52 protein-coding genes (1 of these 52 cut by a window edge) are annotated in these 56308 nt (G+C 70.4%); 36 read left to right on the top strand and 16 right to left on the bottom strand.

The features are described from left to right. A protein-coding gene (locus ACWC09_RS27910; protein WP_450853514.1) for a phosphoenolpyruvate carboxykinase (GTP) crosses the window boundary here: on the top strand, positions 1-799 show its final stretch. It extends 1025 nt beyond the left edge of the window; 799 of the gene's 1824 nt are visible here — the last part of the coding sequence; the start codon falls outside the window, past its left edge; it ends in the stop codon at positions 797-799. A 438-nt stretch (positions 800-1237) separates the two neighbouring features. On the opposite strand, the gene ACWC09_RS27905 is transcribed toward ACWC09_RS27910, so the two are convergent. After that, positions 1238-1654: an SCO4983 family protein gene (locus tag ACWC09_RS27905; protein WP_450853513.1), complete on the bottom strand. Its 417-nt coding sequence runs from the start codon at positions 1652-1654 to the stop codon at positions 1238-1240. Between the two features lie 89 nt (positions 1655-1743). Continuing rightward, positions 1744-2955, bottom strand: coding sequence for a pyridoxal phosphate-dependent aminotransferase (locus ACWC09_RS27900; protein ID WP_450853512.1), 1212 nt, complete (start codon positions 2953-2955; stop codon positions 1744-1746). A 126-nt stretch (positions 2956-3081) separates the two neighbouring features. On the opposite strand from ACWC09_RS27900, the gene ACWC09_RS27895 reads away from it, so the two are divergent. The 3 genes from ACWC09_RS27895 to ACWC09_RS27885 all read left to right on the top strand — a co-directional run bounded on the left by ACWC09_RS27895 (position 3082) and on the right by ACWC09_RS27885 (position 6543). Continuing rightward, positions 3082-3813, top strand: a complete 732-nt coding sequence (locus ACWC09_RS27895; RefSeq protein WP_450853511.1) for a hypothetical protein — start codon at positions 3082-3084, stop codon at positions 3811-3813. A 72-nt stretch (positions 3814-3885) separates the two neighbouring features. Then, complete coding sequence (locus ACWC09_RS27890) at positions 3886-5610, top strand: KAP family P-loop NTPase fold protein (protein WP_450853510.1); 1725 nt, start codon at positions 3886-3888, stop codon at positions 5608-5610. A 105-nt stretch (positions 5611-5715) separates the two neighbouring features. Further along, positions 5716-6543: a S1 family peptidase gene (locus ACWC09_RS27885; protein WP_450853509.1), complete on the top strand. Its 828-nt coding sequence runs from the start codon at positions 5716-5718 to the stop codon at positions 6541-6543. A gap of 9 nt (positions 6544-6552) precedes the next feature. Here the strand turns inward: ACWC09_RS27885 and ACWC09_RS27880 are convergent, their stop codons facing one another. After that, complete coding sequence (locus ACWC09_RS27880) at positions 6553-8184, bottom strand: N-acyl-D-amino-acid deacylase family protein (protein ID WP_450853508.1); 1632 nt, start codon at positions 8182-8184, stop codon at positions 6553-6555. Between the two features lie 10 nt (positions 8185-8194). Next, positions 8195-9460 carry an amino acid deaminase gene (locus tag ACWC09_RS27875; protein WP_450853507.1) on the bottom strand — a complete coding sequence of 422 codons (1266 nt, stop codon included), beginning with the start codon at positions 9458-9460 and terminating at the stop codon, positions 8195-8197. 173 nt (positions 9461-9633) lie between these two features. Between ACWC09_RS27875 and ACWC09_RS27870 the strand changes: the two genes are divergently transcribed. The 4 genes from ACWC09_RS27870 (at position 9634) to ACWC09_RS27855 (ending at position 12822) form a co-directional block, all read left to right on the top strand. Beyond that, complete coding sequence (locus tag ACWC09_RS27870) at positions 9634-10794, top strand: sugar kinase (protein ID WP_450853506.1); 1161 nt, start codon at positions 9634-9636, stop codon at positions 10792-10794. Then, positions 10791-11555, top strand: a complete 765-nt coding sequence (locus ACWC09_RS27865) for an IclR family transcriptional regulator (protein WP_450853505.1) — start codon at positions 10791-10793, stop codon at positions 11553-11555. The genes ACWC09_RS27870 and ACWC09_RS27865 overlap by 4 nt, the downstream gene beginning before the upstream one ends. After that, positions 11552-11962 carry a RidA family protein gene (locus ACWC09_RS27860; protein ID WP_450853504.1) on the top strand — a complete coding sequence of 137 codons (411 nt, stop codon included), beginning with the start codon at positions 11552-11554 and terminating at the stop codon, positions 11960-11962. Before ACWC09_RS27865 ends, ACWC09_RS27860 begins: the two co-directional genes overlap by 4 nt. 200 nt (positions 11963-12162) lie before the next feature. Then, the gene (locus tag ACWC09_RS27855; RefSeq protein WP_450853503.1) at positions 12163-12822 is read left to right on the top strand and encodes a hypothetical protein; all 660 of its coding nucleotides are present in this window, start codon (positions 12163-12165) and stop codon (positions 12820-12822) included. Positions 12823-12942: 120 nt separating this feature from the next. On the opposite strand, the gene ACWC09_RS27850 is transcribed toward ACWC09_RS27855, so the two are convergent. Further along, entirely contained in the window at positions 12943-14286 is a 1344-nt protein-coding gene (locus ACWC09_RS27850; protein ID WP_450853502.1) for a M14 family metallopeptidase, read from the bottom strand. Positions 14287-14527: 241 nt separating this feature from the next. Between ACWC09_RS27850 and ACWC09_RS27845 the strand changes: the two genes are divergently transcribed. Beyond that, a complete protein-coding gene (locus ACWC09_RS27845; protein WP_450853501.1) occupies positions 14528-15217 on the top strand; it encodes a hypothetical protein in 690 nt (229 codons plus the stop codon). Continuing rightward, positions 15214-16119, top strand: a complete 906-nt coding sequence (locus ACWC09_RS27840) for an anti-sigma factor RsbA family regulatory protein (RefSeq protein WP_450853500.1) — start codon at positions 15214-15216, stop codon at positions 16117-16119. Before ACWC09_RS27845 ends, ACWC09_RS27840 begins: the two co-directional genes overlap by 4 nt. Before the next feature lie 21 nt (positions 16120-16140). Here the strand turns inward: ACWC09_RS27840 and ACWC09_RS27835 are convergent, their stop codons facing one another. Both ACWC09_RS27835 and ACWC09_RS27830 read right to left on the bottom strand, forming a co-directional pair. Then, positions 16141-17406 (bottom strand): hypothetical protein, encoded by a 1266-nt coding sequence (locus ACWC09_RS27835; protein WP_450853499.1) that lies wholly within the window; start codon positions 17404-17406, stop codon positions 16141-16143. A 56-nt stretch (positions 17407-17462) separates the two neighbouring features. Continuing rightward, a complete protein-coding gene (locus ACWC09_RS27830; protein ID WP_450853498.1) occupies positions 17463-17975 on the bottom strand; it encodes a SigE family RNA polymerase sigma factor in 513 nt (170 codons plus the stop codon). Positions 17976-18135: 160 nt separating this feature from the next. Between ACWC09_RS27830 and ACWC09_RS27825 the strand changes: the two genes are divergently transcribed. After that, positions 18136-20028 (top strand): oxidoreductase, encoded by a 1893-nt coding sequence (locus tag ACWC09_RS27825; RefSeq protein ID WP_450853497.1) that lies wholly within the window; start codon positions 18136-18138, stop codon positions 20026-20028. Positions 20029-20031: 3 nt separating this feature from the next. Here the strand turns inward: ACWC09_RS27825 and ACWC09_RS27820 are convergent, their stop codons facing one another. Beyond that, a complete protein-coding gene (locus ACWC09_RS27820) occupies positions 20032-21723 on the bottom strand; it encodes a chitinase (RefSeq protein ID WP_450853495.1) in 1692 nt (563 codons plus the stop codon). 245 nt (positions 21724-21968) lie between these two features. Here ACWC09_RS27820 and ACWC09_RS27815 point away from each other — a divergent pair, with 245 nt between their 5' ends. From ACWC09_RS27815 to ACWC09_RS27750, 14 genes are all read left to right on the top strand, one after another. Next, positions 21969-22829 carry a hypothetical protein gene (locus tag ACWC09_RS27815; protein ID WP_450853494.1) on the top strand — a complete coding sequence of 287 codons (861 nt, stop codon included), beginning with the start codon at positions 21969-21971 and terminating at the stop codon, positions 22827-22829. A gap of 81 nt (positions 22830-22910) precedes the next feature. Next, a complete protein-coding gene (gene cpaB, locus ACWC09_RS27810; RefSeq protein WP_450853493.1) occupies positions 22911-23615 on the top strand; it encodes a Flp pilus assembly protein CpaB in 705 nt (234 codons plus the stop codon). 12 nt (positions 23616-23627) lie between these two features. Then, positions 23628-24884, top strand: coding sequence for an AAA family ATPase (locus ACWC09_RS27805; RefSeq protein ID WP_450853492.1), 1257 nt, complete (start codon positions 23628-23630; stop codon positions 24882-24884). Then, complete coding sequence (locus ACWC09_RS27800) at positions 24881-25258, top strand: TadE/TadG family type IV pilus assembly protein (protein ID WP_450853490.1); 378 nt, start codon at positions 24881-24883, stop codon at positions 25256-25258. Before ACWC09_RS27805 ends, ACWC09_RS27800 begins: the two co-directional genes overlap by 4 nt. Before the next feature lies 1 nt (position 25259). Further along, positions 25260-25610 (top strand): TadE/TadG family type IV pilus assembly protein, encoded by a 351-nt coding sequence (locus tag ACWC09_RS27795; RefSeq protein ID WP_450853489.1) that lies wholly within the window; start codon positions 25260-25262, stop codon positions 25608-25610. Between the two features lie 31 nt (positions 25611-25641). Beyond that, positions 25642-26979: a CpaF family protein gene (locus ACWC09_RS27790; RefSeq protein WP_450853487.1), complete on the top strand. Its 1338-nt coding sequence runs from the start codon at positions 25642-25644 to the stop codon at positions 26977-26979. Between the two features lie 12 nt (positions 26980-26991). Continuing rightward, positions 26992-27936 (top strand): type II secretion system F family protein, encoded by a 945-nt coding sequence (locus ACWC09_RS27785; protein WP_450853486.1) that lies wholly within the window; start codon positions 26992-26994, stop codon positions 27934-27936. An 18-nt stretch (positions 27937-27954) separates the two neighbouring features. Further along, positions 27955-28842: a DUF5936 domain-containing protein gene (locus ACWC09_RS27780; RefSeq protein WP_450853484.1), complete on the top strand. Its 888-nt coding sequence runs from the start codon at positions 27955-27957 to the stop codon at positions 28840-28842. 507 nt (positions 28843-29349) lie between these two features. Beyond that, positions 29350-30660, top strand: a complete 1311-nt coding sequence (locus ACWC09_RS27775) for a sensor histidine kinase (RefSeq protein WP_450853482.1) — start codon at positions 29350-29352, stop codon at positions 30658-30660. Positions 30661-30692: 32 nt separating this feature from the next. Further along, positions 30693-31541, top strand: a complete 849-nt coding sequence (locus ACWC09_RS27770) for a response regulator (RefSeq protein ID WP_450853480.1) — start codon at positions 30693-30695, stop codon at positions 31539-31541. 132 nt (positions 31542-31673) lie between these two features. Continuing rightward, entirely contained in the window at positions 31674-31871 is a 198-nt protein-coding gene (locus ACWC09_RS27765) for a hypothetical protein (RefSeq protein WP_450853479.1), read from the top strand. Further along, positions 31871-32452 (top strand): pilus assembly protein TadG-related protein, encoded by a 582-nt coding sequence (locus tag ACWC09_RS27760; RefSeq protein ID WP_450853477.1) that lies wholly within the window; start codon positions 31871-31873, stop codon positions 32450-32452. The genes ACWC09_RS27765 and ACWC09_RS27760 overlap by 1 nt, the downstream gene beginning before the upstream one ends. Before the next feature lie 34 nt (positions 32453-32486). Then, positions 32487-33068 (top strand): hypothetical protein, encoded by a 582-nt coding sequence (locus ACWC09_RS27755; RefSeq protein WP_450853475.1) that lies wholly within the window; start codon positions 32487-32489, stop codon positions 33066-33068. A gap of 8 nt (positions 33069-33076) precedes the next feature. Then, positions 33077-33706, top strand: coding sequence for an OmpA family protein (locus ACWC09_RS27750; protein ID WP_450853473.1), 630 nt, complete (start codon positions 33077-33079; stop codon positions 33704-33706). On the opposite strand, the gene ACWC09_RS27745 is transcribed toward ACWC09_RS27750, so the two are convergent. Next, positions 33681-34070, bottom strand: coding sequence for a DUF192 domain-containing protein (locus ACWC09_RS27745; RefSeq protein ID WP_450853472.1), 390 nt, complete (start codon positions 34068-34070; stop codon positions 33681-33683). The two genes, ACWC09_RS27750 and ACWC09_RS27745, sit on opposite strands and share 26 nt — an antisense overlap. Positions 34071-34107: 37 nt before the next feature. On the opposite strand from ACWC09_RS27745, the gene ACWC09_RS27740 reads away from it, so the two are divergent. Genes ACWC09_RS27740 through ACWC09_RS27730 form a run of 3 tightly spaced genes read left to right on the top strand, consistent with a single transcriptional unit; the run spans position 34108 to position 36212 of the window. Beyond that, a complete protein-coding gene (locus ACWC09_RS27740; RefSeq protein ID WP_450853471.1) occupies positions 34108-34686 on the top strand; it encodes a dihydrofolate reductase family protein in 579 nt (192 codons plus the stop codon). 42 nt (positions 34687-34728) lie between these two features. Continuing rightward, positions 34729-35625, top strand: a complete 897-nt coding sequence (locus tag ACWC09_RS27735; RefSeq protein ID WP_450853470.1) for an LLM class flavin-dependent oxidoreductase — start codon at positions 34729-34731, stop codon at positions 35623-35625. Beyond that, on the top strand, positions 35622-36212 hold the full coding sequence (locus tag ACWC09_RS27730) for a nucleoside deaminase (RefSeq protein ID WP_450853469.1): 591 nt from the start codon (positions 35622-35624) through the stop codon (positions 36210-36212). The genes ACWC09_RS27735 and ACWC09_RS27730 overlap by 4 nt, the downstream gene beginning before the upstream one ends. A gap of 197 nt (positions 36213-36409) precedes the next feature. Here the strand turns inward: ACWC09_RS27730 and ACWC09_RS27725 are convergent, their stop codons facing one another. After that, complete coding sequence (locus tag ACWC09_RS27725; protein WP_450853467.1) at positions 36410-37561, bottom strand: winged helix DNA-binding domain-containing protein; 1152 nt, start codon at positions 37559-37561, stop codon at positions 36410-36412. Positions 37562-38208: 647 nt separating this feature from the next. Here ACWC09_RS27725 and ACWC09_RS27720 point away from each other — a divergent pair. From ACWC09_RS27720 to ACWC09_RS27690, 7 genes are all read left to right on the top strand, one after another. Beyond that, on the top strand, positions 38209-38982 hold the full coding sequence (locus ACWC09_RS27720; protein WP_450853466.1) for an isoprenyl transferase: 774 nt from the start codon (positions 38209-38211) through the stop codon (positions 38980-38982). A 329-nt stretch (positions 38983-39311) separates the two neighbouring features. Beyond that, positions 39312-40637 carry a PhoH family protein gene (locus ACWC09_RS27715; protein ID WP_450853464.1) on the top strand — a complete coding sequence of 442 codons (1326 nt, stop codon included), beginning with the start codon at positions 39312-39314 and terminating at the stop codon, positions 40635-40637. Between the two features lie 429 nt (positions 40638-41066). Then, complete coding sequence (locus ACWC09_RS27710; protein WP_450853462.1) at positions 41067-41750, top strand: aggregation-promoting factor C-terminal-like domain-containing protein; 684 nt, start codon at positions 41067-41069, stop codon at positions 41748-41750. 152 nt (positions 41751-41902) lie between these two features. After that, on the top strand, positions 41903-43309 hold the full coding sequence (locus ACWC09_RS27705) for an AI-2E family transporter (protein ID WP_450853461.1): 1407 nt from the start codon (positions 41903-41905) through the stop codon (positions 43307-43309). Between the two features lie 190 nt (positions 43310-43499). Beyond that, on the top strand, positions 43500-44324 hold the full coding sequence (locus ACWC09_RS27700; protein WP_450853460.1) for a MarR family transcriptional regulator: 825 nt from the start codon (positions 43500-43502) through the stop codon (positions 44322-44324). Between the two features lie 33 nt (positions 44325-44357). Further along, on the top strand, positions 44358-44744 hold the full coding sequence (locus ACWC09_RS27695; RefSeq protein WP_450853458.1) for a roadblock/LC7 domain-containing protein: 387 nt from the start codon (positions 44358-44360) through the stop codon (positions 44742-44744). 4 nt (positions 44745-44748) lie between these two features. Beyond that, complete coding sequence (locus tag ACWC09_RS27690; protein ID WP_450853457.1) at positions 44749-45177, top strand: hypothetical protein; 429 nt, start codon at positions 44749-44751, stop codon at positions 45175-45177. A 55-nt stretch (positions 45178-45232) separates the two neighbouring features. Here the strand turns inward: ACWC09_RS27690 and ACWC09_RS27685 are convergent, their stop codons facing one another. Genes ACWC09_RS27685 through ACWC09_RS27675 form a run of 3 tightly spaced genes read right to left on the bottom strand, consistent with a single transcriptional unit; the run spans position 45233 to position 48770 of the window. Further along, a complete protein-coding gene (locus ACWC09_RS27685) occupies positions 45233-47566 on the bottom strand; it encodes an FtsX-like permease family protein (protein ID WP_450853455.1) in 2334 nt (777 codons plus the stop codon). Next, complete coding sequence (locus ACWC09_RS27680; RefSeq protein WP_450853454.1) at positions 47563-48249, bottom strand: ABC transporter ATP-binding protein; 687 nt, start codon at positions 48247-48249, stop codon at positions 47563-47565. Before ACWC09_RS27680 ends, ACWC09_RS27685 begins: the two co-directional genes overlap by 4 nt. Next, on the bottom strand, positions 48246-48770 hold the full coding sequence (locus ACWC09_RS27675; protein ID WP_450853453.1) for a PadR family transcriptional regulator: 525 nt from the start codon (positions 48768-48770) through the stop codon (positions 48246-48248). Before ACWC09_RS27675 ends, ACWC09_RS27680 begins: the two co-directional genes overlap by 4 nt. Before the next feature lie 332 nt (positions 48771-49102). Here ACWC09_RS27675 and ACWC09_RS27670 point away from each other — a divergent pair, with 332 nt between their 5' ends. Further along, on the top strand, positions 49103-51502 hold the full coding sequence (locus tag ACWC09_RS27670) for a transglycosylase domain-containing protein (RefSeq protein ID WP_450853452.1): 2400 nt from the start codon (positions 49103-49105) through the stop codon (positions 51500-51502). A gap of 57 nt (positions 51503-51559) precedes the next feature. On the opposite strand, the gene ACWC09_RS27665 is transcribed toward ACWC09_RS27670, so the two are convergent. From ACWC09_RS27665 to ACWC09_RS27655, 3 genes are all read right to left on the bottom strand, one after another. Beyond that, positions 51560-53680: a SpoIIE family protein phosphatase gene (locus ACWC09_RS27665; RefSeq protein WP_450853451.1), complete on the bottom strand. Its 2121-nt coding sequence runs from the start codon at positions 53678-53680 to the stop codon at positions 51560-51562. A 295-nt stretch (positions 53681-53975) separates the two neighbouring features. Continuing rightward, positions 53976-54671, bottom strand: a complete 696-nt coding sequence (fomD, locus tag ACWC09_RS27660) for a cytidylyl-2-hydroxypropylphosphonate hydrolase (RefSeq protein ID WP_450853449.1) — start codon at positions 54669-54671, stop codon at positions 53976-53978. Between the two features lie 83 nt (positions 54672-54754). Further along, a complete protein-coding gene (locus ACWC09_RS27655) occupies positions 54755-56140 on the bottom strand; it encodes a class II fumarate hydratase (RefSeq protein WP_450853447.1) in 1386 nt (461 codons plus the stop codon). Positions 56141-56308: the final 168 nt, after the last annotated feature.

Below are 56308 nucleotides of genomic sequence, written 5' to 3'. Positions count from 1 at the left end.
GGTCTTCACCAACGTGGCGCTCACCGATGACAACGACATCTGGTGGGAGGGCATGACGGAGGAGACTCCGGCCCACCTCACCGACTGGAAGGGCAACGACTGGACGCCGGCGTCCGAGACCCCGGCCGCCCACCCCAACGCCCGCTTCACCACTCCCGCGGCGCAGTGCCCGATCATCGCGCCGGAGTGGGAGGACCCGAGGGGTGTGCCGATCTCGGCGATCCTCTTCGGTGGCCGTCGCGCCTCCGCGGTGCCGCTGGTGACGGAGTCCTTCGACTGGAACCACGGCGTCTTCCTCGGCGCCAACGTGGCCTCCGAGAAGACCGCCGCCGCCGAGGGCAAGGTCGGCGAGCTGCGCCGCGACCCCTTCGCCATGCTGCCGTTCTGCGGCTACAACATGGGCGACTACATGGGGCACTGGGTCGATGTCGCCAAGGGCAGGGACCAGTCGAAGCTACCGAAGATCTACTACGTCAACTGGTTCCGCAAGAACGACGAGGGCAAGTTCGTCTGGCCCGGCTTCGGCGAGAACAGCCGCGTCCTGAAGTGGATCGTCGACCGCCTCGACGGCAGGGCCGAGGGCGTGGAGACGCCGATCGGCATCCTGCCGGCCAAGGGTGCCCTGGACACCAAGGGTCTCGCACTCTCCGAGTCCGACCTGGAGTTCCTGCTCACGGTCGACAAGGAGGTCTGGCGCGAGGAGGCGTCCCTGGTCCCGGAGCACCTGGGCACCTTCGGCGACCACACCCCGAAGGAGCTGTGGGACGAGTACCGCGCCCTGGTGGAGCGCCTCGGCTGACCCCGCAACCCCCAAGACTCCGCAGCCGGTTGGGATGGGCCCTGACCAGTGATCGTCACGACCGGCCGCGGTGACAAGCGCGAGGTCCCGTACAACGGCGTGCGGGGCTCCGGGCCTGTCGTCGCCCTCCCGTCCGCCCCGACGGGAGGGTGACGGCAGGCCTTTCGCCTTTTCGGGCGGATGTTCCAGCGGTGGCTCGCGCAGCCGTGATCCCCTCGGTCATTTCCCGCATCACCTCTGCCCCGACCGGGATTTCACGGAACACTCGGGACATCCACGAACGAACCCGGGCTCGACTGGAAAGGTTTGGCGAGCCGGTGAACCTTTCCCGGTCTCAGCATTGGGCACCCCGGCTCAAGCCAACGCAGTGTGTGGCGCCCGGTCCGCGCGTCGCTGCGGGTGCACGCGGACCGGGGCCGTCACGGGGAGCCCGAGGGCTCAGGTAGACGCGAGTGCGCGGGGCTCCAGGGCCGCCGTGTGTACGTCCATCTGCTCGGCGGCGAGGATGGCCGCCGCGGTGTCCGCGCGCGACGCCGCCACGACCAGGGCGCGTCCGGCGAGGGCGTGGGCCCGCTGGTGCAGGACAGTGGCGTCGGCGGTGGCCGGGACCACGGACATCCGGGCCGGCTGCCGGCCACCCCGGAGCCGGGCCACCTGCTCGGCGAGTCGCTCGGCCGCGGGGTCCAGGTCCTCGGAAGGCGTCAGCGCCCGCAATTCGTCGGTCACCGCGAGCAGTGCCGCGAGATGACCCGCGAGCTGGATGTCCAGCTCCTCCTCACGGGACCGGTGGGGGAAGTCGGAGGTCGTGCCGGCCATCGTGCTGTGGACCGACTTGGTGCGGATCGGTTCGTACATGGATGGCCTCCCGTGCTGTCAGGAAACCATCCTAGCTTAGATTCCGTCTAAAGTTGAGCGAATCAAAAAGATCAAGGCCGTCGAAGGACCTACGGCTGGCTGTATCCGTCCAGGAAGTTCCCGATCCGGGTGATCGCGTCCCGCAGGTCCCCGACGGTCGGGAGGGTCACGACCCGGAAGTGGTCGGGCTCGGTCCAGTTGAATCCGGTGCCCTGCACGACCATGATCTTCTCGCTGCGCAGCAGGTCCAGGACCATCCGCCGGTCGTCCTTGATCTTGAACGCCTTGGGGTCGAGGCGCGGGAAGAGATACAGCGCGCCCTTGGGCTTCACACAGGTCACGCCCGGGATCTGGGTGAGCAGCTCGTGCGCGACGTCCCGCTGCTCCTTCAGGCGCCCGCCCGGCAGTACCAGGTCGTCGATGGTCTGCCGCCCGCTCAACGCGGCCACGACACCGTGCTGCCCCGGCATGTTCGCGCACAGCCGCATGTTGGCGAGGATCGTCAGACCCTCGATGTAGGAGTCGGCGTGCGCGCGCGGCCCCGAGATCGACATCCAGCCGACCCGGTAGCCGGCCACCCGGTACGCCTTCGACATCCCGTTGAAGGTGAGGGTGAGCAGGTCCGGGGCGACCGCGGCGGTCGGCGTGTGCGTGGCACCGTCGTAGAGGATCTTGTCGTAGATCTCGTCGGAGCAGACGAGGAGATTGTGCCGCCGGGCGATGTCGGTCAGCCCCTTGATCATCGCCTCGTCGTAGACGGCCCCCGTCGGGTTGTTGGGGTTGATGATGACGAGGGCCTTGGTGCGGTCGGTGACCTTGCGCTCGATGTCCGCGAGGTCGGGCATCCAGTCGGACTGCTCGTCGCAGCGGTAGTGGACGGCGGTCCCGCCGGACAGCGACACGGCGGCGGTCCACAGCGGATAGTCGGGAGCCGGTACGAGGACCTCGTCCCCGTCGTCCAGCAGTCCCTGCATCGCCATCACGATCAGTTCGGAGACGCCGTTGCCGATGAAGACGTGCTCGACGTCCGTCTCGATGCCCAGGGTCTGGTTGTGCATGACGACCGCGCGCCGGGCGGCGAGCAGACCCTTCGCGTCGCCGTAGCCGTGTGCCGACGAGACGTTCCGGAGGATGTCCTCCAGGATCTCGGGCGGGCACTCGAAGCCGAACGCCGCCGGGTTCCCGGTGTTCAGCTTGAGGATCCGATGCCCGGCCGCTTCCAGCCGCATCGCCTCCTCGAGCACCGGGCCCCGGATCTCGTAACAGACGTTGGCGAGCTTGGTCGACTGGATCACCTGCATGTCAGGGAGCTTACGGCCCGGTAACGCCTCGTGGGCCGTGTTTTCCGCCACGTGAGACGCACGGGTTTGGGCTGTTATCGCCGGTAGCTGTCCCAGGAGTCCCGCCCGTCTCTACAATGCGCGCCTATGTCCAGACCGGCCGAGCACGAGAGCGGCGCCTCGCAAGGACCGCCGAACGTGTACCACCCGCACCCGCAGTCCACCCCCGAGTACGCGCGGTACGCCGACCCGGCGGCCGCGCACGGCTGGCAGAACGCGTACGACGAGACGGCGCAGTTGCCGGTGGTCGAGGAAACGGTCGGCGATCACGGGCTCGGCCAGGAGGGCGATGTCCGGGACGGATCCCCGGACGGGGGTCCGCAGGCCGGGCGGCGCGCGGTGCCCGCGCGGGGCGGCGAGGGTGTCGGCGGGGGCCGACGGGCGAGGCGGAAGGCGGACCGGCGGCGCTCGCGGCGGGGGCTGGTGGTCGGTGGGGCCGTAGGGGCTGCGTCGGTGGTGGCCGTGGGCGTCGGGTTCCTGTTCTCCGGCGGGTCCTCCGGGCCGTCGGGCGGAACCGAGGGCAAGGACGGGCGTACGGGCGCGACGGCCGGGGACTCCGCGGGGCCGACGGACACGGCGTCGCCCGGTGAGGCGGCCGGGAGCGGGGTGTCCTCGGGGGGCGCGGATCCGTCGCGCACGGCGGTGTCGGCGAGCGCGTCGACGACCGGTGCGTCGGCCGGGCTGCCGTCGGCCGGGGAGTCCCCGTCCGTCACCTCGGCCCCGGGGAGCAGCCCGACATCCGCCGCCGCCACCTCGGCTCCCGGCAACTCCGGCAACAACCCCGGCCGTGGACAGGGCGGCACCAAGCGGCCCAAGTGAGCGACCGGAACCCTCCGCGCCCCTCAACTCGTCTTTCCCGTGGGTAGGTTGATCCTGCCGAAGGGGGAGTGTGTGGAGTTCTCGTTGCTCAACGACGAGCCCGTGACCGGGCCGGACGCCGATCTGCTCGGCACCGGGCGGGCCGCGCGCGAGCTGGCCAAGCTGGTGCACGACTCCCGCACGGCGACCCCCTTCACGCTCGCCGTCGACGCCGGGTGGGGCATGGGCAAGAGCAGCCTGATGCGGCTGGTCGAGGCGGAGCTCAAGGGGCGGTACGAGGATGTGGAGACCGTCTGGTACAACGCCTGGACGTCGACCGGTGCGGACGCGCTGGAGGGGCTGATCAAGTCGGTCCTGATGCGGTTCGACCGAAGGGTGCTGCGGCGGGCGGTGCGGCGACTGTCCGAGCAGCAGACCCTGCTCACGGCGTTGGGCGCGACGCTGGCCGTGGCCGCGGCGCCCTTCGGGGTGGCGGGTCTGGTGGACCGCTTCTGGCGGGACCTGTCCGTCGACGCCAAGGCCCGCAACGCGATGCGGGACGCGCTGCTGAAGCTGGCCACCGAGTGGGCGGAGTCCGCGACGCACGAGCCGCGCAGGCTGCTGGTGGTCTTCGTCGACGACCTCGACCGCTGCTCGGAGGAGACGGTGCTGGCGGTGTGCGAGGCGGTGAAGGTGTACCTGGACGTCCCGGGACTGGCCTTCGTCATCGGCTGCGACCGCTCCGCGCTCGGTCCCTCCGGACTGCTGCGGGATCTGGGGCCGGCCGGATCGGCGTTCATGGAGAAGGTGTTCCAGACGAGTTATCGGCTGCCGGTGGCGGGCGGGGAGGACGTCGAGGCGTACGTACGCAAGTGCGCGGAGCGCTCGGGCATCCAGGACCTGCTGGACGGGCCGCTGGTGAAGCTGATCGCCGAACGGTCGGACCGGAATCCGCGGCGGATCAAGCGGCTGATCAACGGGTTCGGACTGGAGTGCGCGCTGAATCCGGTGTGGGGCGACTTCGAGGCCGAGGCGGTGATCAGGACGCTGCTGATCCAGCACCTGTACGCCGACTTCTACCGCCTGCTCGTCTCGGGTAACGGCACGTACGGGGATGCGGCCCGGGAGTTCCTGGAGTACCGGACGGCCCGGCGGGTGCTGAGCCAGTGGGCTCAGGTGGACGAGGAGTCGTGGAAGACGACCGTGGACTCCGTCACCGGGCACGGCCTCGGGGAGCCGGACGCGCAGAACCGGGGGAGTTGGGAGACGGTGCTGGCGCGGCTGGAGGAGGACCTGCCCACGGTGTTTCCGGGGCTGGTGCGCGATCAGAACTTCGTGGGGCTCATCGAGGAGTGGATGCGGCTGCCGCAGGTTGAGGAGTTGGTACGGCGGTTGCAGGAGGGCGGGGCGCCGGTTGCGGCGAGCCACGAGCCCGTGGGAGACCTCGCGGGCGTCAGCATCCTGTGGGTCGACGACTATCCGGAGCAGAACCGCGAGCGTGTCGCCCAACTGCTGGCGCGCGGCGCCTCTGTTGAAGTGGCTTTCAACGCGGCGCACGCCGAGGGGATGCTCGCCTCCCGGGACGTGCTGATCTCCGACGTATCGCGTGGTGCAGGGCAGGACGAAGGATTCTCCGACCTGGCGGACTGGCGGAGGTACGGCTTCTTCGAGGGTCCCGCGCTGTTCTTCGTCAGCCGCCTCACACCCGCCCGTGAACAGCGGGCCCGCGAGCTGGGCGCCCGTATCACCGACGACCCCGAGACCCTCTTCCGGTACATCGAGGCCGCATACGAGGAAATCCGCCAACCCCGGTCCTGAAACAACTCCTTGCTCAACCACCCCCCTCCCCTCACAATGCACATGACAATCCAGTGGTTGGCCGGAAATCCTCCGGTCGCCCAAGTCGCAAGAGGGGACCCCCACATGAAGAAGCCTCTCGGCGCCGTGCTCACCGCCCTGGTACTCGCCGGGGCGGGCGCGGCACCTGCTGTCGCGGCGCCCGCCGCGCCGACGGTCAAGGCCGTCAACTTCGCCGGCACCGTGTCGCTCAGCAACTGTTCCGGCTCCGTCATCCGCTTCCCGAACTCCGCGGACAGCGACCCGGCCCTCGTCATGACGAACGGCCACTGCCTGGAGACCGGCTTCCCGGAGCCCGGCGAGGTCATCGTCGACCAGGCCTCCAGCCGTACCTTCGGCCTGCTCAACTCCTCGGCCACCAGGGTCGGCACGCTGCGCGCCAGCAAGGTCGTCTACTCGACGATGACGGACACGGACGTCACGATCTACCAGCTCACCACCACGTACGCCTCGATCAAGAGCACGTACGGCATCAGCCCGCTGACCGTCCAGGACACCCACCCGACCGTCGGCACCGCCATCACGGTCGTCTCCGGCTACTGGAAGAAGACGTACGCCTGCAACATCGACGGCTTCGTCTACCGCCTCCAGGAGGGCGACTGGACCTGGAAGGACTCGGTCCGCTACACCTCCGCCTGCCAGACCATCGGCGGCACCTCGGGCTCGCCCGTCGTCGACAACGCCACCGGCAAGGTCGTCGCCGTCAACAACACCGGCAACGAGGACGGCGAGCGCTGCACCGAGAACAACCCCTGCGAGGTCGACGAGAACGGCAATGTGACCGTCCGCCAGGGCATCAACTACGCCGAGGAGACCTACCAGATCCCGGCCTGCTTCACGACGGGCAACAAGCTGAACCTCAGCGCCGGCGGCTGCGTCCTGCCCAAGCCGTGAGCGGCTGACTCACGGCCGGGCTCCGTTCCGTCGCACGGGACTGCGACGGACCGCCCGCCCCGCCAGTACGTCCGTCCGCCGCCCGTCCTCGATCACGAACCGCCCGTCGACGAAGACGTGGGGAACGCCCACCGGGAGGGTGCGCGGGTTCTCGTACGTCGCTCCGGGCGCCACCGTCGCCGGATCGAAGAGGACCAGGTCGGCCCGGTACCCCTCCTTGACCAGGCCCCGGTCCGGGAGTCGAAGGCGTGCCGCGGGACGCGAGGTCAGATGGGCCACGCACTCCTCCAGCGACAGCACCCCCAACTCCCTTACGTACCGCCCGAGATACTGCGGGAAGGTGCCGTAGGCGCGCGGGTGGGGCTTCGTGCCCTGGAGGATGCCGTCCGAGCCGCCGGTGTGGACCGGGTGGCGCATGATCGTCTGCACGTTCTCCTCGTGGCCCACGTGCTGCAGGATCGTCGAGCCGAGTCCGTCCGCCAGCATCAGCCGGCGAGCGGTGGTCCAGGGGGTCTCGCCGCGCGCCTTGGCCGACTCCTTGACCGTACGGCCCACGAAGTCCCCGAGGGCCGGGTCCGCCACGCCCGCGATCTCGATCGTGTCCCACTCGATGGGCACCCCGTGGCAGCCGTCCGCGCCGACGACCTCCATGTGGTGGCGGATGCGTTCGGCCGTGTCGTCGTCCGCCAGCCGCTTCAGGATCGCCTCCGGGCCGCCCTCGCTCGCCCAACTGGGCAGCAACGCCACGAGAGTCGTGCAGCCCGGGGTGTAGGGGTACGTGTCCAGGCTGATGTCCGCCCCGGAGGCCAGCGCCTCGTCCAGGAGCGTCAGCAGCTCGGGCGCGCGGCCCTTGTTCACGCCGAAGTTCATGGTGGCGTGCGCGAGATGGAGGGAACAGCCCGCCTCGCGGGTGAGGGCGACCATCTCCTCGTACGCCTCCAACGCCCCTGCCCCGTACGAGCGGTGATGCGGGCAGTAGTAGCCGTCGTACGAGGCCACCACCCGGCACAGCTCGGTCAGTTCGGCGTCCTTCGCGTACATTCCGGGCGTGTACGTCAGCCCGGACGACATGCCGACCGCGCCCTGCTCCATGCCCTCGGCGACCAACTGCCGCATCCGGTCGAGCTCTTCGGGACTCGCCTCGCGGTCCTCCCAGCCGACGGCCAGCATGCGGACCGTCCCCTGGGGGATGAGATAGGCGGCGTTCACCGCGATCCCCTGGTCCAGCCGGTCCAGGTACTCGCCCACCGAGCGCCAGTCGAAGTCGATGTCGTCGCCGTGGCCGTTCCAGCCCGTGATCGCGCGGCGGACCTCGGCGAGGGTGCGGTCGTCCACGGGGGCGTACGACAGCCCGTCCTGGCCCAGGACTTCGAGGGTGACCCCCTGTGCGGCCTTGGCACTGTGGTCCGGGTCGCGGAGCAGGGCGAGGTCGCTGTGCGCGTGCATGTCGATGAAGCCGGGGGAGAGGACGAGCCCCTCCGCGTCCACCTCCCGCCGGGCCCGGGGCCGTTGGCAGCCGGCGTCGGCCGCCTCCTTGACGATCGAGACGATCCGTCCGCCGTCGATGACGACATCGGCGCGGTACGACGGCTCACCGCTGCCGTCCACGACGTCCGCGTCCCGGATGACCAGCTCCTCCACCGTTGGCCTCCTAGAAGAACGTGCGGATGTAGTCGACGACCGTGCCGTCCGCCTCGACCAGCGGGATCAGCTGCCACTTGTCGAAGGACGTGCACGGATGGGACAGACCCATGCCCACCCAGTCCCCGACCTCCAGGTCCGCCTCGGGGGCCGTCCGCAGCCACGCGTGCTGGTCGGAGAGGGAGGTGACGGAGACGCCGGTCGCCGGTCGCTCGGCGCCGTCCCGCCGCACCACCTGGGCGAACGGGAGATCGAGGTCGTACGCCGCGTCCCGCTTGCCCGCGTTGACGAAGGCCTGGTCGGGAGAGGGGCGGGAGACGACCTGCGCCCAGAGGCGGAAGGCCGGCTCCAGTGCGCCCTCCTCGGGGACCCGGTTGAAGGGGGTCACCTTCCGGTAGTGGCCGTCGTCGTGCGAGACATAGGCACCGGAGCGCAGCAACTTCAGTACCGGCGCCGACAGTTCGGGAGTCTCGGCGAACACGTCGGCCACCGCGTCGAACCAGGCGCTGCCGCCCGCGCTGACGACGATCTCGTCCAGCCCGGCCAACCGCCCCGCCTTGTCGAAGTCGACGGCGAGCGCGACCAGTCGCCGCAGCCACGCCCGCACCCGCTCCGGATCGGCCTGCGGCACCTCGCCCTCGTACCCGGCCACCCCGACCAGCCGCAGCGTCCCCACGGCGGCCACCGCGTCCGCGACCGCCGCGCACTCGGCCTCCGTACGGACCCCCGTGCGGGCCCCTTCACCGGCGGCGAGCTCGACGACGACGTCGACGGGGCGGGAGGCGCCGCGCAGAGCCGCGTCCATGAGCTCGACACCGCGTACGGAGTCGACGTAGCAGATGAGGCGGAAGCCGGGGTCGGCGTCGAGCTGGGACGAGATCCAGCGCAGGGCCGCCGGGTCGACGAGTTCGTTGGCGAGGAAGACCCGCTGAATGCCGAACTGCCGTGCCACGCGCACCTGGTGGGGGACGGCGAGGGTGATGCCCCACGCGCCGCGCGCGATCTGCTGCCGGAAGAGCTGGGGGGCCATGGTGGTCTTGCCGTGCGGGGCGAAGGCGAGGCCGTGGCGGGTCGCGTACGTCTCCATGAGCGCGAGGTTGTGTTCCAGGCGCTCGGCGGAGAGGGCGAGCACGGGGGTCGCGAAGCCGCCGGTGAAGAGGTTGCGGCGCTGGGCGGCCAGCTCGCCGACGGTGAGGCCGTCGGCGTCCGGGGGGAGGCCCTTGAAGCGGTGGTCGACACGGTCCTCGGCGAGTCGGACAAACGCCTCGGTGCTCATGGAACCTCCCTGATCAGGAGCGTTGCGCTTATTGCAACGTCCATTGCGTATATCGCTTACTGCTGTCTAACATCTCGGCCACGTGGGGTCAACGGAGCCTCCCCCAGCCTTCGGCCGGGGGGACCCCCCTCTCGCTTCACTCGCCCGCACACGACCTGGGAGCTACGACGATCGTGACCGCCGACGGACCCCGCAATGCCCGCGTCGTCGACGGCGCGGACGTCGTAGCGCTCGGCGAGTCCATGGTCACCTTCCTGCCCTCCCGTCCGGGTCGCCTCGCCGATGTGCCGTCGTTCGAGCGGGGGATCGGCGGGGCGGAGTCCAACGTGGCGTGTGTCCTGGCGGCGGCCGGGCATTCCGTGCGGTGGGTGAGCAGGGTGGGGGCCGACGGGTTCGGGGACCATCTGGTGGAGACGATCGGGGGGTACGGGGTCGACGTATCGGCCGTGCGGAGGGACACGGCGCGTCCGACCGGCATCTACTTCCGCACGGCGGGGGACCGGGCGACGGACGCGCACGAGGTGGCGTACTACCGGGCCGGGTCGGCCGCCTCCGCGATGACCGTGGGGAACACCGACCTCGGTGCGGTGCGCGGGGGGCGGGTGCTGCATCTGTCGGGGATCACGGCGGCGCTGTCCGAGGGGTGCCTGGAGCTGATGCGTGAGCTGACGGCGCCGGGGGGCGGGCGGCCGCTGGTGTCGTTCGACGTGAACCATCGGGCGGGGCTGTGGGGGGACGGGGAAGGGCCGGGTGTGCTGCTGGAACTGGCGCGCGGGGCCGATGTGGTGTTCGTGGGGGAGGACGAGGCGGAGGAGGCGTGGGGGGTGACGGGCGGGCCGGAGGCGATTCGCGCTGTGTTGCCCGAGCCTGAGGTGCTGGTGGTGAAGCAGGGAGGAGTGGGGGCCACCGCCTTTGTGTCGGCCGCGGGTGGTCGTGGGCCGGTCGCACCCCGCGGCGGAGCCGCATATCGCCCCGCGCCCCTTGGATGGGCCGGCGGCCCGGCGTCGAAAGCCGCAGCCGGCCGTCCCCACCCCTCGACCACCTTCGTTCCCGCCCTCGATGTCGCAGTCGTCTCGCCCATCGGAGCCGGGGACGCCTTCGCCGCCGGGTTTCTCTCCGCCACCCTTCGTGATCTCCCCGTCCCGGCCCGCCTCCGCCACGGCCACCTCATGGCGGCAGCCGCCCTCACCGTCCCCGGCGACCTCGCCGTACCGCCGGCCAGGGGCCACGCCGACCGCCTCGCCGCTCTCGACGACACCGCGTGGGGGACACTTCGACTCGGCCCCGGCTGGACGCAAGCCGAGCAGGCCCCGGAGGAGGTACGCACCCCATGAGCCAGACCGTCGACCGAGCGCTCAGCATCCTGCCGCTGCTCGCCGAGGGCCCCGCCGACCTCGGTCAGGTCGCCGACCGCCTCGGCGTGCACAAGTCCACGGCCCTGCGCCTGCTGCGCACGCTCCACGAGCACGGCATGGTCTACCGCCAGTCCGACCAGCGCTACCGCCTCGGCGCCCGCCTGATCGCGCTCGCCCAGGAGGCCATGGAGAACCTCGACATCCGCGAGATCGCCCACCCCCACCTCGTACGCCTCAACGAGCAGTGCGGACACACCGTCCATCTCGCGGTGTACGAGGAGGACGAGGTGCTGTACATCGACAAGGTGGAGAGCCGGTACCCCGTGCGGATGTACTCGCGGATCGGGAAGCCGGTCGCCATCACCGTCGCCGCCGTGGCGAAGCTCCTCCTCGCCGATCTGTCCGAGGGCGAGCGGCGGGCGCTGGCCGAGAAGCTCGAGTACCCCATGTACACGCCCCGTTCCATCCCCAACGCACCGGCTTTCCTGCGGGAGTTGGAGAAGGTCCGCGAACAGGGCTGGGCCACCGACCTCGGCGGCCACGAGGAGTCCATCAACTGCGTCGGAGCCCCCATCCGCGGCGCCGACGGCCGGGTCGTGGCCGCCATGTCGGTCTCCGCGCCCAACGTCGTCGTCACCGCCGACGAACTCCTCACCCTGCTCCCGCTGGTGCGCCGCACGGCCGACGCGATCAGCGGCGAGTACTCAGGCAGAACCCCCGTCAAGGAAGTCACCTCATGACCGAGAAGATCGCCCTCACCCCCAAGACCCACACCACCCCGCCCGCGAAGTTCTCCCACGGCGTCAGGAAGGGCGACATCCTCCAGGTCGCCGGCCAGGTGGGCTTCCTTCCGGCCGAGGAGGGCAAGCCCCCGACGCCGGCCGGTCCCACCCTGCGCGAGCAGACCCTGCAGACCCTCGCCAACGTCAAGGCGATCCTGGAAGAGGGCGGTGCGAGCTGGGACGACGTGATGATGATCCGCGTCTACCTGACGGACACGGGGCACTTCGCCGAGTTCAACGAGATGTACGACCGGTATTTCGAGGAGCAGGGGCTCACGCAGGCCGCACCCGCACGCACCACGGTGTATGTCGGTTTGCCCGCGGGGCTGCTGATCGAGATCGACGCCCTCGCCGTGCTCGGATAGACCATCGCACGGGGACCGTGCCGGAGACGGTGTCGCTTCTTCTCTTCGTGCAGAGGTTGTTCTCGGGGCGCCCCGAGAACGGAGCAGGGCAGCACGGGCCCCGCTCGTCGCATCGTATTCATGGACGAATGAGTCCATCCCGTGAGCCTCTCCCGCCCCCGGAGCCCCACGGCACAGCTTCGTCCGCCATACTTCCCGCTGTGGAGCAGCGCATAGGTTCGAGCAGCCAGCCCCTGAAGGGCGAGCCCGTGAAGGGCGCCGGATTCGACCCGGCCTTCATTCCCGGGATCACCGCACCCGCGGCCGAGGAGCCGGAGGACGCCAGGCCGGCCGAGCCGGAGGCCGAGGACGTCGAGGACACCGAGGGTCTCGGGGACATCGACGCCGAGGCAGAGGCTTCGGAGGAGGACGAGGGCGGGGAGCCCGAAGAGGAAGAGGCCCCCGAGGGCCCCGTCTTCGAGGCCTCCGACCGTCGCGCGAAGATCGTCGCCGACCACAGGGGCGTACGCCTGGCCCTCGACGACCAGGAGTGCGAGTTCCGCTGGGACGAGGTCGGTGCCGTCGAGACGGAGACCCCGCGCTTCGGCAAGCGGTTCACCATCACGGTCCACACCCCCGATCGCCGCTGGTACCCGATCGAGATCGAGGCCGACTCCCGCTCCCGCTTCACGGAGTGGGAAGGGCAGTTGGACGCGGTCCTCGACGCGTACTTCGAGGACGGGGAGGCCGAGACCGACGCCGAGACCGACGGCAAGGATGAGGCCGACGTCGAGACCGAAGCCGACGCCGAGGCCGATGAGAAGAGCGCGGACGAGGACGTGGTCGACACCGAGGCCGCGAGCAAGGCCGAGAAGCCCTAGCAACCGGCGCCCAGCCGAACTCACCGCCGCCCGTGAGGTGTTGAGGGAGACCATCGTGGCCGCGGAACAGGCCGAGCCGGGGGCCCGGCCATCGCAGGCCCCCGGCCGAACCGCCGCCGACTAGGCGCAGTACTGCGCCTCCTTCCCGATCGACCGGTACATGCAGTCCGCGTTCTCCAGCAGCTGCAGCACCGCGTCCCGGTTCCGTGACGTCTCCCGCTCGATCACCTCGTCGGGCGGGTAGAAACCGCCCGCGGAGCTCGACGTCGGATACATCTCGAAGGTGTAGTCGAAGATCTTCTGGCTGCCCCAGAGATAGTCGTCGATCGACCCGTCGGTGATGTACAGGTCGCTCGACTGCTCGGCGGTGTAACCGTTGCTGGCGGCCATCTTCTGCCCGACCGTCCGGAAGGCGTTGTAGTCGTCCGCCGTCATCCCGGTCGTCGTGTCCGAGTACGTGTACCCGAACGGCCACAGCACCAGCTCGCTGTACGTGTGGAAGTCGATGCCCGCCTTGATCTGCTGGACACCGCCCACCACCCGGCTGCGGACGAAGTCGGCGACCACCTTCACCTCGGGCGCCGACTCGGCGGCCGAACCCCGGTACGTCTCGGACGACGTCGACCCCGACGAGCCGCCGCAGCAGCCCCACCTGTAGTTCCAGTTGCGGTTGAGGTCCGTGCCGACATTCGAGGACCCCGAGTTCGGCTGGCGGTTCTTGCGCCACGACCGGTACGAGCCCGTCGCGATGTCGTACTCCCCGCCGTCCGGGTTGAGGTCGGGCACGATCCAGATCTCGCGGTTGTTCACCATGTTGGTGACCCGGGAGTCGCTGCCGTACCCGGCCCCCAACTCCCGCAGCAGATACAGCGCCATCTCCACCGTCAGGTGCTCACGCGCGTGCTGGTGGAAGGTGAACAGCACCTCCGGCTCGTTCTCGTCCGTGGCCACGTTGTCGCTGACCTTGATGGCCACGATGTCCCGGCCCTCGTACGACTTGCCGATCACCCGCTTGCTCATGATGCCCGGGTACGCGGCCAGCCGCTGGTCGATCTCCGCGTTGGCCTCGGCGTAGTTGTGGTACTTCGAGTCGGCCGAGGGGAAGTCGTAGAGACGTACGTCGTCCGAGCCGGCCGACCTGTCCGGTGCCGAGCCCAACAGCGAGACGTCGTAGCCCTGTCGGCGGAGCTGCTTGATCTGCGACGCCCGTCCGGAGACGACCACCGTCTCCTCGTCGGCCTCGTCCACCGTGACCCCCGCGGCGGCGATGGCGGTGCGGGTGACCGGGGTGTTGTGGTCGACGTGGATCTCGTACTGGTGGATGTCGTCGGCCGAGGGGGCAGCAGGGCGCGCACTGTCGGCGTTCGCGGAGAGGGGCGCCGCGAGGGCCAGGGCGAGCAGGGTGGCGAGGGCGGCGGTGCGTCTGCCGCCGCGGGCGTCCCGGCCTCGAATACGAAGTCGCATGAAGTCTCCTGAGGGAGTTGGGGGGTTGTTCGTGCGACGTACGGGTGTAAACGTGCGGGTGCCGCCCATGGTCACGGAATGGCATGGACAGGTCAAGAGAGCGAAAACCGGCCGCGTAGTGTACGCGCGCCCATCGCCCCCGCACCCGCCTCCGTCAAAGTGCACTCGCTCGTGTGAGCGGAACGTGCATATATGCCGAATCCGGAGGAGAGTGAGATTCCGTTTCTACGGGAGGCTGATCATGGGCGGATCAGCGCCGCGAACAGACCGAGGGCCGCGAGCTGCCGGCGCGGGCGCGGCTGGTCACGCCGACCGCGCCGGGTGCGTCGGCACGACACGCCTGGCCGCACGGATCGCGGCCCGCGTCGAGCGCGGCTTCCCGGACGGTGTACGCCTGGTGCAGCCGGCCGGGCGGCACGACCCGGCGCTCGTCCCCATCGCCGACGCCGACGCCCTCGACAACTGCGAGCACCTCCTGCCGGCCTGCGCCGCCCTCGGCGCCGCCCGGCGCGGCGCCTCCGAACGCGCGGCCGTCCTGCTCGACGGCGCCGACCGCGTCTGGGCCGACGTCGACCGCGGCCGCTGGGGCTCCCAGGCGCTCGGCGCGACCGGACGGGTCAGTGAGACCCGCGCCCGCCGGGCCGTCGGAGAGGCCGCCTTCGAGCGGGCGTACGCGCGTGGCGGCGCACTCGGACTCGTGGAGACCGTCGGATACGCGGTGGACGACGCACCCCACGAACAACCCTCGCCGAGACGCGAGTCGAGCCGCGCGCCCGGCATCCGTCCCACCCGCCGCGAGTCCGAGGCCGCCCAGCTCGTCGCCCAGGGCCCCGCCAACCAGCAGATCACCGACCGCCTCGTCATCGCCCCCCCAGAGCTGAACCCCGGCGCGGAAGCCGATCTCACCCCCTGCCACGGAGGAGAACCATGACCGCAGCACCTTCCGAACTGTCCCCCTTCGACCACCGCATGGCCGTCTTCGGCGCGGACGACGCGTTCGTGGCCGCCGCCCTGCCCTTCCTCGCCGAGGGCCTCGGCGCGCCCGGCGAACCCCCGCCCGTCGCCATCGCCGCCCCCGAGAAGCTGGACCTCCTGCGCGACGCGCTCGGCGCCGACGCGAAGGACGTCGCCTTCATCGCGCACACCCACTGGTACACCGGCTCGGCCGCCAACGCCGTGGCCCAGGGCGCCGGTTACCTCGCCCACAGCGCCGGACCCGGCGGCCGTATCCACCTCCTCATGGAACCCGTCTGGGACGGCCGCGCCGGTCGCTCCGCCCGCGAGACCGCCGAGTGGATCCGCTACGAGGCCCTCGCCAACCTCCTCTTCGCGCCCATGGCGACGACGGCCCTGTGCGCCTACGACACCCGGACCGCCGGAGAGTCCGTCGTCGACGCCGCCCGCCGCGCCCACCCCGACAGCGGCGTGTACGAGGACCCCGTCCGCCTCGCCGCCGAGCTGGACGCCGTACCGCTGTCGCCGTCGTCGCCGGACGCGGAGGACCTGGGGGAGCCGTACGCGGACGCCGTGCGCGCCCAGGCCATGGACCGTGGACTCACCCGCGTGGACGCGGAGTTGTTCGCCGAGTCGGTCATCGCGGCGACGGCCTCCCTCGGCCGCGTCACCTCGGCGCGCCTGTGGGGCGAGGCGCCGTCCTGCGTGTGCGAACTGCGCACCGCCAACCGGGTCGCCAACCCGCTGGCCGGCTTCGTCCCGCCGCCCGCCGCGGAGCTGGAACCGGAACAGGGGCTGTGGTTCGCCCGCCAGGTGTGTGCGTACGTGGACATCCGCGACGACGACCACGGGGCGACCGTACGGCTGCAGTACGGGTAGGCACGGGAAGGTTCTGAGCCGCTATCGGAGCCACTCGGGGCTGAGGGCGATCGCGCGGAGCTGCCCGACGGTCAGCGCGGGGGCCGTGCGGGTGGCGGGAGTGTCCTGGGCCCCGGAGTTGAAGGCGCTGACGACCACGCGCCGCCCGTCGGTCCGCAGCGTGTCGACCGTCCACATGACGACCCCCGAACCGCCCTTCTCGCCGGGCCCCTGATGCACGGCGACCTTGGTCCCGTCGGCCAGGGTCTGGGAGCCGGACCCGAAGAGGTCCCCCGCGACATCGGACATGTCGCCCTGCACATTGACCTGGACGAGGCTCTTGCCCTTGCCGTCGTCGAGGACGAGGTAGCCGAAGCCGGAGTCGTCGCCGCTGTCCTCGGAGAACGTGAACTTCTTCCCCTTGGGCAGCAGGGACTTGAGCGTCGACGCGATGGGTACGGCGGAGGCGGTCTCGGTGTCGCTGGGCCGCGCGGACGGCTTGCTCGTGTCCTCGGGAATGGCGTCGACGGCGTCCCGCCAGGCGGAGGCGGCGGCGAGCGTCCTCAACCGGGCGGGGGAGAGGGGCGGTTCGTCCCGGGTGATCGGCGAGTCCTTCTCGGCCGCGGCGTTCCACTCGCTCACACTCACGTGCTGCCCCTGCGGCGTGACGAGCTCGGCGCTCCACCACTTGGTCTCCACGCGGCGGTCCGGATACTCGTACCCCTGCAGGACCATGACCACGGAGCTGTCCGGCAGCCGGGTGGTGCTGCAGGCGTCGTAGTGCGAGAACACCTTGCCCGGGCACTCGGTGACCTGCCGGGCCTCGTCACTGCCCGGCTCCACCCGCCCGAGGGCGACGCCGATGGCCGCGGCGCCCTTTCCGTCGTCGTAGACGAGATGCACGTACGGCCCCGGCTCCTCGTCCGTCCCCCGCGCCTCGGCCTGGCTGAACCTGCCCTCGGGGAGCAGTTTTTCGAGGGTGCGGATGAGTCGTGGGCCGGAGACGGGCGAGGGGGCGGGCGTGCCGGCGGCCGAGGGCCTGTCGGCGCCGACCGAGGCCCCGTCCCGACCTGCCGTTCCGGAACCGCCGGGCAGCAGCAGCGCCCCGCCCAACCCGACGACCACGAGGGACGCGGCCCCGCCCACGACGGCGGCCCGGCGGCGCAGCAGCCGTCGTCGGCCCTTGAGGGCCCCGGCGGTGACGAGGGCGGCGCGGTCGGTGTCGAAGGCGGCGCCGGTTTCCCGCAGCTCGAAGGAAAGCCGCTCCTCAAAGGGGTCGTAGGTGTCGTTGTGCTCTTCGACGGGCATGACGGACCACCGTTTCACGAAGGGATGAAGGTCGAGGTGTTGTGTGGTGGGGAGGTTCAGGAACGGGCGTACTTGCCCAGGTCCTCACCGAGCAGCTCGCGCAGCCGCCCCAGCGCACGGACGCACCGCGTACGCACGGCGGCGGAACTGGAGTTCATGACCTGGGCGGTCTCCTCGACGGACCGGTCCTCCCAGTACCGCAGCACGACGACGGCCCGGTCCTTGACGGGCAGCCGGCCGAGCGCCTCCAGCAGGGTCAGGCGCAACGGCGTGTCACGGCCGGAGTGTTCGTCGGGCAGATCGGGAAGCTCGGCGGTGGCGCGCTCGGTACTGCTCCTCTTCCGCTGGTGGGCGAGAAAGGTACGGGCGAGCACGGTCTGCGCGTACCCCGCCGGGTTCCCGACCCGCGACACCCGCCCCCAACTGACGTACAGCCGCCCGAGGGTCTCCTGCACCAGATCCTCGGCCAGATGCGTGTCGCCCGCGGTGAGAAGACAGGCGGCGCGGTACAGATGCCCGGCACGCACAGCAGCGAACTCCGCGTACTCGTCCGCCCGCGCCTGTCTCATCTGTGCTCCCCCTGCTGCTGATGCGTGCCGCTCTCACTTCATTGATGCGGTGGGGGCGGGAAAATGTTTCACGTCATGTGCCTCGCGCATCGCGGATAATCCGCCCCCGCCCTGGGAACCGAAGTGATGCCGGAACGGCGTTGCTGCGAGGGGGACTCGGGTGGTGGACGACGACGGCCCACCGACAGGGTGGGACGCGGGCGAGTGCCGTATGTGGGAGTCGTACCGCCGCGGGGAGTGGTGCGAGGGGGTGCCGGAGGTGCGTGGGGAGGCCGTGCGCCGGCTGCTGCTGGCCGCGCCGCCCCCGCGACCCGGCCATCTGGCCCGGCTCCGGCTGCGCGGTGTGCGGATACGGGGGCGGGCGGACCTGTCCGAGGCCGTCGTACGAGGGGCCGTACGTCTGCGGGGGTGCCGTTTCGACGAGGCGCCGCGGCTGGAGGGCGCGCAGTTGGAGGCCCTTGAACTCGACGAGTGCCGTCTGCCCGGCCTGCGTGCGCACAGCGCCCGCATCGCCCAGGAGTTCAAGGTCACCCGCTGCGCGGTCGACGGCACTCTGGACCTGCGCTCCCTCAACGTCGGCACCCATCTGTCCCTCGACGGCACAACGGTCCGTCCCGCGCCGGGAGAAACCGGTGTCGCCGCCCAGTCCGTCGCCGTGGACGAATCACTGTGGGCGACGGACCTGGACTGCGCGGGAGCCGTCCACCTGAACAACGCCCGGGTGCAGGACGCCCTCGTGCTGCGGGGAGCGACCATCAGCAGCCCCACAGGCAGTCTCCAGATGTCCGAACTCACGGTCGGCGGTGGCCTGTACCTGGGGCACGGCTTCTCGTGCACCGGAACGGTCAACCTCTGTGGGGCCTCGATCGGGGCGTCGGTGGAGTTGCTCGACGCCACCCTCACCGGCCCGGGTCCGGACGCGGGCGACTACGCGCTCCATCTGGGCTGCGCACAGATCGGAGGCGACATCCAGGCCGAGCGGGGGCTCGTCGTCGAGGGCCCGATCACCCTCGCGGACACGTCGATCCGCGGCAGCGTCGTCCTCAGGGGCGCCCGCCTCACCCACCCTTCGGGTACGGCGCTCACGGCGGCCCGCACACACATCGGGGGTGACTTCGACGGTCAGGACGGACTGACCGCACACGGCACCATCAACCTGTGCGACGCCCGGATCGGCGGGTCGGTGCTGCTGGAGGGCGCCGAACTGACGGCCCCCGACAGCAGCCCGACCGCCCTGAGCGCCCACGGCGTCGACGTCGGAGGCGTCGCGCACTTCAGCCGCGGGTTCACCGTCCACGGCAAGATCGGCATGAGCAACGCCACCATCCGCAGCTCCCTGTCCTTCAAGGGCGCGATCCTGGATACGGTCGTCGGTGAGGAAGCCCTCGCCTGCCGCGGTACGACGGCCGCCGCACTGTTTCTCCAGTTCCGCGAGCCGCCCAGGGGCGGCGTCGACCTCAGCCGTACCAAGGCGGCGCTGATCTGGGACGACCCCGCGACCTGGCCCGCCTCCCTGATCCTGGACGGCACCGTCTACGACATCCTCCGCCCCACCCTGCACGCCGGGGAACGCCTCCCCTGGCTGGGGCGGGACCCGGACGGCTTCACGCCCCAGCCGTACGAGCAACTCGCCGAGGTCTACCGGCGCCACGGCTGGGACGCCGCCGCACGGACCGTCCTCGTCGCCAAGCAACGCAGCCTGCGGCCGACCCTCGCGCCCCCCGCCCGGCTGTGGAGCCTCCTGCAGGACGCGACGGTCGGCTACGGGTACCGCCCACTGCGGGCCGTATGGCTGCTGGTGTGCCTCCTGGTCGTCGGCTCCGCACTCTTCGCGGCCCGGCCCCCCGAGCCCGTGGGCGGCGGCCCGTATCCGCGCTTCCAGTCCGTCATCTACACCCTGGATCTCCTGCTGCCGCTGGTGGATCTGGGCCAGGAGCGGGCGTACGAGCCGTCCGGAGTCATGCAGTGGGTGGGCATCGTGCTCATCGGAACCGGCTGGCTGCTGGCGACCACCGTCGCGGCCGGAGCGGGGCGCGTCCTACGGAGGAGCTGATGATCACGCCAGCCCGTGCACATGCGGCCCCACCGTCCCGGACCAGGCACTCCCCGCCGCCGCGTCCCAGTTGGTCGACCACGTCATGGCACCCCGCAGGTCGGGATACGTCTTCGACGGCTTGAAGGAACCGCAGTTCGTGCCGGCCGTGAGGCAGTCCAGCGCGTTGTTCACCACGGTCGGCGACACGTACCCGCTCCCCGCGGCGCTCGTCGAGGCCGGCACCCCCAACCCCACCTGGGACGGAGACAGCCCGCCCTCCAGCTGGATGCACGCCAGAGCGGTCAGGAAGTCCACCGACCCCTGGCTGTACACCTTGCCGTCGCACCCCAGCATCGAACCGCTGTTGTAGTACTGCATGTTGACCACCGTGAGGATGTCCTTCACGTTCAGGGCGGTCTGGAAGTACGCGTTGGACGTCGACTGCATGTCGATCGTCTGCGGGGCCATGGTGAGCACGAGGGACGAGCCCGCCTTCGCGGACAACGCCCTCAACGCCTGTGACATGTATGTGGCGTTGATGCCGTTCTCCAGGTCGATGTCGACCCCGTCGAAGCCGTACGTCTGCATCAGCGAGTACACCGAGTTCGCGAAGTTCGTCGCCGACGTCGAGTCGCTCACCGACACCGTGCCGTTCTGGCCGCCGATCGAGATGACGACCTTCTTGCCCGCGGCCTGCTTGGCCTTGATGTCCGTCTTGAACTGATCGACCGTGTAGCCGCCCAGCCCCGACGAGTCCAGGTTGAAGGTGACCGCGCCAGGTGTCGACGTCGCGTCCGCGAACGCCACCGCGATGATGTCGTACTGGGAGGAGACGTCGGAGATCTTCTGGACCGTCGCCCCGTTGTTGAAGTCCTGCCAGTAGCCGGTCACCGCGTGCTTGGGCAGGGCGGTGCCGCCTCCGCCACCCGACGAGGCCGTCGTCGTGCCCGTCACCGCTCCCGACTTCGCCGACTCACCCGCCGAGTTCGTCGCCGTGACCTGGAAGGAGTACGACGTCGACGCGGAGAGGCCCGTCACCGTCGCCGACGCCCCCGTCACCGCCGTGACCTTCGTGCCGTCCCGGTAGACGTTGTACCCGGTCGCGCCCGACACCGCGTTCCACGCCAGCGACACCGACGAGGCCGTCGTACCGCTGACAGCCAGGCCGCTCGGGGCCGACGGGACCGTGGGCGTGGAGCCACCACCACCGCCGTCCGGGCCGTACACCGACACGTCGTCCGCGTAGTACGCCGCCTGCCCGTACCAGCCGTGCGTGTACACCGTGACGGAGGTCGTGGACGACCCCGTCGTGAAGCTCGTCGAGAGCTGGGTCCAGGAGGACGTGTCCGGCGTCCACGTGGACACGTCCGTCGTGCCCGTGCCCGTCACGCCCAGGAAGGCGTACCCGCCCTGCACCCAGGCGCTCAGCGTGTACGTCGACCCGGGCCGCACGGCCACCGTCTGGCTGCACTGTGCGTCGTCCTGACCGGCCGGCGTCGCCTTCAGGGCGGCCGAGCCGCCGTGCACCGGGGAGGTGACCGTCGTACCGCTGCTCGCGGAACAGGTCCAGTTGCCCAGGCCGGACTCGAAGCCGGGGTTCTGGGCGTTGTTGACGTCCGCTGCGGACGCCTGGCCCGCGCTCAGGAAGGAGAGCGCGAGGGCGGCGGTGACGGCTCCTGACCAGAGCCGTGCTGATCGTCTCTGTGGGGACATGACAATAAGTTGGTCCAGACCAATACTTCTGTCAAGAGTGCGACTCGTGACCGGCGAGATGCTCGAACCTGCCCCGTTTTGGCGCATCTTGTGCCTCGTCAGTTACCCATCAGCTGCACAAACGCTGTTCTCCGGTCACGGGGCGGTGGTTACAGTGCTGAGGTAGTCACGCAGTGAAGTCATCTCGGTGTACCGGAGTAACCCCTGACCCCGGTGGATCGACGGCGCAACACGGGGAGCTGCGCGTGCCAACAGCCGTTGCCGTGACCAGTGCCGACATGGCGCTGCCGCCGCAGGACGAACGGACCCTGCCCGCCGTCGTCCTGCAGGACCTGCACCGCCGGCCTCTCGACCAGGCGCTGGCGGCGATACAGGCCCTCATCGACCAGTACGGGTATCTCGTCGTCGTGTCCTCGAAGGCGGCCCCGGAGGGCGTGGAGCAGCGGCTCCGGACCATTCGGTCCCTGCTGGAGAGCGACCGTATCGCCCTCTTCCGTCCCGATCTGCCGCCCCTCGGACTCGCGGTCCTGGCCCGTCAGTTACGACAGCTGGCCTCCTGCGACCTGAGCCCGGGCGTCCTCGCCTCCGCGGGGCGCCTGCTCACCCACTACATCCACACCGGCGCCCTGCTCGGCTCGGTCGCCCGCCTCGACCGCGTGCCCGTCGGGCTGAAGTCGCACGCCAAGTCCTGGGTGCCGGGCAGCCAGTTCGCCGTACTCGCCCACCCCGAGCCGCAGCTCGTGAAGCTCGGGCCCGGAGCCGCCCTCGCCGGGCCGGAGTTCGCCACCCGGATGGTCGTCGCCAAGGGGCAGCTCCAGACGGACTGGGTGACCGGGACCCTGGCCAAGCAGTGGAGCGTGCAGGGGCTGCGGGAGGCCCCGCTGCCGGCCGAGTCCGCCGCCTGGTGGGGGACGAACAAGCTCGTCGAGTTCGCCGCCTACCTGCCCGACCTCCCGGTCCTCTACCAACTGGTCACGTCCGTCCGGCAGGGCACCTGTCACTGGTGCGGCATCGACGTCATCGGCGACCGCTGCGTCTTCTGCTCCGCCATGCCGCCGCCGCTCTACGACACCCCGAAGCAGCTTCCCGCCGGGAGGGGCTCCTGAACCGCCCAGGCGTACCCCCGCGTTCCGCCCGCACCGACCCCGTCCGCTCGACCGATATCCCCCAATGAGGTTGTACGGTTCATGAACTCCCGTCAGCGCCGAGGCGTGCTCCTGCTGATCCTCTCGATCGTCTGCGCCCTCGGCGCGTTCGTCGGCGTCCTGTCCGTCATCAGCGACGTGAAGTCCAAGGTCGGCCCCGAGGTCACGGCGTACCAGGTCAAGGGCGAGATAAAGCCCTACACCCAGCTGAATCCCGGCCAGTTCGAGAAGATCAGCATGCCGAAACGGTGGCTTTCGGAGAACGCGATCACTCATATCGCGGACATCAAGGACAAGATCGCCGTCACGACCCTGAAGGCCGGCTCCCTGCTGCAGAGCGACATGATCGTGGACCAGCCCGCCCTGCAGCCGGGGCAGCAGGAGGTCGCCATCATGATCGACGCGGCGACCGGCGTGGCGGGACAGATCACGCCCGGTTCGACGGTCAACGTCTACGCCACCTTCGCGGGCCAGCGGCAGGGTGACCCCGCTCAGTCCAAGATCATCGTAACGAACGCGAAGGTGCTGCAGGTGGGTCAGATCAAGGCCCTCGATCCCTCCAGCAGCGACAAGAACCAGCCTACCGACACCGTCCCCATCACCTTCGCCCTCTCCACCCTCGACGCCCAGCGGATCACCTACGCCGAGTCGTTCGCCCAGCGGGTCCGGCTCGCCCTGGTCGCACCCGGCGGCGACACGGCGGTCCCCGACAAGGACCGCACGTACGAACTCGCGAAGGACAAGTGAGAGGCCGCCCGCATGCCCACCAGGATTCTCCCGGCCGTCGGTGACGCGGACGCGGTCCGTTCCCTCACGACCCTGCTCAGCCAGCTCCCGGACGCCGAGCCGGTGGCCCCGGTCGTCGACTCCACCGGGCTCGTCGACACCCTCGCCCGGCTGGCCGCCGAGTCGGTCGACGAGCTGCCCGAGGTCGTCGTGGTGCATGAACGCATCGGTCCCGTCCCGGCCCTGGAGCTCATCCGCGAGGTCGCGCTGCGCTTCCCCGCGGTCGGGGTCATCCTCGTGACGACCGACGCCAGTCCCGGGCTCTTCCAGGCCGCCATGGACTACGGCGCCCGCGGGCTCGTCGCTCTCCCGCTGAGCTACGAGGAGCTGGCGATCCGCGTGCAGGCGGTCGCCCAGTGGTCGACGGGCGTACGGCGTCATCTGGGCGTCGGGGGCGATGTGTTCACCGGTGTCGGCGGGACCGTCGTGACGGTGAGCGGGGCGAAGGGCGGGGTGGGGGCCACTCTGACCGCCATCCAACTGGCGCTGGCGGCACAGGCGTCCGGGCGCAGTACGGCGCTCGTCGACATGGACCTGCAGGCCGGGGACGTCGCCTCCTACCTGGATGTGCAGTTCCGGCGCTCGGTGGTCGACCTGGCCGCCATCAACGACATCTCCCCGCGGGTGCTGGCCGACGCGGTCTACCGGCACGACACCGGGGTGGCGCTGCTCCTCGCACCGGGGGAGGGCGAGCGCGGCGAGGAGGTGACCGACCGGGCGGCACGGGGGATCGTCAGCGCGCTGCGCTCCCGGTACGAGGTCGTCGTCGTCGACTGCGGGGCCCAGTTGAGCGGAGCGGGCGCGGCGGCCGTCGAGATGGCGGACGCGGCCCTGCTGATCACCACACCGGACGTGGTCGCGGTGCGGGGCGCCAAGCGGACCGTGCGGATGTGGGACCGGCTGCAGATACGCAAGGCGGAGGAGACGACGGTCGTCGTCAACCGGCATTCACGCGCGACCGAGATCCAGCCACAGCTGATCCAGAAGATCACCGGCACGGCGGTCGCCGCCACCGCGATCCCGGCGAACTTCAAGGAGTTGCAGGGCGCGGTGGACGCCGGGCGGATCCACGAGCTCGACAACAAGAGCGTGGTGAAGCAGGCGTTGTGGGGTCTGGCGGGGGAGCTGGGCCTGGTCAGGGCCGTCGAAGGGGCCTCGCACCGGGGCGGGCGGCTGCGCGGGGACCGGGGCTCGGTGCGGTTCGGGCGGCGACGGGAGATCGGGGGATGAGGAGGCGACGGTACGGAGACCGGGGCCAGGTCACCATCGAGTTCCTCGGCATGACCCCGCTGATCCTCCTGACACTGGTGCTGGTGTGGCAGTTCGTGCTGGTGGGATACACGTACACGCTCGCGGGGAATGCTGCCGACGAGGCGGTGCGGGCGGGGACGGCGGCCCCGCCGGGAGCGCGCCAGGCCGCCTGCCAGGAGGCCGGGCTGAAACAGGTGTCGGCCGCGTACCGGGACGGGGCCACGGTGACGTGTGGGGGGACGGGCTATGTCACGGCCGACGTGCACCTCAAGGTGCCCGTGCTCTTCCCCGGATTCCTCGGCTTCCCGTTCCCGGTCGACGGCCACGCGGGCGCCGTAGAGGAGGCGAAGTGAGATGGCGTACGGCATCGGGCGCCGCCGTCGGGACCGCGGTCAGGTCGCCATCGAGTACCTCGGGTTCATCCCGATCCTGCTCCTCGTGGCGCTGGCCGGCGTGCAGTTGGGCCTGGTCGCGTACGCCGCCCAGCAGGCCGGTACGGCGGCCCGGGCGGGGGCGCGGAGTGCCTCGCTGGAGCGGGACTTCGCGGCGGACTGCGCGAACGCGGTGAGCCTGGAGGCCACCTGCGAGGAGGCGGACCTCGGGACCGAGGTCCAGGTCACCTCCCGGGTCCGTATCCCGAGCCTGTTCCCCGGACTCGGCGACCGCTACGCCAGCAAGACCGCCGTCATGCCGAAGGACCACTGATGCACCCCGGCACAGCAAGGAGCACGGACCGATGAGCCTGCGGGCACGTATCAACTCCCCCGAGGAGAACAGCCAGCGGGGCGAGGTCGCCCATCTGGTCGCCTCCTACCGGGCCAAGCTCCTGGAGGAGATCGACCTCGCGGAGATGTCCTCGCTGGCCGCCGCCGAGCGCCGGGCCCGGCTCGAGCGCGTCCTGGGGCACATCATCAGCCGCGAGGGCCCGGTGCTGTCGACCGTCGAGCGCTCGCAGCTCATCCGGCGGGTGGTCGACGAGGCCCTCGGTCTCGGCATCCTCGAACCGCTCCTCGAAGACGCGTCCATCACCGAGATCATGGTGAACGGCCCCGACGCGATCTTCGTCGAACGCGGTGGCCGGGTCGAGCAGTTGCCGCTCCGGTTCGCCTCCCACGACCAACTGATGCAGACCATCGAGCGGATCGTGTCGACGGTCAACCGGCGGGTGGACGAGTCGAATCCGATGGTCGACGCGCGGCTGCCGTCCGGCGAGCGCGTCAACGTCATCATCCCGCCGCTCTCCCTGACCGGTGCGACCCTCACCATCCGCCGCTTCCCGCGCTCCTTCACGCTCCAGGAGATGATCGGCTTCGGCTCGCTCGACGAGCAGATCCTGTTCCTGCTCGCGGGGTTGGTGCGGGCGAAGTTCAACATCATCGTCTCGGGCGCGACCGGCACCGGAAAGACGACCCTGCTCAATGCCCTCTCCGGTCTCATCCCGGAGGGCGAACGCATCATCACCATCGAGGACTCCGCCGAACTCCAGTTGCAGCAGTCACACGTCATCCGGCTGGAGTCCCGCCCCCCGAACGTCGAGGGCAAGGGCCAGATCTCCATCCGCGACCTGGTCCGCAACTCCCTCCGGATGCGCCCCGACCGCATCGTCGTCGGTGAGGTCCGCGGCGGTGAGTCGCTCGACATGCTCCAGGCGATGTCGACCGGCCACGACGGCTCCCTCGCCACCGTCCACGCCAACAGCGCCGAGGACGCGCTGATGCGGCTGCAGACCCTGGCCTCCATGTCCGACGTCGAGGTCCCCTTCGTGGCACTGCACGACCAGATCAACTCCGCCGTCGACGTCATCATCCAGCTCACCCGCTTCGCCGACGGCGCCCGCCGCGTCACCGAGGTCGCCCTGCTGGACAGCCATGGCGGGGAGCCGTACCGCCTCGCCACCGTCGCCCGCTTCCACGCCCAGCCCATGGCCCCCGACGGGCGGATCTACGGCGCCTTCGAGCACTTCCCGCTCACCCGCCGTACCGCGGACCGCCTCTACATGGCGAACCAGGCCGTCCCCCAGGCCTTCGGCGTCGCCGAGACCGCAGAACAGCTAGCCACCCGAGAAGCCAGGTAGGTGCCGCCCCCCATGGAGCTACGAGACCTCGTCACCCTCACCACCGGCATCACGCTGCTGACCTGCGTCCTGGCCGTCGTGGGCCTGCACGCGTACGCCACCGGACGGTCCGAGCGGGCCGCCCTCATCGAACGGCTCTCGCACACCGGCCAGATACCGTCCACCGGCCGCACCCGCCGCTTCCGGAACCTCGACCGCCGGCTGCGCCGCACCAGGGCGGGCCGGCAGCTGGAGCTGAGGCTGGCCGCGACCGGACTCGACGTCACACCGGGCGAGTTCTTCGCCTACATGCTGGCGACGATCGCCGCGCTGTGGCTCGTCGGCCAGGCCGCCCTGGCCCCCTTCTTCGGGCCGATCGCCGGACTGCTGGGCGTCTGGGTGGCGGTGCAGTTCCTCAACTGGCAGCGGCAGAAACGCATCGAGAAGTTCATCAACCAACTCCCCGAACTCGCCCGCATCCTGGCCAACGCCACCCAGGCCGGCCTCGCCCTGCGCACCGCGATCAGCATGGCGGCGGAGGAGCTGGAGGCGCCGGCCGGCGAGGAACTGGAGAAGGTGGCCAACCAGCTGGCGATCGGCCAGTCCATGGACGAGGCCCTCGGCGACCTCGCGGACCGGCTGCCCTCGCGCGAACTCGTCGTCCTGGTCACGACCCTGGTGCTGTCCAACCGGGCCGGCGGCCAGGTCGTGGGGGCCCTGCGCAACCTCACCGAGACCCTGGAGGAGCGCAAGGAGACCCGGCGCGAGATCCGCACCCAGCTCTCCCAGGTCAACATGACGGCGTACGCCATCCCGGTCATGGGCGTCGGCTCGCTGCTCCTCATGAACGGCGTCAAGGACGGCGCCCTGGACCGGATGACCGGCTCCCCGATCGGCCAGGCCTGCGTGATCATCGCGTTCGGGCTGTACGCGGTCGGGTTCTTCCTCATCCGCCGTATGTCCCGGATCGACGTCTGAGGAAGGGTGGTATGTGACATGGCACTGCTCCTCGCACTCGCCATGGGCCTCGGCGTCTGGGGCGTCTTCGCCGGCATCCGCATGTACCGGGCGGAGGCGAAACTCCCCGGTGACCTGCTGCTGGCCCTGGAGGTCGGCGCCACCCGCACCGGCGCGGTCGACTCGCTGATCGACCGGATGGGCATGCGGTACGCGCCCGCCGTACTGCGCCTGATGGGCCCGAAGCTGGTCGCCAGGTACCGCCGCAAGATCGACCTCGCGGGCAACCCGGGCGGTCTGACCATCGACCGTTACGCGGCCCGCCGGGCGGTCTACGGCTTCCTGGGCGCGGTCGGCTTCCTGGTCTTCCTGATGCGCGGCCAGTACTTCGTGGCCCTCCTCCTGCTCGCCTTCGGCGCGTTCTGGACGGAGGTCGGCATCTGGGCGGCGATCCGCATCCGCAAGGACGAGATCGAGCGCACCCTGCCCGACTTCCTGGACGTCCTCGCGGTCGTCGTCAGCGCGGGTCTCGGCTTCCGCCAGGCCCTCGACCGGGTGGCCTCCCGCTACGAGGGCCCCTGGGCCGACGAACTCCGCATCACCCTGCGCCAGATGGACCTCGGCATGAGCCGCCGCCAGGCCTTCGCCGAGCTGCGGCGGCGCAACGACTCCGAGCAGGTCGCGATGTTCGTGACGGCGCTGCAGCAGGGCGAGGAGCTGGGCGCCCCGATCGTCGACACCCTCGTCTCCCTCGCCAAGGACATGCGCCGCACGGACGCCCAGAACGCCCGCCGCAAGGCCGCGCGGGCCGTCCCGAGGGCCACGCTGATGATCACGACGTTCATGGTTCCGGCGACGTTGCTGCTGCTCGGCGCGGGGCTCATCCTCGGCTCCGGCACCGACTTCGGCACCATCACGGGCAAGTAGAGGGCAGGTGAACCGATCATGGCGACGACGAAGGACCGACTGGGGCTGCTGCGGCGCCGCCCGAAGACCCCTGAGCTCACGACACCTCCCGCAGGCTCGGTTCTCCCCCCGCACATCCGCACCGGCGCCGCCCCGGACATCCCGGTGACATCGACGACACCGTCCCTGCCACCGGGCTGGGAACCGACGCACACCCCGATGCCGGCCCTCCCGCCCCCACGCCCCGTCCCGGCCCTGCCACCGGGACAATCCGTCCCGGCTCTGCCGTCCGGACAGCCCGTTCCGGCTCTGCCTGCGGTGCCGACGCAGCCGTATCCGCGCGGCGGGGCCGGCCAGCCGACGCCGGCACCCGGGCCGCTTTCGGCCCCGTCAGACCTGTATCCGCGCGGCGGGACGGGGCAGCCGACGCCGGCACCCGGGCCGCTTTCGGCCCCGTCAGACCCGTATCCGCGCGGCGGGACCGGGCAGCCCACGTCGCACCCCGGCCCTCCGTCCGCCCCGGCCCACATGCCGCCCGCTCCAGCCCCCATCCCGTCCACCCCGGCCCACATCGACGCCGCTCAACTCCCGCCCCCACCCCCCTCCGCCCCCAAAACCCCCACCATCCCCCTCCAGGTCAACGCGCTCCAGGCGATGTGCCGTCAGGTCTTCGGGTTCCGGCTCGCCATGATCGCCGTGGCCGCCCCCGCCGCCCTCCTCAACGCGGCTCCGGGCCTGGCCGTCCGGCTGGTGAGCGCGGCCGTCGTGGTCACCTTCATGGGCTCCTACGTCCTCTTTCGGGACTGGGAACGCTTCGGCCCCGTCCTTCTGCGCCACCCCACGCTCCTCGCGGTGGACACCCTCTTCGGCTCCCTGCTCCTGATCTCCGCCGGCCCGGACAGCACGCTCGCCTACGTCAGCGTCTGCACCCCCCTGCTGGCCGGCATCGTCTACGGCTGGCGCGGCGCGGCCGTCTTCGCCTCCCTTCAGTCCCTGATCCTCCTCGCGGTCCACGCGACCTCGAAGGATCTGCACTCCGCTCCCGCGGAGACCCTTCTCCTGCCCGGTCTGTGCGTCATCACCGGCGCGGTCGGCTCGTCCCTGCGCAACCTCATGCTCCGCTTCGGCGCCGCCACCCAGGCCCTGACCGACGTCCAGGCCCGGCTCGCGGTGACGGAGGCGGTAAGCACCGAACGCGCCCGGCTGGCCCGGGAGATGCACGACTCGGTGGCCAAGACCCTGCACGGCGTGGCCCTGGCCGCCGACGGCCTCGCGGCCTCGACGGCCGCCGACCCCATGGACCCCGCCCTGCTCCGACAGCAGGCGGAACTGGTGGCCCGCTCGGCCCGCCGGGCAGCGGCCGAGTCCCGCGAACTCCTGGCCGATCTGCGCCGCGAGTCCGACCCCGGCCACACCATCGACGTCCTTGCCGAACTGGCCGCCCGCACCGAGGACTTCGGCGCCCGTACGGGCCTGGAGGCCACCTACCGCTCGACGGGCGAGCACATCGCACAGCCCGTACCGCCCGCCGTGGCCCGCCAACTCCTCACGATCGCCGCCGAGGCGATGGAGAACGCCCATCGGCACGCGGCCCCGACCCGGGTGGACGTACAGGCAGGCGTGCACGGCGACCTCCTCCACATCAGCGTCTACGACGACGGCCGCGGCCTGCCCCCCGGCACCACGCTCGAACAACTCCGCCGAGCCGGTCACTTCGGCCTGGTGGGCATGGTCGAGCGAGCGGCCGCGGTGGGCGCCCGCATCCACATCGGCCGGGGCGGCCACCCGCTCGGCACCGAGGTGCGCCTTGAGCTACCGCTGGCGGCCGTGACGGCATGAACACCCCCCACGACATGAGAGGAGGCCGCCCGATGCCGGACCACCCCATGACCCCCGGCCCCGAGCTGCCGCCGGACCCGTTCGAGGCCTTCCCCGCGCCCCCGGCGCTCAAGGTCGTCGTCGCGGACGACAACCCCGTGGTCCGCGCGGGTCTCACGGCCCTTCTCTCCGGCCGCCCGGACATCACGGTCGTGGCCGAGGCCGCCGACGGCCGCGAGGCCTACGAGGCCGCTTGCCGACACCGCCCGGACGTGATCCTGCTGGACGTCCGCATGCCCGGCGTCGACGGCATCTCCGCCCTGCCGTACCTGGTGCGGATCGCCGCGGTCGTGATGCTGACGTACAGCAGGGAGTCGGAGATCGTCCAGGAGGCGCTGCGCCGGGGCGCGGGCGGCTACCTGGTCCACGGCGAGTTCACGGCGGACCAACTGGTCACGGCCGTACGGGACATCAAGGAGGGCAGAGCGCACTTCACGCCGACGGCGGCAGGGGCGCTGCTGGCGGAACTGCGGCGGGCGCAGGGGTCGGGAGAGGCGCTGCCCGAAGGGCTCGGCGGTGCGATTGCACATGTTGCAGACCCGGTAACTCCCTCGCAATCCCTGATTTATTCCCAAAGTACTTCGCAAGTGCAAGCAGATGTGGGACAGTCTGAGCATCGGTCCCGACTGAGTACGAGGGAGGCGGAGATCATGGACCTCATCGCGTCCGGCATGACCAACCAGCAGATCGCCGCCACCTGCTTCATCAGCGAGAAGACGGTCAAGAACCACATCAACCGCATCTTCGCCAAGCTCCACAGCACCAGTCGCTCGGAGGCGGCCGCCAAATGGCTCGGCACGGCTCCGGGTTCGCGCCGAGGGCTGGGGTGGTCGGTGTGGTGACAGGATGGGGGAGTGCCAGGGTCCTGGATTGGGCCCGGATTTGGGCCCAGGGGCCCTCCGCGGGAAGGGGCGTCGGGTCGTACGGTCCCCCTGCCGAGAGCGGCATGGACACCCGACCCGGAGGGGAACGCCATGAGCAACTGGATCAACACCACCGTCGCGTACCTGCAGACCCGCGCCGCCCGCAACGACAAGGGACAGACGGCGGTGGAGTACCTGGGCATCATCGCGGTGGTCGTGGCGATCGTGCTGGCCATCACGGGTACGGATATCGGGCAGACGATCTTCGACGCCATCCGAGCCAAGATCGCCGAAGTCACTGGCGGTTGATGCGGCTTCGTAAGTACAACGACGCAGGGCAGGCCTTCCCCATCTACATCACGGTGGTGGCAGGTCTGCTCTTTCTCGCGTTCGCGTACTTCGCGGTCGGCCAGGCCGCGGTCAATCGGAACGGCGCCCAGACGGCCGCCGACGCGGCGGCGCTCGCGGCGGCACAGAAGACCCGGGACCAACTCGCGGGCGAGTGGCTGGACGACGTACTCGACCCGACCAAGTGGGACGGCATCTTCCACGGGGACGGAGCGGTCGACGGCTGCGATCGTGCCGCCGAGTTGGCCGAGCAGAACGACGCCACGCCGGGCCTGTGCAATCACACGGAGCCCCTGCGCTACGACGTCGAGGTGACGACCAACAAGACGGTCGGGGAGTCCATCGTCCCCGGCACGGAGGACAAGAAGTCGGTCGCCTCCGCCACCGCCGTGATCGATTCGCTCTGCAACTTCGAGCTGCCCGGCGAGGGCGACGCCCTGCCCCAGCTCAAGTGCAAGGACAAGACGTGGGACCTGAACCCGGACGACCTCACCGATCTCCCGAAGCCCCAGGACCTCTTCGACGTCCATCTGGCCGACTGACAAGCGAACGACGAGTGACGAAGGAAGCAGAGCGATGAGCATTCGGTTCACGGCGAAGGCCCGACGGGGGATCGTCGCGCTGACCGTTGCGGCCGGCCTGGCCGTCGGTGTGGCCGGTTGCGGCGGCAGCGGGGACGACGGCAAGAAGCCGCAGACGTCGGCGCCCGCCTCCAAGGACAGTGGATCGAAGCCCAACACTCAGGAGGGTCAGTCGGGCACCCCGCTGGCCGAGTTGCAGGGTTCGGACGGGCTGCTTCTTCAGATCACCTCCGCCCAGCGTGATTCGGGCGGCTTCGTCACGGTGAACGGCAATCTGAAGAACGACGGTTCGAAGAGCCTGATTATTCCGTCTGCATTGAGCGGCAACGAAACAGAGATCACGAGGAACGGACTGTCGCTCGGCGGCGCCACCCTCGTCGACTCGAAGGGCAAGAAGCGGTACTACGTGCTCCGGGACACGGACGGCCGCCCGCTGACGACGACCGGCTTCTCGACGATCAAGGCCGGTGAAAGCCTGGCCGTGTTCATGCAGTTCCCCTCCCCGCCGACCAGCACCACTGAAGTGACCTTCCAACTGCCGACGTTCACCAGCGGCACGATCACGATCTCCGGGTGAGGCCCCAAGTGACCACCACTCCACGCCTCCCCCTGGTCCTCACGGCCGCCACCGTCCTGGTCGCCACCCAGCTCATCGGCGCCGCGACGGCCCACGCCGACGACGACCCCAGCGTCCCGCCGGGCACCGAGACCGCCGCGGCCGCCCCCGTGAAGGTCGACCCGAACGACCCCGACCTCAAACTCCCCGAGGGCGCCACGCTCGCCGCGTCCAAGGTCCTGGACATCAAGTCGGTCGTGGAGGACCAGGGAGGGGAGGAACGCCGCGAGGACACCAACACGTCCGTCACCTTCGCCCTCCAGGCCGAGGTCCTGTTCAGCAAGGACAGCGCGAAGCTGAGCGCGGAGGCCAAGTCCCGTATCGCGACGATCGCGGACGAGATCAAGAAACAGAACGCGACCCAGGTCCGCGTCTTCGGCTTCACGGACAACCTCGGCTCGTCCGCCCACGGCGACGTCCTGTCCAAGCAGCGGGCCGATGCCGTGCAGGGGGTCCTCGACCAGGACCTGAACGACCCGAACATCACCTTCGAGGTTCGGGGTTACGGCGAGCAGTACCCGATCGCGGACAACTCGACGGAAGCGGGCCGCAAGAAGAACCGCCGGGTGGAGGTCACGTTCCCGAGGACGGACGGCTGACCTCCACCTCCACCCGGGCCCCGACCCCCAGCCCCCACCCCGCCATCGCCCCGCCCTCCGCCTCCAGCACATGCCGAGCCCGGACCCGGGGCAGCCCGAGCCGCCCCGGCTTCATGGTCCGTACGGCGATGACCCGGAGCTCGCGGTCGAGATAGGCGACGTCGATCGTGAAGCGCATACGGAAGGTGTGGACGCTGCCCGCGGGGGAAAGGAGCATCGCGCCGTCGACGCCCTCACGCCCCAGCAACCCTCGCGTGCGGGCCCGATAGGAGGCGGCGATCTCCAGGGGGACGGACACGCCGGCCTCCGCGTCCCCCGGACGCACGACCAGTTTCCCCTGCCCGTCACGCCATCGCCGCGCCATACTCAGCACCTCCGTGCGTACGGGAAAGAAGGGGAAGATGCGGAAAATCGTACTGATGATGTCCCTCTCGCTCGACGGTTACTTCGAGGGCCCCGACCACGACATCAGCTGGCACCGGGTCGACGAAGAGCTCCACCAGCACTTCAACGACCTCGTCAGAACCTTCGGCGCCCTCCATGAAGGCCGTCGCACGCACGAGCTGATGGCCGCCTACTGGCCCACCGCCGACGCCGACCCCGACGCCTCCCCGGTCACCGCCGAGTTCGCCCGCATCTGGCGGGACATCCCGAAGGCCGTCTACTCCCGCACCCTGGAGAAGGCCGACTGGAACACCACGGTGATCAGGGAGGTCGTACCCGAGGAGGTCGAGGCGCTCAAGGCCCGGGCGGACGGGGACATCGGCCTCGGCGGGGCCGAGCTCGCCGCCACCTTCCTACGGCTGCGGCTCGTCGACGAGTTCCGGATCTACGTCCATCCCGTGCTCGTGGGCCGGGGCGTACGCCTCTTCCCCGACGACTTCGTCGCCGAGTCGCTGAGCCTCGTGGAGAGCCACGCCTTCGGCAACGGGGTCGTGCTCCTGCGGTACGAGCTTGAGGACAACTCCAGCCGGTCATAAAGATGTTGTACGTCCCCGTTCCGCGCGGGTAGGAAGAGGGACATGACTGGACTCGGTGCTGTGTTCCGCCCCCAACTGCCTCCCGAGCGTCTGCGCGCCGTCGCCCGCCTCGCGGACGAGAGCGGGCTGGAGGAACTCTGGCTGTGGGAGGACTGTTTCCGGGAAGGCGGTATCTCCACCGCCGCTGCCGCCCTCGCCTGGACCGAGCGGGTGAAAGTCGGCGTGGGCCTGCTGCCCGTGCCGCTGCGGAACGTCGCCATCACCGCCATGGAGACCGCCGCACTGCACCGGATGTTCCCCGGCCGGGCGATCGTCGCCGTAGGACACGGTGTACAGGACTGGATGGGCCAGGTCGGGGCACGCGCCGAGTCCCCCGTCACCCTCCTCCGCGAACACCTCGACGCCCTCCGCACCCTGCTCCGCGGCGAGCGCCTCACCACCACCGGCCGCTACGTCCGCCTCGACGACGTCGCCCTCGACTGGCCACCCTCCACTCCCGTACCGGTCCTCGCCGGCGCCACCGGCCCCCGTACGCTCCGGCTGTCCGGAGAGGCCGCCGACGGCACCGTCCTCACCGCGTCCACACCGCCCGACGGAGTGCGCAGGGCACGCCAACTCATCGACGAGGGAAGGGAGTCGGCCGGACGCACCGCCGACCCGCACGAGATCGTCGTCTACCTCCTCACCGCCACCGGCCCCGACGCCGCCGCCCGTCTGCGCACCGAACTCGCCGCCGAGGGCGTCGAATCCGTCCCCGACCTCGGGGTCGCCGGAGACGCGGGCGCGGTCGCGAAGGCGGTCCAGCGCCTCGCCGAGGCCGGCGCCGACCGCGTGATCCTCCAGCCGACCGGCGACGAGCCCGACCCCGAGGGCTTCGTCCGGTTCGCGGCACAGGAGGTAAGGCCCCTGGTCACCGCCACTGCCACCAGCCTCCGATGACCGACGACCACGCCCTCCCCACCCCTTGGCGGCTCCCCTTCGAACTCGCCTGGGAGGCCTTCCGGGCCGGCAGCCGGCCCGTCGGCGCCGTCCTCGTCGACGCGGACGGGCAGGTCGTCGCCACCGGCCGCAACCGCAGCCAGGAGCCGCTAGCCCCACCCGGCCAGCTCGCCGGCACCAACATCGCCCACGCGGAGATCAACGTCCTGGCCCAGTTGCCGAGCGGGGGCCGGCCCGACGGACACCGTCTCTACACGACACTCGAACCCTGCCTCCTCTGCAGCGGCGCTCTCATCCACAGCCACGTCCGCCATGTCGTGTACGCCGCCGCCGACCCCTTCTGGCACGGCATCGAGGACGTCCCCGGAGTCGGCGGCCCCATCGCCGCGCGCTGGGCACGGAGAGAAGGCCCCGTGGAGGGGCCCCTGGCCACCTTCGGCGCCCTGCTCATGCGGCTGTGGACCGCCCTGCACCGCCCGGACGACCTCACCGACCCGGCCGCCCGCCACTGCCTCACCACCACCGACGGCCTCCTCGACGCGTCGACGGCCGAGGCGGCGTACACCCTCCTGCGCCCGCATCTCTGAGCCGCGCAGAGCGCGAACCGCCACCCCGCCAGCGAACGCGCCGACGCCGAGGCAGCCGGCCTCGAGATCCTCGACCTGCGGGCCGAGCGACCCGCCACCCCTTCGACATCCGCAAGCCGTAGGCCTTTCAGTGGCGCGACCAGCCGCGACAACCCGCAGACCCCGGACGACCTACCGCGGCACCCCCCTGCGGAGCACTACGCATGCGGCCCTACGACAACCTCCCCAAGCACCAACTCCACCCGCACCCCCAGCACATCCCCCACCCGCTCCGCCTGCTCCCCCAACTCCCTCTCCTGCCGCCCCGTCAGCCGACCAAGCAACTCCACGGTCACCACCCCCCGCCGCCCCCGCCGCCGCAGATGCCACACCCCGGCCACCACCCCATCAACCAGCACCACCGGGAAGTTCCCGGCCTGCCCACCCGCCAGCGCCCTCCCATACGCCGCCCCCGGAAACAGCAACTCCCGAGGCTGCACAGCAATCCCGTACGCATCGAAATACGGCAACAACCGCACCCCCCGAACAGCCCGCTCGGAAAACTCCGTGTCGTCCGCCACGACCCACCAGCCCTCCGCGCCCTCGAACACCACCTCCTCGATCTCCCCCTCCCTCCCCAGCCGCCCGAACAACTCCTCGGCCCAACCCCCCTTGGCCGCCAGCCACTTGGCAAACCCCCGAGGAGTCCCGGGACCGTAGGCCCGCAGATACCGCCGCACCAGCTCCCGCACCGCCTCCTCCACCGGCACCGCCGAGAAGTGAGGCGGCCGTGTATACGTCACCCTGCGCCCCCGGTTCGGCCCGAAGCACAACGCCCCCGACTGGCCGGCCCGATGCAGCACCTGCCGCCACCGCGGCCACAGCTCCTGGAACGCCGGCATCACCCGCTCCCCGGCCCACGCACCGGTCCGCGCCACGACCTCCTCGTCCAGTTCGTCGATCGTGAGGAAGGCCCCCTCCAGCGCGTCCCCGACCGCTGCCACGATCTCCGCCGTCTGCTCCTCACTCACCCGCACGTCCGGAGCGAAACGCCCGCCACCCGGCACGGCCGGCAGCGCCGCACACCACATCGGAAGGTCACACGCGGCCAGCAGATGCACCGTCCCCCGCGGCCCGTGCGTCTTCACGAGCGAGCCCTCCTCCCACAGGGCCGCCCGCACGTCCCCCTGCGTCACCCCGTCGGCCCGCACCCCGACCGACACCTCCGCGGCGGACAGCACCTGCGCATGCGCGCCGAGCATCGCGCCGACGACTTCGGCGACCGAAGTGCCGCTCCGCGCAGGGTTGGCCAGGAACTGCCGTTCCAGCCGCCGGGCACTCGCCTCGTTCCAGCTGATCCTCAGGGTCATACGGCGACCGTAGAACCCGACTAGGACAGGACGTGGCCGCCGTCACAGGAGCGCCGGTTTCCACATTGTTATTCCGGCGAGTCGCATCCAACCCCATGCGTCACGTAAGTTCAGACCAAGGTAATTCGCGACAGCAAAGCTGCGCGGGCGGTACCGCGCAGAGGAGGGGGCTGCGCGGTGCCGCTTTTGCGTGTTCATGACCTACGGAGCCGTCAAGCGGGCGTTCGCGGCCACCGTCACCCGCCCGGGCGACCCGGGCGACATCCCGCCGAACGGGTCCCAGGATCCGTCAAACCCTCCGGATCTCTCCGCTTCCCCCAGGAATCCGCCGGAAATCGGCTGCGTTTCGGCCATGGAGCTGCCATGAATATGCCGATTTGCGGCCACCGCCGCGTCGCCGTTCGATTCCGGAGAGTAGTCATGGCGCGCCGATGTACGCAGCATCACTTACGAAGGGTTATGGTGGAAACCCCCCCTCGGGCCGGTCCGTCTCCCCCCCACGGACCGGCCCGTTTTTTTGTGTCCGCGTCTGCCACAGGTCTGCTACAGCTGCCCCCGCCCCAGGCGCCCCTTGGGGGAGCGGTGGTGCGGCAGGGGTAGGCTTCGAGCCGCGGGGACCGCCACCGTATGGAGGGGCTGACAATCACGTGAACCTGCGCGACAAGCTGCGCGGCCTGTTGGTCAGGCTGTACGCGCGCCGGGTGGAAGGCCACCTGGACCACGCCCAGGTGCCCAAGCACATCGGCGTCATCGTGGATGGCAGTCGGCGCTGGGCGAAGGCCGCAGGCTCCACCCCCGTCGACGGCCACCGTGCGGGCGCCGAGAAGATCGAGGAGTTCCTCGGTTGGTGCAGCGAGACGGATGTCGAGGTCGTCACCCTCTGGCTGCTGTCGACGGACAACTTCAACCGGCCGCCGGAGGAACTCGGTCCCCTCCTCGGCATCATCGAGGACGTCGTCCGTACGCTCGCCGCCGACGGCCGCTGGCGGGTGCATCACGTCGGTACGCCCGACCTGCTGCCCTCCCCGATGCAGACCGCGCTGAAGGAGGCGGAGGAGTCCACCGCCCACGTCGACGGGATACTCGTCAACGTCGCCATCGGGTACGGGGGGCGGCAGGAGATCGCCGACGCCGTACGGTCGATGCTGCTGGACGCGCACGACAAGGGCAGCTCGATGGAGGAACTCGCCGAGGCCGTCGACATCGACATGATCGGCCGCCATCTCTACACGAGTGACCAGCCCGACCCCGATCTGGTGATCCGCACCAGCGGAGAGCAGAGACTGTCCGGTTTCATGCTGTGGCAGACCGCGCACTCCGAGTACTACTTCTGCGAGGTCTTCTGGCCGGCCTTCCGCAAGGTCGACTTCCTCCGCGCCCTGCGTGACTACGCGGCGCGACACCGGCGTTACGGCGGCTGACACGCGCAAGTCCCCCGAACGGGGTAGCGAGTACCCCATTTGGGGCGGAAGTAACAAGGAGTTCACCAGGGCGCCGCCATACGTGTCGGCATGGTGACGCATGTTCGAGGGCATAAGCCAGTCAGGTCGATGCCCGAACCACGGGTGTCGGATCTCAGCGGGCGGCACGGGGCCGTCCGCCCGGGAGGCCCTTTGCACCAGCCCGACCGTGCGGTTCCAGCACGGAAGACAAGGCGGAGGGCCGGTTCTCGGCCCGTGCAATGCGGCCGTCGACCGGTCCAGCTCCACTCCGTCGCTCCCCGACCTCATCCGAGGGGGTACGTCCTTCCGTGGTGACCAGCACAAAGCGCCACAAGCCAGACCGGCGCACCTATGTTCTCGACACCAGCGTCCTGCTGGCCGACCCGAACGCCCTGAGCCGCTTCGACGAGCACGAGGTCGTGCTCCCCATCGTCGTGGTCACGGAGCTGGAGGCGAAGCGGCACCATCCCGAGCTCGGCTACTTCGCCCGGCAGGCCCTGCGTCTGCTCGACGAGTTCCGGGTGAGGCATGGCCGCCTCGACGCCCCCATTCCGATCGGGGAGCTGGGCGGGACCGTCCGTGTCGAGCTCAACCACTCGGACCCCAGCGTTCTGCCGACCGGCTACCGCCTGGGGGACAACGACTCCCGCATCCTCGCGGTCGCCCGCAATCTGCAGGCCGAGGGATTCGACGTCACCGTCGTGTCGAAGGATCTGCCGCTCAGGATCAAGGCCTCGTCCGTCGGTCTCCTCGCCGAGGAGTACCGCGCCGAGCTCGCCATCACGGACTCCTCCGGCTGGACCGGAATGTCCGAACTGACCCTGCCGGCCGAGCAGGTGGACGTCCTCTTCGAGGAGGGGCACGTCTATGTCCCCGAGGCGGCCGACCTGCCCGTGCACACCGGTCTGACCATCCACTCCGAGCGCGGCAAGGCGCTCGGCCGGGTCACGCCGGACGGCAATGTCCGTGTGGTGCGCGGGGATCGGGAGGCGTTCGGCATCAAGGGGCGGAGCGCCGAGCAGCGTATTGCGCTCGACCTTCTCCTCGACCCGGACGTAGGGATCGTCTCGATGGGCGGCCGGGCCGGCACCGGCAAGTCGGCGCTCGCGCTGTGCGCGGGTCTGGAGGCGGTCCTGGAGCGCCGCCAGCACCAGAAGGTGATGGTCTTCCGTCCGCTCTACGCGGTCGGCGGGCAGGAACTCGGCTATCTCCCCGGCTCCGAGGCCGAGAAGATGAGCCCCTGGGCGCAGGCGGTCTTCGACACGCTCTCCGCGGTCACCAGCCGCGAGGTCATCGAGGAGGTCACCGCACGCGGGATGCTGGAGGTCCTGCCGCTCACCCACATCCGCGGCCGCTCGCTGCACGACGCGTTCGTGATCGTGGACGAGGCGCAGTCCCTGGAACGGAACGTCCTGCTGACCGTTCTGTCGCGAATCGGCGCCAATTCGCGGGTGGTTCTCACCCATGATGTGGCGCAGCGGGACAATCTGCGGGTGGGGCGCTACGACGGTGTGGTCGCCGTGGTCGAGAAGCTGAAGGGGCATCCGCTGTTCGCGCATGTGACCCTGACGAGGTCCGAGAGGTCGCAGATCGCGGCCCTTGTGACCGAAATGCTCGAAGACGGCCAAATCTGAGGTAATCCGGACCGGTTGGCGCCGTCCCGCAAAGGCCCAGAGCCTAGCGGGGCGGCGCCTTCGCGTGGAGCTGTTCACCAAAATCCCCTGGGCCAAACGGCATGTGAGCTTTCACACGCAACTCAGAATTGCCACCCGGCGTCCGGTTACGGCAGAGTCTCACTCCTGTCAGGCCCCGCATACGACACACCTGTACCCCCTGGGGGTGCCCCCAGGCCCTTAAGGCACTGGGGGAGGTACGGCACCACAGCAGCACCACCAACTCCATAGTCGACGTCGTATGCCGCCCGAGCATCACACGGCACTTCCCGCAAGGGAGTTGCCCACCGGGCCCGTGTCTCCCGTGACCCTGCAGTGGGGAGGCCAGCGCCAGGGGCACGATTGCGTCCGCCAGGGTCACCGAAGCGGACGATGCTGGAAGGAAACCGTGTGAGCCGGATTTCGGTCCGGGGATTCGCAGTGGCCTCGGCCACCGCGGTCACCGCCGTCGGAAGCGTCGTCGGAGTTGCCTCGGGCAGCGTCGCGCAGAACAACGACGCCGAGGCGACGGCAGCCGACACCACGCTGCTCGCGGACATACCCACGGGCCAGCAGGCCCAGGTGCAGACCGCGTCCCTGACGCAGCAGGCCGACGCCCAGGCCATCCAGGCCGACGCGAGCGCCAAGAAGGACGCCGAGGCTGCCGCCCGCCAGGCTGCCGCCGACACCGCGGTCGCCAAGAAGGCGGCGGCGGAGAAGGCTGCCAAGGAGGCCAAGGAGCGCGCCGAGGCCAAGGAGAAGGCCAGCCGCAGCGCCGGTGACTTCCCGATCCAGAGCTCGTACTCCGTGGCCGAGATCCAGTCGATGGCCCGCCAGATGGTGCCGAGCGGCCAGTTCCAGTGCTTCAGCAACATCGTGGACCACGAGTCCAGCTGGAACTACCACGCGGTCAACGCCTCTTCCGGCGCCTACGGCCTCTTCCAGGCCCTGCCCGCCTCGAAGTACTCGTCCGTCGGCTCCGACTGGCAGACGAACCCGGCCACCCAGATCAAGTGGGGCCTCAACTACATGAACAGCCGCTACGGCAGCCCGTGCGACGCGTGGTCCTTCTGGTCCGCGAACCACTGGTACTGAGCGGTCACCGAGACTCGTCGTCTCGTCTCTCAACCCCGCACAGCCCCTCCCCGTCCTAGGGGGAGGGGCTGTCGCCCTGTACGGTCGGACGCGAACGACTCCAGGGGGGAGTGGTGGCCAGCACCCGGGGACGCGGGGGAAGAGGACGGATCATGTCGCGAGTGCCAGGGTGGCTCGGCCGACTCGGTGCCGGGCTGACCGAGGTCGGCGAGCGTCTGGACGAGCGCCGCGCAGAGGTGGAGCGGGAGGAGGCCGAGGTCGGCCCGCCGCCCCGCCCGAAGCGGGCCCCGGCAGCCCCGAAGCCCCCGACGGCTCCGGCGCCCGAGGACCAGGCACCGGAGACCCCCCGCGCCGTCGTCGTCCCGGTCCGCCCCGACCCCGCCCAGGCGGTGCCGTGGGGAGTACGTGTCGCCGCCGAGGCCGGCTGGCGGCTGCTGGTGCTCGCGGGCACGGTGTGGGTGCTGATGCGGATCATCAGCGCCGTACAACTCGTCGTCTTCGCCTTCGTCGTCGCCCTGCTCATCACGGCCCTGCTCCAGCCCACGGTGGCCCGCCTCAAGCGCCACGGCGTCCCGCGCGGCCCCGCCACCGCCCTCACCGCGATCCTCGGCTTCGTCGTCCTGGGCCTGATCGGCTGGTTCGTGACCTGGCAGGTCATGGAGAACATCGACAACCTCTCCGACCAGATCCAGAACGGCATCGACGACCTGCGCAACTGGCTCCTGAAGAGCCCCTTCCACGTCACCGACAAGCAGATCAACCAGATCGCCAAGAACCTGCGGGAAGCGGTCGGCGCCAACACCGACCAGATCACCTCGTTCGGCCTGGAGGGAGTCCAGGTCGTCGTCGAGGCCCTGACCGGCATCCTGCTCACCTTCTTCTCGACCCTCTTCCTCCTCTACGACGGCCGGCGCATCTGGGAGTGGAGCCTGAAGCTGGTCCCGGCGGCGGCCCGCCCGGCCGTCGCGGGCGCGGGCCCGCGCGCCTGGCGCACCCTCACCGCCTACGTCCGCGGCACGGTCCTCGTCGCCCTCATCGACGCCACCTTCATCGGCATCGGCATCTACTTCCTCGACGTCCCCATGGCCGTCCCGCTGGCCGTCTTCATCTTCCTGTTCTCGTTCATCCCGCTCGTGGGCGCGGTGGCCTCCGGCGCGCTGGCGGTGGTCGTCGCCCTGGTCACCCAGGGCGTCTTCACCGCGGTCATGACCCTGGTCGTCGTCCTCGCCGTCCAGCAGATCGAGGGCCACATCCTCCAGCCCTTCATCCTCGGCCGCGCGGTCCGCGTCCACCCCCTCGCGGTGGTCCTGACGGTCGCCGCGGGCGGCATGGTGGCGGGCATCGGCGGCGCGGTGGTCGCCGTACCGCTGGTGGCCGTGACGAACACGGTGGTGGGGTACCTGCGGGCGTACTCGACGGGACAACCGGACGCCGGTTCCGATACTTCGGCCCGTCCGGGGGTCCCCCCTCCGGGGGAGTTCGAGGACGAGGCCGTCCGGGCCGAAGGGGGGTCCCGGGGCGCGGCCCCCAGCGACGGCGCCCCGGAACACAGCGCTTGAAAAGCGCTTCCCAATCGATCAAATGAGCCTCGAACAAAGCCAATTGGACGGACTCGCGGCTCAACTTCCGCCAACCGGGGACAGGTCGGAAATCTCCGGACGGAATATGCGCGCGGACTGATACATCTTCCCCCCTCAGCGCTACGCGTCAGGCGTATGTGCGACTCGGCTGGGGCGGGCGAGGGGCGTGATGTCGGGCTACGAGCTGCTGGCGCGGTCTCTGGGTGCCTGTGGGCGGGAGGGGCTGACCGGGCAGTTGCGGGTGACGGGGGTGCCCGGGGGCACCTTCCACCTCCGCAACGGGCTCGTGGTCGCCGTGGAGACGCCGGGCGCGCCCGGGCCGGAGGCGCTGCTGCTGCGGTCCGGACGGGTGAACGGGGAGCAGTGGGCGGCGCTGGTGCGGGAGGCCGGGGGCGCGCGTTGGCCGGTCGCCGGGCTGATCGCACACGGGTACACCGGGGCCGCCCAGCTCCGGGTCGTCTGCGAGATGGCCCTGCACGACGCGGCGTTCGCGGTCGTGGCCGGCCGTGTCGACGGCTGCGAACGCACCGTCGTCGGCTTCGAACCGCCCGCCCCGGTGCCCGTCGGGGAGCCCCCCGCCCGGCTCCTGGAGGAGGCCGACCGCAGGCTCGCCGCCCTCGCCGCGATGCCCCACCCCGTCCACCCGGACCGGGAACGGCCGCTTCCGGTCAGGGGGCTGGACCGTCCCCTCAGCGAACTGCGGAGCGATCTGCTCGCCCACGCCGACGGCCGCCGTACCGCCCGCGACCTCGCCTTCCGCACCGGCCGCGGCGTCTACACCGTCACCGTCGAACTCGCCCGCATGCTCGCCGAGGGTCTCCTGGAGTGCCCCCCGGCCCCCGCGGCCATCCCGGTCCGCACCCCGCCCGAAGGCGTGCGGCACCGCACACCGCCGCCGCCCGCCCCGCCCCCGCCCGAGCCACCCGAACCCGCCGATCTGCCCCGCCGTAGACCGGGCGGCTTCTTCCGCCTCAGGAACGGAACCCCGAGATGAACAGATCCCAAGGAAATTACGGGAGTTGATGGAATGGATCACGAAGCCCTGGCACTGGAGATGCGGGTCCTGCGAGAACAGGTCACCGGCATCACCGACACCGCGGTCGCGGCGGCCGACGGGCTGCTCATCGCGGCCGACACCGCCGACTCGATCGACCCGGAAGGCCTCGCCGCGCTGGCCGCGGCCGGCCTGGGCCTGGCCCGCCGCACCGCCCAGGCGACCGCCCGCGGCACCCTGCGCCAGACGGTGACCTACGGAAGCCATGGCTGTGCCGCCTTCTACGCCGTCGGCGACACAGCCCTGATGGTCGTCCTCGGCGACGAGGGCATGGACGTCGACCGGCTGCATCTGGCGACCCAGCCCGCCCTGGACCGGATCGGTTCGATCCTCATGAACAAGACGGCAGAAGGAGTCTGAAGGGATGGCGACAAAGCGTATGACCCCCGGTTTCTCCGATCAGGTGATGGGCCTGGTCAAGTCCTTGCGTACGGATGCCCCCGACTGCGTCGCCTCGGGCGTCGTCGACATGTCCACCGGCATGCTGCTCTCGTACGAAACCGTCGACAACCACCCGCCGGAGGTCCTGGACCTGCTCGCGGGCGCGACCCTCGACCTGTTCCAGGGCCGCACGGTCGTCATGATCGAGGACGTCTTCAAGGAACGCCGCGGCATGCAGAGCGAGAACCACTTCTTCCAGGAGATCCTCGTCAACAGCGAGAACCTCACCCACCTGTTCGTGCGGATGAACGAGCAGCAGGACGTCGTCGCCGTGGTCGTCTGCCGCAAGTCGGTCAACGTGGGGATGCTGTTCGCGCAGGTGCGGCGGGTGGTGCAGAGCTACGGCCTCTGAGCGGACAGGACGACGGCCCCTCCCCGTCGCAGGGGGAGGGGCCGTCGTGTTCCGGCTACTCCGTGCGCAGGCCGTCCGGGCGCATCAGCCGCAGCAGCGGCGGCAGGCTGAGCAGGGTCACCGCGAGGACGACCCCGGCGCCGATCGCCGTCATCGACAGCACGCTCGCCCAGTCCACGCTCACCGAGACCTCGACCATCTTCAGCAGCACCGCGCCCAGCGTCAGCCCCACCGCGGACGCCAGCAGCAGGCCCAGCGCGATCGGGATCGCGGTCTGCCACAGCACCGAGAGGCTCAGCGTGCGGCGCCGGGTGCCGAAGGCGACCAGGGACGACAGCAGCTTCTTGCGCTCGCGCAGCTGCTCCAGCTGGGAGACCAGCAGGCTCGCGCCGATCAGCAGCAGCACACACGTGGCGCCGACGAACAGGCCGGTGCGGATGGAGCGGAACTGCAGCGACGTCCTGCTGGCCGCCATGGTGTTCACGTCCGCCAGCCGGTCCAGCCGCGCGGCGGCGTTGCGTACGTAGTCGTCGGCGTCCGGCACCGACGGGTTCAGCGAGACATACACCTGCTGGACCATGCCGGCCATCGTGCCCGCGGGCAGCGCGCCCGGGGTGAACAGCAGGCCGCCGCGGGCATAGCCGGTCGGGTCCTCGCGCTCGTCCGCCGCCTTGATGCCGGGGGCCACCTTCCAGGCCACCGTGTGGTGTGTCGAGCCGGTGTAGGCCGGGTCGAAGTACAGGGTGTGGCCCGGTGTGGTGAGCTCCTTGGCCTTGGCGTCGTAGTTGGTGCCCTTGACCACGAAGACGTCACCGTCGTGGCAGGACGACAGCCGGGCCACCTCCCGCAGCTCCGCGCAGGTGCCGGCGGCCACCTCCAGCGTGTTGTCCGCCTCCTTGGCCCGGTCCCCGGCCGAGCCCTGCGAGATGGCGGAGGCGCTGTGCACGCCCTTGGTCGCGGCGAGCTGCCGGGCGGCCTCGGTCAGCGGGACGTCGCCGCGTACGTAGATCTGCATCTGGGCCCGGCTCAGGTCGTTGGTGGTCTCCTTGGTGTAGTCGTGCTCGACACCGGCGAACAGCATCTGCAGCGCGATCGCCCCGGCCACCGCGACCGCGATGCCGTTGACCATCCGGGCCGCCGAGCCGCTGCTCAACTGCAGCCTGCGCACGGCCAGTTGCCAGGACACGGACCCGGCGTCGAGCCGGTTCACCACGGCCTCCACGACCCAGGGGAGCAGCGCGGTGACGCCGACCAGCAGCAGCACGGTGCCGCTGATCACCATCCACTGGTTGAAGTTCCCGTTGCTGCGGCCCTGTCCGACCATCGGGTACAGCAGCGCGAGCCCGCCCAGCGGCAGCAGCAGCCGCCACCACAGCCGGCGGCGCGGCGGCTTCGCCGTGCGGACCACGCCGAGCGGTTCGATGACGACCCCGCGCAGCGCGAACAGCGTGACCAGGACGGCCGCGGTCGGCACGGCGACGGCGACGAGCGCGACGAGCGCGGGCGACGGGTTGAGGTCGCTCGGGAACACACTGATGTCCCGCACCACCAGCACCCCCGCCAACTGCCGCCCGGCCAGGAAGAAGACGGTGCCGAGCACGAGGCCGAGCAGCGCCCCCGCGAGCGCCTCGCCCCCCGCGATCCGGCGCGCCATCCGCCCGTCCGCCCCGACCAGCCTGAGGGCCGCGAGCCGGCGGTCCCGTCGCTCACCGCCGAAGCGCACGGCGGCCGCGATGAACACGCCGACGGGCAGCAGCAGCACCACGAAGATGATCATGACGAGGAGGATGAGGATCGGGTCCAGCTTGTCGGGCGTGTGCACCGGGGAGGGCCCGAAGTAGTCGATCCGCTCGACCGATCCGCTCGACAGATGGTTCTCCAGCCCCGTCGCCCCCGCGTAGTAGGCGAGTTCGGCGGGCCCGATCAGCCCGGGGTGCCCGATGGTGCCGACCACCCGGTACGGGATGCGGTCCCGCAGCATCCGGCCGGAGCCGGAGTCCAACAGCTTCCGCAGCGCGGGCGAGACGACCATCTCGCCCTGGCCCGGGAACTTCCCGACCCCGGGCGGCAGCGGCGCCTTCGCCCCCTCGGGCTCCACCAGCCGCCCGCGTACGTCCTTGCCGCGGAAGGTCGTGTCCGTACCAGCGATGACGAGCGTGTCGTCGGCCTTCGGCAGCACCTTCATGCTGTACGTGAAGTCGTCCCGGTCGGTGCCCCGCTGGTTCCGCGCGGACAGCGCGCTGGGTATCGCCGTGGTCAGCAGCAGCAGCGCGACCCCGAGCCCGACCCCCACGGCCGTCAGCACGGCCCGCGTCCACCCCTCACGCCCGCCGGCGAAGGCGAAGCGCACCCCCATGGCCAGATCCCCGGCCCACCCCCGCAGTCTCATACGACGCGCTCCATGTCCCGGGACTTCCCGTCCCGTACGACGATCTCGCGGTCGGAGTAGGCGGCGACCCGTGCCTCGTGTGTGACGAGCACGACGGCGGCGTTGGTGGACCGGGCCGCGTCCGTGAGCAGCTCCATCACGCGCTCGCCGTTGAGCGAGTCGAGCGCGCCGGTGGGCTCGTCGGCGAACAGCACGCGCGGGTCGGTGACCAGCGCCCGCGCCACCGCGACCCGTTGCCCCTGCCCGCCGGACACCTCACCGGGCCGCTTCTTCTTCAGGTCGTCGACCTCCAGCCGCTCCATCCAGGTCAGCGCGGCCCGCTCGGCCTCCTTGCGGGAGGTCCCGTTCAGCCGGAGCGGAAGCGCGACGTTCTCGACGCAGGTCAGCTCCGGCACCAACTGCCCGAACTGGAACACGAACCCGAACTCGGAGCGCCGTAGCGCACTCCGCTCGGCGTCGCTCATGGTCGCCATCTCGCGCCCGTTGTAGGTGATCGACCCGGAGTCGGGCGTCACGATCCCGGCGAGACAGTGCAGCAGCGTCGACTTGCCGGACCCGGAGGGTCCCATGACGGCGACGACCTCGCCGGGGTGGATGGAGAACCCGGCACCGTCGAGCGCGGTGGTCGGTCCGTACGCCTTACGCAGGTCGTCGGCGACGAGAAGAGAACCGTCAGGAGTCACTTGGCCACCGCCTCGGCGAGCTTGTCGAGGCGCGCGGCGGTGAGCTCCAGCCAGCGCAGGTCGGCCTCGAGATGGAAGAGGGCGTGATCGCAGATGAGTTGATCGGCGAGGTCGCCCTTCCTCTTCCGATCCGTCAGGATGCGCATCATCCGCAGATGCTCGGCACGCTGGGTGTCGAGGATGTCGGCGGCGTTGCGATGCGTCAGCAGAGCCAGAACGACCTTGGTGTACAGGGTCGACTGGAGATACGGCTCCGGCGCCTCGGGCGTCGCGAGCCACCGCTCCACGTCGGTGATCCCGGCGTCGGTGATGGCGTACCGCTTCCGCTCGGGCCCGCCGCCCGCCTCGATGCCGTCGATTTCGACGAGCCCGTTCTTCAGCAGCCGGGACATCGTCGAGTAGACCTGGCCGTAGTGCAACGGCCGATCATGACCGAACTTCTCGTCGAAGGCCCGCTTGAGGTCGTAACCATGACGTGGCCCGGACTCAAGGAGTCCTAGAAGGGTGTGACCGATGGACATGCCAAGGACTGTACATGGGGTGTATACGCGTCGTGTATACGCGGAGTGTGTAGATCATGGCGGTGTGTGTGAGTGTGCAGGTGGGGACCGATTGTCATGGTTCTGCAACAGCGCACGGAGGTGTCGAAGTGGTCTCGCTTCACCTCGCCGGACAACCCTCGACCGCTCCCGACCGTCGGTTCCTTTGGGGCAGGTGCTGATTGTCACGTCCGCAAAAGCCCGGAACGGCGGACCTTTGGCACATCTCCCGGTGTTAGCTTTCTGAGCTGACCTGTGCGGCGAACCTGTGCGACTCATGAGCACACATGAACGAAGCGGAGCGGAACGGACCCATGGGACGAGCGGAAGAGAGACGAGCGCGACAGCGCGGTAGCCGCCGCGCGGCGCCCCCCACGCGCTCGTCGGGTACGGCGGCGCCCACCCGCCCGGCCGGCACCGCGTCGGTCGGCATAGCCGAGCCCGGCCCCATGGAGGGCGGCCGGGCCGCAGCACGCAGGGCCGCACAGGGCAAGGGCGGACGGGGCAAGGCGGGCAAGGGGAAGGACGGCCGGAGCTTCATACGCCGGCTCTTCACCTGGAAGAAGATGGTCGGCGGCTTCTTCGCCATGTGCCTGCTCGGCATGGGCGCCTTCGTCGCGCTGTACATGATGATCGACATTCCCGCGGGCAACGCGGACGCGCAGGTGCAAAGCAACGTCTACAAGTACAGCGACGGCTCGCTGCTGACCCGCGACGGTGACAAGAACCGCGAGATCGTGAGCCTGGACAAGGTTCCGAAGAAGGTCCAGCTGACCTTCGTCGCCGCCGAGAACAAGACCTTCTACAAGGACGCCGGCGTCGACTTCAAGGGCACCGCCCGCGGTCTGATCAACACCCTCTCCGGCAAGGGCACCCAGGGTGGCTCGACGATCACCCAGCAGTACGTCAAGAACTACTACCTCACGGCCGACCAGACCGTCTCGCGCAAGCTGAAGGAACTGGTCATCTCGCTGAAGCTGGACCGCACCAAGACCAAGGACTACATCCTCGCGGGCTACATCAACACCAGCTACTACGGCCGCGGCGCCTACGGCATCCAGGCCGCGGCCCAGGCCTATTACCACGTCGACGCCGACAAGCTCAAGGTCCAGCAGGGCGCCTATCTCGCCGCGCTGCTCCAGGCGCCGAGCCAGTACGACTGGGCCGTCGCCTCCGACACCGGCAGGAAGCTGGTCAAGGCCCGCTGGAACTACGTCCTCGACAACATGGTCGAGGAGGGCTGGCTGGACAAGACCAAGCGGGATGCCATGACCTTCCCGATCCCCAAGGCCCCCAAGGCCGCGCCCGGCATGGGCGGCCAGACCGGCTACCTGGTCGACGCGGCCAACAACCAGCTGGCCAAGCAACTCGTCACGCAGGGCACCGCCGACAACTACAACGACGCCATGACGATGGTGAAGGCCGGTGGCTGGACCATCACCCTCAACATCGACAAGAAGAAGCAGAAGGCGCTGGAGAACGCGGCCAAGTCGCAGCTGACCAGCAAGCTCGACCCGAAGAAGCGCTCGGTGGACGCGGACGTCCAAGCCGGCGCGGTCTCCGTGAACCCGAAGACGGGCGCGGTCGTGGCGCTGTACGGCGGCAAGAGCTACTACGACCACTACCGCTCCAACGCGACCCGCACGGACTACCAGCCGGCGTCGACCTTCAAGCCGGTGATCCTGGCCGCGGCCCTGGACGAGGACGCCCGGACCCAGGCCGGCAAGCCGATCACCGCGAACACGATGTACGACGGCACCAGCAAGCGCCAGGTCGTGGACAACGGCACCAAGGTCGGCTTCGCCCCCGAGAACGAGGACGACCAGAACTACGGCAACATCACCGTCCAGACGGCGATGAACAAGTCCGTCAACTCCGTCTTCGCGCAGATGGGCGTCGACGTCGGGATGGACAAGGTCCTCAAGGTGGGCAGCCAGATGGGCATGGACACCGGCGACCTGAAGGCCGTACCGGCGCAGACCCTCGGCACGATGGGCGCGAGCCCGTGGCAGATGGCCGGCGTCTACGCGACCCTCGACAACCACGGCAAGAAGGTCACCCCGTCCATCATCAAGTCGGTCGAGAACAGCAGGCGCACGGTCAACCTGCCGAACCCGATCGGCGGGCAGGTCATCAACGAAGAGGCCGCCGACTCGGTCACCTCGGTCCTGACCGGCGTGGTCGACGACGGTACGGCCAAGATCTCGGTCCGTGACAACTCCAACCGCGACGGCCGCAAGGTCGCCGGCAAGACGGGTACGTCCGACGAGAACCGCTCGGCGTGGTTCACCGGCTACACGCCCGACCTGGTCACCTCGGTGGGCCTGTTCGGCGAGTCGAAGAAGAGCGGTGCCCAGGTCTCGATGTACAAGGCGGGTGGCCTCCCCCGCGTCAACGGCGGTGGCTTCCCGGCCCAGATCTGGGCGGCGTACACCTTCGGAGTCTCCAAGACGGGCCTCAAGTTCGACCTGAACACCACCCAGGGCGCGGCGGTCCAGCCGACGTACACCCCGACGGTGAGCCAGACCCCGAGCCAGACGCCGTCGCAGACCCCGACGAGCCAGGCCCCGACCACCCAGGCCCCGACGCAGACGCCGACCCAGACGCCCACCCAGACGCCGACGCAGACGCCCACGCAGACCCCGACCCAGACGCCGACGCAGACGCCGACCGGCAGCATAGGCAACCCGCTGAACCCGAACCGACAGCAGTAGCGACCACAAAGAGACAGGGCGCCCGGAAAGCTCCGGGCGCCCTGCTTTCTTTTGGTCCTACGACGCTGGTGTCTTACTCAGCTCGAACCAGACGACCTTCCCGGTACTCAGCCGAGTCGCCCCCCACCGCCTGGCCAACCGGTTGACGAGGTACAGGCCGCGCCCGCCCTCGTCCGTGGCCCGAGCCTGCCGAAGCCGCGGCAACTGCGGCACATCGTCACCGACCTCGCACCGCAGCACATCGGTCCGCAGCAACCGCAGGGTCACCGGCCGAGACGCGTACCGCACCGCGTTGGTGACCACCTCGCTCACCAACAGCTCCACGGAATCGCTCAGTTCCTCCAGCCCCCACCGATCCAACGCCCGCCGGGCAAGCCGCCGCGCACGCCCCGGCGCCGCGTCCTCCGGCTCCAGGAACCAGTACGCGACATCACTCGGGGCGATCCCGTCGAACCGAGCCGCGAGCAACGCGATGTCGTCGTCCCGGTCCCCGGGACCGAGCATGTCCAGCACCTCGTCGCACAGCGCCTCCAGCGGCGGCGGATGATCCGGCCCCGTCAACTGGGCGGTGGCGGCGAGCTTCTCCCGCAGCTGCTCTATGCCGGTCCACACGTCCCGCAGCCGGGACTCGACCAGCCCGTCGGTGTACAGCAGCAACGTGGCCCCGGCGGGCGCGTCGAGCTCCACCGCCTCGAAGTCGACGCCACCGACCCCGATCGGCGCCCCGGGCGGCACCCGGAGCACCTCGGCCCGCCCGCCCAGGTGCAGCAGCACCGGCGGCGGATGCCCCGCGTTGGCGATGGTGATCCGGTGCGAGACCGGGTCGTAGACGGCGTACAGGCACGTGGCCATCCGGTCCGTCCCGAGCCGCTGCGCCTGCTCGTCGAGATGGTGCAGCACCTCCTGCGGCGGCAGATCAAGACCCGCGAGCGTCTGCGCGGTGGTCCGCAGCTGGCCCATGATCGCGGCCGACGTCATCGAATGCCCCATGACGTCACCCACGACCAGCGCGACCCGGCTGCCCGGCAGCGGAATCGCGTCGTACCAGTCGCCGCCCACCCGCGCGGTCTCCGCGGCCGGCAGATAGCGCGAGGCGAGCCGCACACCCGTGGGCCGCGGCAGGTGCTCCGGCAGCATGGTGCGCTGCAACTCGTCGGCGATGTACGCCTCACGCCCGTACAGCACCGCCTTGTCGATGCCCAGTGCGCTGTGTGTGGCGAGCTGCGCGGCGACCAGGAGGTCGTCGGGCTCGAACGCCAGGCGCTCAGGACGTCGTAGGAACAGAGCGGCACCGATCACCCGCCGGCGCCCGCGCAGCGGGGCGAGAATCGCCCGCTGACCGGCCGGCACCAGCAACTCCCCGCCCTCGCCCAGAAGTTCGGGCAGGGCGGCATGGGCCGCCGGCGCGTCCGTGAAGACCGGGCGGACACCGCGCAGCACCTCCGCGAGTGCGCTGCCCGGCCGTACCTCGCACAGCTCCGCGCCGAGCGAGTCGAGCTCGGACAGCTCGGCCGGCTCCGGCTGGAGCGCGGGCGAGAAGCCGGCGCCCTCGCTGTCCCGCTCGGCCGGGATGCGGTCGGTGCGCCGCAGGCGCAGCAGCAGCGGGCCCGTGGGCCGCTCGTCGCCGACCGGCAGCGGGTCGCGCAGATAGACCAGGATCGCGTCCGAGAAGGTCGGCACGGTGGCCCGGCACAGCCCCATGACGATCTCGTCGAGGTCGATGCCGCGCGCGATGCGCCGGGTGGCGGCACCGACGAACCGCAGCCGGTCCCCGTCCCGTCGCATGGGCGTGGGCTGTCCGGGCGCGTGCCCCTGTCCCTTGCGGCGCTCCTGACCCTCGCCGCCGCCCTGTGGCCCGTCCCGCTCGGCCCCCGGCTGCGCCGGTATGGCCTCGGGCGCGGGCCGCGGACGGGGCGTGTCGGGCGTTACGGCTTCTACGGCGGCGGGCTGGGAGTGCTCCGGGCCCGTGCCCGTGGTGTCGGGAGGCGAGGCCGGCTCCTTTCCCTTGCCGCACGGTGCGGCGGTCCCCGGCGTCGAGGGTGTCTCTCCGGTGCGCGCCTGTGCGGGTAAGGCCGCCGTGGGAGTGTCGGGCACCTGCGTCGGGGTGTGCAGGAGTGCCCCGCGGGGGTCCGCAGGGTCGGCGCCCGGGCGCTCGAAGGAGATGGGGTGCTCCGTCACGCGTGTCGAATCCGTCCGTCCGGGGCTGCGCGTCGTACGCGCAGGTGGTCCCGCAGGAATCCCGATACCCGGAATACGTGTCCCCGGAACGGAATTCCCGCGTGGTCAGAGGCTGTTCCTGTGCCGGAAACGAACCGTCCACGGCTCGCTCCGGTGTTGCCCTCGTACCCCTCGCTCACGTCCTGCCGCCCCTCGGTGACGTTCGGTCAAGCCCAGCGCATGCTCCGGGAGTTGCCGCCCTGCGCCCTTGCGGAGGACGATCCTACGGTTGTGGACCGGGGGCGCATCAAGGGTCTCATGAGGACAGATGCGCGGGCGTACGGTCCCAGTCCTCCGGCAAAGAAGGTACAGCCCAGGACGGATCCGGGCGCCATTGCTGCCAGTCGTCGCTGAACGGAGGGCCCCAGGCGCGGATCACCTCTACTGCGGAACGTCCTGCTTCGCGCACCTGTGCGGCGAGTTGATCGTTCATCAACCCGTCCGTCCGGGCCTGTGCGAACTCGTCCTCGTCGCGCCAGTGCCAACTGCGGTCCGGGTGCACGGAGATGTCCAGGAAGTGGTCCTCGGAGTCCACCCCGCCGTGCCAACGGGTCAGCGGGGTCTCCAGGTTCACGTACCAGTTCTTGAACCGCCAGCCCGGCTCCCAGAACAGCCACACCGACCAGGGCTCACCGGGCCGGGCCAGCTTCAGCACGCCCGTGCCGAACCATCGGTCGCGCTGGACGGTCCGCGGCTTGGTGTACCGCGACTCCAGTGGCTCGACGTGCACGGGCGTGCCGTCGGCGAGGACCGGCTTCACACACTCGGTGCCGGGCGCGAGCCACACGGCGAGCACGTCGGCGTCGTCACGGACGACCGTGACGGGGCGGGCGATGTGGAAGCGCTCACCGGCGTTCTCCCGGTACCGCCACAGGATCTGGGCTCCGGGCGCCCAGAAGCCCGCCGCCGTACCCGCCGCCGCGTCCGCTCTCACCGCTCCGCCCTCTGCCATGCACAGATATTAGGTGCCATGGGCATACGACGCTGCGGCACGCGTCACGGTTCTCGCCCCGGCGAGACCTGGTCGACGAATGGTTACGGCCGCGTCATCCGCAGGACATCCAGCGCCTCGTCGAGCTGCTGCATCGTGAGGTCGCCGCGCTCCACATACCCGTTCTCCAGGACGACCTGGCGGATCGTCTTCCGCTCGGCCAGCGCCTTCTTGGCGACCTTGGCGGCCTCCTCGTAGCCGATGTACCTGTTCAGCGGGGTGACCACGGACGGCGACGACTCGGCGTACTCCCGCGCCCGCTCCCGGTTGGCCGTGATCCCCTCGACGGTCCGGTCGGCGAGCAGCCGCGAGACGTTGGCCAGCAGCCGGATCGACTCCAGTACGTTCTTCGCGATCACCGGCAGCATGACGTTGAGCTCGAAGTTGCCGGCCGCCCCGGCGGTGGCGACGGTCGCGTCGTTTCCGGTGACCTGGGCGGCGACCATGAGCACGGCCTCCGGGATCACCGGGTTGACCTTGCCGGGCATGATCGACGAACCGGGCTGCAGATCGGGCAGGTTGATCTCCGCGAGGCCGGTCCGCGGCCCGGAGGACATCCACCGCAGGTCGTTCGCGATCTTCGTCAGTCCCACGGCGATGGTCCGCAGCTGCCCGCTGGTCTCGACGATGCCGTCCCGCGCGCCCTGCGCCTCGAAGTGGTCGCGGGCCTCGGTCAGCGACAGCCCGGTGACGCGGGCCACCTCCTCGATGACGGCGGCGGAGAAACCGGGCGGGGTGTTGATGCCGGTGCCCACGGCGGTACCGCCCAGGGGCAGTTCGGCGAGGCGGGGGAGCGAGGCGTACAACCGCTCGACGCCGTACCGGATCTGGGCCGCGTATCCGCCGAACTCCTGCCCCAGGGTCACGGGCGTCGCGTCCATCAGATGCGTCCGCCCGGACTTCACCACGTCCGCGAACTCCTCGGACTTGCGGGTGAGCGAGTCGGCCAGGTGCTCCAGGGCCGGGATCAGTTCCCGGGTGACGGCGCCGGTGGCGGCGATGTGGATGGACGAAGGGAAGACGTCGTTGGACGACTGGGACGCGTTCACATGGTCGTTCGGGTGTACGTCCTTCCCCAGCCGCTCGGTCGCCAGCGTGGCGATGACCTCGTTGGTGTTCATGTTGGACGAGGTACCGGAACCGGTCTGGAAGACGTCGATCGGGAAGTGCTCGTCCCAGTCCCCGCGCGCGACCTCCGCGGCCGCCTCCTGCACCGCCTCCGCGATGTCCTTGTCGAGCACCCCGAGCCGCGCGTTCACCTTCGCCGCCGCGCCCTTGATCCGCGCGAGCGCCTCGATGTGGGCGCGCTCGATGCGCTGGCCGGAGATGGGGAAGTTCTCGACGGCACGCTGGGTCTGGGCCCGCCACTTGGCGTCCGCGGGAACCCTTACCTCGCCCATGGAGTCGTGCTCGATCCGGTAATCGCTCATGTCTCGTACAGCGATCGGAAGGGTGGGGATGTTCCGGACTCTGGGCCATCCGTGGACTGTGACTCAGGTCTCACCGCGGCCGTGCAGCAGATGGCACGCCTTCCCCGTCGAGGAGGGGTGACAGGAAGGGGGGAGCGTGTGGAGACGGACTTCCACGGTTTCGTCGCC

It is taken from the genome of Streptomyces sp. NPDC001617 (assembly GCF_053596855.1).
This window is presented reverse-complemented; position numbering and strand designations above follow the sequence as displayed.

What these genes read in the sequence shown, in the direction of transcription:
- ACWC09_RS27905 (WP_450853513.1), bottom strand. Translation starts at nt 1,654, where the DNA reads ATGTACGAACCGATCCGCACCAAGTCGGTCCACAGCACGATGGCCGGC.
- ACWC09_RS27900 (WP_450853512.1), bottom strand. Translation starts at nt 2,955, where the DNA reads ATGCAGGTGATCCAGTCGACCAAGCTCGCCAACGTCTGTTACGAGATC.
- ACWC09_RS27895 (WP_450853511.1), top strand. Translation starts at nt 3,082, where the DNA reads ATGTCCAGACCGGCCGAGCACGAGAGCGGCGCCTCGCAAGGACCGCCG.
- ACWC09_RS27885 (WP_450853509.1), top strand. Translation starts at nt 5,716, where the DNA reads ATGAAGAAGCCTCTCGGCGCCGTGCTCACCGCCCTGGTACTCGCCGGG.
- ACWC09_RS27875 (WP_450853507.1), bottom strand. Translation starts at nt 9,460, where the DNA reads ATGAGCACCGAGGCGTTTGTCCGACTCGCCGAGGACCGTGTCGACCAC.
- ACWC09_RS27865 (WP_450853505.1), top strand. Translation starts at nt 10,791, where the DNA reads ATGAGCCAGACCGTCGACCGAGCGCTCAGCATCCTGCCGCTGCTCGCC.
- ACWC09_RS27860 (WP_450853504.1), top strand. Translation starts at nt 11,552, where the DNA reads ATGACCGAGAAGATCGCCCTCACCCCCAAGACCCACACCACCCCGCCC.
- ACWC09_RS27850 (WP_450853502.1), bottom strand. Translation starts at nt 14,286, where the DNA reads ATGCGACTTCGTATTCGAGGCCGGGACGCCCGCGGCGGCAGACGCACC.
- ACWC09_RS27845 (WP_450853501.1), top strand. Translation starts at nt 14,528, where the DNA reads ATGGGCGGATCAGCGCCGCGAACAGACCGAGGGCCGCGAGCTGCCGGC.
- ACWC09_RS27840 (WP_450853500.1), top strand. Translation starts at nt 15,214, where the DNA reads ATGACCGCAGCACCTTCCGAACTGTCCCCCTTCGACCACCGCATGGCC.
- ACWC09_RS27835 (WP_450853499.1), bottom strand. Translation starts at nt 17,406, where the DNA reads ATGCCCGTCGAAGAGCACAACGACACCTACGACCCCTTTGAGGAGCGG.
- ACWC09_RS27830 (WP_450853498.1), bottom strand. Translation starts at nt 17,975, where the DNA reads ATGAGACAGGCGCGGGCGGACGAGTACGCGGAGTTCGCTGCTGTGCGT.
- ACWC09_RS27820 (WP_450853495.1), bottom strand. Translation starts at nt 21,723, where the DNA reads ATGTCCCCACAGAGACGATCAGCACGGCTCTGGTCAGGAGCCGTCACC.
- cpaB (WP_450853493.1), top strand. Translation starts at nt 22,911, where the DNA reads ATGAACTCCCGTCAGCGCCGAGGCGTGCTCCTGCTGATCCTCTCGATC.
- ACWC09_RS27805 (WP_450853492.1), top strand. Translation starts at nt 23,628, where the DNA reads ATGCCCACCAGGATTCTCCCGGCCGTCGGTGACGCGGACGCGGTCCGT.
- ACWC09_RS27800 (WP_450853490.1), top strand. Translation starts at nt 24,881, where the DNA reads ATGAGGAGGCGACGGTACGGAGACCGGGGCCAGGTCACCATCGAGTTC.
- ACWC09_RS27795 (WP_450853489.1), top strand. Translation starts at nt 25,260, where the DNA reads ATGGCGTACGGCATCGGGCGCCGCCGTCGGGACCGCGGTCAGGTCGCC.
- ACWC09_RS27790 (WP_450853487.1), top strand. Translation starts at nt 25,642, where the DNA reads ATGAGCCTGCGGGCACGTATCAACTCCCCCGAGGAGAACAGCCAGCGG.
- ACWC09_RS27785 (WP_450853486.1), top strand. Translation starts at nt 26,992, where the DNA reads ATGGAGCTACGAGACCTCGTCACCCTCACCACCGGCATCACGCTGCTG.
- ACWC09_RS27780 (WP_450853484.1), top strand. Translation starts at nt 27,955, where the DNA reads ATGGCACTGCTCCTCGCACTCGCCATGGGCCTCGGCGTCTGGGGCGTC.
- ACWC09_RS27775 (WP_450853482.1), top strand. Translation starts at nt 29,350, where the DNA reads ATGCCGCCCGCTCCAGCCCCCATCCCGTCCACCCCGGCCCACATCGAC.
- ACWC09_RS27770 (WP_450853480.1), top strand. Translation starts at nt 30,693, where the DNA reads ATGCCGGACCACCCCATGACCCCCGGCCCCGAGCTGCCGCCGGACCCG.
- ACWC09_RS27765 (WP_450853479.1), top strand. Translation starts at nt 31,674, where the DNA reads ATGAGCAACTGGATCAACACCACCGTCGCGTACCTGCAGACCCGCGCC.
- ACWC09_RS27760 (WP_450853477.1), top strand. Translation starts at nt 31,871, where the DNA reads ATGCGGCTTCGTAAGTACAACGACGCAGGGCAGGCCTTCCCCATCTAC.
- ACWC09_RS27755 (WP_450853475.1), top strand. Translation starts at nt 32,487, where the DNA reads ATGAGCATTCGGTTCACGGCGAAGGCCCGACGGGGGATCGTCGCGCTG.
- ACWC09_RS27745 (WP_450853472.1), bottom strand. Translation starts at nt 34,070, where the DNA reads ATGGCGCGGCGATGGCGTGACGGGCAGGGGAAACTGGTCGTGCGTCCG.
- ACWC09_RS27740 (WP_450853471.1), top strand. Translation starts at nt 34,108, where the DNA reads ATGCGGAAAATCGTACTGATGATGTCCCTCTCGCTCGACGGTTACTTC.
- ACWC09_RS27735 (WP_450853470.1), top strand. Translation starts at nt 34,729, where the DNA reads ATGACTGGACTCGGTGCTGTGTTCCGCCCCCAACTGCCTCCCGAGCGT.
- ACWC09_RS27730 (WP_450853469.1), top strand. Translation starts at nt 35,622, where the DNA reads ATGACCGACGACCACGCCCTCCCCACCCCTTGGCGGCTCCCCTTCGAA.
- ACWC09_RS27725 (WP_450853467.1), bottom strand. Translation starts at nt 37,561, where the DNA reads ATGACCCTGAGGATCAGCTGGAACGAGGCGAGTGCCCGGCGGCTGGAA.
- ACWC09_RS27705 (WP_450853461.1), top strand. Translation starts at nt 41,903, where the DNA reads ATGTCGCGAGTGCCAGGGTGGCTCGGCCGACTCGGTGCCGGGCTGACC.
- ACWC09_RS27700 (WP_450853460.1), top strand. Translation starts at nt 43,500, where the DNA reads ATGTCGGGCTACGAGCTGCTGGCGCGGTCTCTGGGTGCCTGTGGGCGG.
- ACWC09_RS27695 (WP_450853458.1), top strand. Translation starts at nt 44,358, where the DNA reads ATGGATCACGAAGCCCTGGCACTGGAGATGCGGGTCCTGCGAGAACAG.
- ACWC09_RS27690 (WP_450853457.1), top strand. Translation starts at nt 44,749, where the DNA reads ATGGCGACAAAGCGTATGACCCCCGGTTTCTCCGATCAGGTGATGGGC.
- ACWC09_RS27685 (WP_450853455.1), bottom strand. Translation starts at nt 47,566, where the DNA reads ATGAGACTGCGGGGGTGGGCCGGGGATCTGGCCATGGGGGTGCGCTTC.
- ACWC09_RS27675 (WP_450853453.1), bottom strand. Translation starts at nt 48,770, where the DNA reads ATGTCCATCGGTCACACCCTTCTAGGACTCCTTGAGTCCGGGCCACGT.
- ACWC09_RS27670 (WP_450853452.1), top strand. Translation starts at nt 49,103, where the DNA reads ATGGGACGAGCGGAAGAGAGACGAGCGCGACAGCGCGGTAGCCGCCGC.
- fomD (WP_450853449.1), bottom strand. Translation starts at nt 54,671, where the DNA reads ATGGCAGAGGGCGGAGCGGTGAGAGCGGACGCGGCGGCGGGTACGGCG.
- ACWC09_RS27655 (WP_450853447.1), bottom strand. Translation starts at nt 56,140, where the DNA reads ATGAGCGATTACCGGATCGAGCACGACTCCATGGGCGAGGTAAGGGTT.